Source organism: Cupriavidus sp. HPC(L), from assembly GCF_000307735.3.
Taxonomy (GTDB): domain Bacteria; phylum Pseudomonadota; class Gammaproteobacteria; order Burkholderiales; family Burkholderiaceae; genus Cupriavidus.
Genome location: NZ_AMPR02000112.1, coordinates 56804 through 114474, shown reverse-complemented (window position 1 = coordinate 114474; position 57671 = coordinate 56804). Strand labels below are relative to the sequence as shown.

Annotated in this window: 47 protein-coding genes (2 of these 47 running past the window's edge); 19 read left to right on the top strand and 28 right to left on the bottom strand. The window is 66.4% G+C overall.

What is annotated here, in order from left to right:
• From B551_RS08635 to B551_RS08580, 12 genes are all read right to left on the bottom strand, one after another.
• Positions 1-415, bottom strand: the 5' portion of a protein-coding gene (locus B551_RS08635; protein ID WP_006578064.1) for a PQQ-dependent methanol/ethanol family dehydrogenase. 1319 nt of this gene lie to the left of the window's left edge; only the first 415 of its 1734 coding nucleotides appear in the window; the start codon lies at positions 413-415; its stop codon lies beyond the left edge, outside the window.
• A 285-nt stretch (positions 416-700) separates the two neighbouring features.
• A complete protein-coding gene (locus B551_RS08630; RefSeq protein WP_023263895.1) occupies positions 701-1669 on the bottom strand; it encodes a quinoprotein relay system zinc metallohydrolase 1 in 969 nt (322 codons plus the stop codon).
• Positions 1666-2475, bottom strand: coding sequence for a quinoprotein dehydrogenase-associated SoxYZ-like carrier (locus tag B551_RS08625; protein ID WP_006578063.1), 810 nt, complete (start codon positions 2473-2475; stop codon positions 1666-1668). The genes B551_RS08630 and B551_RS08625 overlap by 4 nt, the downstream gene beginning before the upstream one ends.
• Complete coding sequence (locus B551_RS08620; RefSeq protein ID WP_253281333.1) at positions 2472-3305, bottom strand: ABC transporter permease; 834 nt, start codon at positions 3303-3305, stop codon at positions 2472-2474. Before B551_RS08620 ends, B551_RS08625 begins: the two co-directional genes overlap by 4 nt.
• A gap of 5 nt (positions 3306-3310) precedes the next feature.
• A complete protein-coding gene (locus B551_RS08615; protein ID WP_023263893.1) occupies positions 3311-4492 on the bottom strand; it encodes an ABC transporter substrate-binding protein in 1182 nt (393 codons plus the stop codon).
• The gene (locus tag B551_RS08610; RefSeq protein WP_006578018.1) at positions 4485-5501 is read right to left on the bottom strand and encodes a PQQ-dependent catabolism-associated beta-propeller protein; all 1017 of its coding nucleotides are present in this window, start codon (positions 5499-5501) and stop codon (positions 4485-4487) included. Before B551_RS08610 ends, B551_RS08615 begins: the two co-directional genes overlap by 8 nt.
• Entirely contained in the window at positions 5498-6274 is a 777-nt protein-coding gene (locus tag B551_RS08605; protein ID WP_023263892.1) for an ABC transporter ATP-binding protein, read from the bottom strand. Before B551_RS08605 ends, B551_RS08610 begins: the two co-directional genes overlap by 4 nt.
• Before the next feature lie 23 nt (positions 6275-6297).
• Positions 6298-7305: a tripartite tricarboxylate transporter substrate binding protein gene (locus B551_RS08600; RefSeq protein ID WP_043438220.1), complete on the bottom strand. Its 1008-nt coding sequence runs from the start codon at positions 7303-7305 to the stop codon at positions 6298-6300.
• Between the two features lie 23 nt (positions 7306-7328).
• Positions 7329-7742 (bottom strand): DUF779 domain-containing protein, encoded by a 414-nt coding sequence (locus B551_RS08595; protein ID WP_006578021.1) that lies wholly within the window; start codon positions 7740-7742, stop codon positions 7329-7331.
• A gap of 132 nt (positions 7743-7874) precedes the next feature.
• A complete protein-coding gene (adh, locus tag B551_RS08590; RefSeq protein WP_006578022.1) occupies positions 7875-9395 on the bottom strand; it encodes an aldehyde dehydrogenase in 1521 nt (506 codons plus the stop codon).
• A gap of 230 nt (positions 9396-9625) precedes the next feature.
• Positions 9626-10252: a response regulator transcription factor gene (locus B551_RS08585; protein ID WP_006578023.1), complete on the bottom strand. Its 627-nt coding sequence runs from the start codon at positions 10250-10252 to the stop codon at positions 9626-9628.
• Positions 10252-11697 (bottom strand): histidine kinase, encoded by a 1446-nt coding sequence (locus B551_RS08580; protein WP_006578024.1) that lies wholly within the window; start codon positions 11695-11697, stop codon positions 10252-10254. Before B551_RS08580 ends, B551_RS08585 begins: the two co-directional genes overlap by 1 nt.
• 194 nt (positions 11698-11891) lie before the next feature.
• On the opposite strand from B551_RS08580, the gene B551_RS08575 reads away from it, so the two are divergent.
• Entirely contained in the window at positions 11892-14330 is a 2439-nt protein-coding gene (locus B551_RS08575; RefSeq protein ID WP_052511293.1) for a TonB-dependent receptor, read from the top strand.
• Between the two features lie 71 nt (positions 14331-14401).
• Entirely contained in the window at positions 14402-15151 is a 750-nt protein-coding gene (locus tag B551_RS08570) for a hypothetical protein (RefSeq protein ID WP_006578026.1), read from the top strand.
• Positions 15152-15187: 36 nt separating this feature from the next.
• Here the strand turns inward: B551_RS08570 and B551_RS08565 are convergent, their stop codons facing one another.
• Positions 15188-17518 (bottom strand): glycosyl hydrolase family 28-related protein, encoded by a 2331-nt coding sequence (locus B551_RS08565; protein WP_023263888.1) that lies wholly within the window; start codon positions 17516-17518, stop codon positions 15188-15190.
• 239 nt (positions 17519-17757) lie between these two features.
• Between B551_RS08565 and B551_RS08560 the strand changes: the two genes are divergently transcribed.
• On the top strand, positions 17758-18186 hold the full coding sequence (locus B551_RS08560) for an antitoxin Xre/MbcA/ParS toxin-binding domain-containing protein (protein ID WP_006578082.1): 429 nt from the start codon (positions 17758-17760) through the stop codon (positions 18184-18186).
• Positions 18186-18647, top strand: coding sequence for an RES family NAD+ phosphorylase (locus B551_RS08555; RefSeq protein ID WP_023263887.1), 462 nt, complete (start codon positions 18186-18188; stop codon positions 18645-18647). The genes B551_RS08560 and B551_RS08555 overlap by 1 nt, the downstream gene beginning before the upstream one ends.
• An 82-nt stretch (positions 18648-18729) precedes the next feature.
• Here the strand turns inward: B551_RS08555 and B551_RS08550 are convergent, their stop codons facing one another.
• Together B551_RS08550 and B551_RS08545 are read right to left on the bottom strand one after the other, a co-directional pair.
• Positions 18730-19731, bottom strand: a complete 1002-nt coding sequence (locus B551_RS08550) for a tripartite tricarboxylate transporter substrate binding protein (RefSeq protein WP_006578080.1) — start codon at positions 19729-19731, stop codon at positions 18730-18732.
• Positions 19732-19783: 52 nt separating this feature from the next.
• Positions 19784-20944 (bottom strand): M20 family metallopeptidase, encoded by a 1161-nt coding sequence (locus B551_RS08545; protein WP_006578079.1) that lies wholly within the window; start codon positions 20942-20944, stop codon positions 19784-19786.
• A gap of 150 nt (positions 20945-21094) precedes the next feature.
• On the opposite strand from B551_RS08545, the gene B551_RS08540 reads away from it, so the two are divergent.
• From B551_RS08540 to B551_RS08530, 3 genes are all read left to right on the top strand, one after another.
• Complete coding sequence (locus B551_RS08540; RefSeq protein WP_006578078.1) at positions 21095-22003, top strand: MurR/RpiR family transcriptional regulator; 909 nt, start codon at positions 21095-21097, stop codon at positions 22001-22003.
• 150 nt (positions 22004-22153) lie between these two features.
• Positions 22154-23377 (top strand): DJ-1/PfpI family protein, encoded by a 1224-nt coding sequence (locus tag B551_RS08535; RefSeq protein ID WP_023263885.1) that lies wholly within the window; start codon positions 22154-22156, stop codon positions 23375-23377.
• A gap of 19 nt (positions 23378-23396) precedes the next feature.
• Positions 23397-23819, top strand: coding sequence for a VOC family protein (locus tag B551_RS08530; protein WP_023263884.1), 423 nt, complete (start codon positions 23397-23399; stop codon positions 23817-23819).
• A gap of 110 nt (positions 23820-23929) precedes the next feature.
• Here B551_RS08530 and B551_RS08525 read toward each other — a convergent pair whose 3' ends face one another.
• The 3 genes from B551_RS08525 to B551_RS08515 all read right to left on the bottom strand — a co-directional run bounded on the left by B551_RS08525 (position 23930) and on the right by B551_RS08515 (position 29329).
• Positions 23930-25471: a phospholipase D family protein gene (locus B551_RS08525; RefSeq protein ID WP_023263883.1), complete on the bottom strand. Its 1542-nt coding sequence runs from the start codon at positions 25469-25471 to the stop codon at positions 23930-23932.
• Positions 25472-25555: 84 nt separating this feature from the next.
• Positions 25556-27076, bottom strand: coding sequence for a hypothetical protein (locus B551_RS08520; RefSeq protein WP_157071937.1), 1521 nt, complete (start codon positions 27074-27076; stop codon positions 25556-25558).
• A 135-nt stretch (positions 27077-27211) separates the two neighbouring features.
• Complete coding sequence (locus B551_RS08515) at positions 27212-29329, bottom strand: TonB-dependent siderophore receptor (RefSeq protein WP_052511292.1); 2118 nt, start codon at positions 29327-29329, stop codon at positions 27212-27214.
• A 197-nt stretch (positions 29330-29526) separates the two neighbouring features.
• Here B551_RS08515 and B551_RS08510 point away from each other — a divergent pair, with 197 nt between their 5' ends.
• A complete protein-coding gene (locus tag B551_RS08510; RefSeq protein ID WP_023263881.1) occupies positions 29527-30960 on the top strand; it encodes a PepSY domain-containing protein in 1434 nt (477 codons plus the stop codon).
• A gap of 33 nt (positions 30961-30993) precedes the next feature.
• Here the strand turns inward: B551_RS08510 and B551_RS08505 are convergent, their stop codons facing one another.
• Positions 30994-31338 (bottom strand): YnfA family protein, encoded by a 345-nt coding sequence (locus tag B551_RS08505; protein WP_006576311.1) that lies wholly within the window; start codon positions 31336-31338, stop codon positions 30994-30996.
• A gap of 108 nt (positions 31339-31446) precedes the next feature.
• On the opposite strand from B551_RS08505, the gene B551_RS08500 reads away from it, so the two are divergent.
• Positions 31447-31848, top strand: coding sequence for a DUF1801 domain-containing protein (locus tag B551_RS08500; protein WP_006576310.1), 402 nt, complete (start codon positions 31447-31449; stop codon positions 31846-31848).
• Between the two features lie 88 nt (positions 31849-31936).
• Here B551_RS08500 and B551_RS08495 read toward each other — a convergent pair whose 3' ends face one another.
• The 4 genes from B551_RS08495 to B551_RS08480 all read right to left on the bottom strand — a co-directional run bounded on the left by B551_RS08495 (position 31937) and on the right by B551_RS08480 (position 38101).
• Positions 31937-34504 carry a hypothetical protein gene (locus B551_RS08495; protein ID WP_023263880.1) on the bottom strand — a complete coding sequence of 856 codons (2568 nt, stop codon included), beginning with the start codon at positions 34502-34504 and terminating at the stop codon, positions 31937-31939.
• Positions 34505-34620: 116 nt separating this feature from the next.
• Complete coding sequence (locus B551_RS08490; RefSeq protein ID WP_006576172.1) at positions 34621-35997, bottom strand: hypothetical protein; 1377 nt, start codon at positions 35995-35997, stop codon at positions 34621-34623.
• 99 nt (positions 35998-36096) lie between these two features.
• Positions 36097-37113, bottom strand: coding sequence for an AraC family transcriptional regulator (locus B551_RS25115; protein WP_023263879.1), 1017 nt, complete (start codon positions 37111-37113; stop codon positions 36097-36099).
• 205 nt (positions 37114-37318) lie between these two features.
• Complete coding sequence (locus B551_RS08480; RefSeq protein ID WP_006576169.1) at positions 37319-38101, bottom strand: transporter substrate-binding domain-containing protein; 783 nt, start codon at positions 38099-38101, stop codon at positions 37319-37321.
• 266 nt (positions 38102-38367) lie between these two features.
• On the opposite strand from B551_RS08480, the gene B551_RS08475 reads away from it, so the two are divergent.
• Positions 38368-38964, top strand: a complete 597-nt coding sequence (locus B551_RS08475; RefSeq protein ID WP_023263877.1) for an alpha-ketoglutarate-dependent dioxygenase AlkB — start codon at positions 38368-38370, stop codon at positions 38962-38964.
• Between the two features lie 284 nt (positions 38965-39248).
• Here the strand turns inward: B551_RS08475 and B551_RS08470 are convergent, their stop codons facing one another.
• On the bottom strand, positions 39249-44129 hold the full coding sequence (locus tag B551_RS08470) for an autotransporter outer membrane beta-barrel domain-containing protein (protein WP_172682447.1): 4881 nt from the start codon (positions 44127-44129) through the stop codon (positions 39249-39251).
• A gap of 324 nt (positions 44130-44453) precedes the next feature.
• Positions 44454-45413 (bottom strand): LysR family transcriptional regulator, encoded by a 960-nt coding sequence (locus B551_RS08465; RefSeq protein ID WP_023263875.1) that lies wholly within the window; start codon positions 45411-45413, stop codon positions 44454-44456.
• 100 nt (positions 45414-45513) lie between these two features.
• Here B551_RS08465 and B551_RS08460 point away from each other — a divergent pair, with 100 nt between their 5' ends.
• The 6 genes from B551_RS08460 (at position 45514) to B551_RS08435 (ending at position 51967) form a co-directional block, all read left to right on the top strand.
• A complete protein-coding gene (locus B551_RS08460) occupies positions 45514-46503 on the top strand; it encodes a tripartite tricarboxylate transporter substrate binding protein (RefSeq protein ID WP_052511291.1) in 990 nt (329 codons plus the stop codon).
• 41 nt (positions 46504-46544) lie between these two features.
• The gene (locus B551_RS08455; protein WP_023263873.1) at positions 46545-47672 is read left to right on the top strand and encodes a CoA transferase; all 1128 of its coding nucleotides are present in this window, start codon (positions 46545-46547) and stop codon (positions 47670-47672) included.
• A gap of 72 nt (positions 47673-47744) precedes the next feature.
• Complete coding sequence (locus tag B551_RS08450) at positions 47745-48224, top strand: GNAT family N-acetyltransferase (RefSeq protein ID WP_023263872.1); 480 nt, start codon at positions 47745-47747, stop codon at positions 48222-48224.
• A gap of 138 nt (positions 48225-48362) precedes the next feature.
• Entirely contained in the window at positions 48363-49049 is a 687-nt protein-coding gene (locus B551_RS08445; RefSeq protein ID WP_006576163.1) for a TetR/AcrR family transcriptional regulator, read from the top strand.
• 152 nt (positions 49050-49201) lie between these two features.
• A complete protein-coding gene (locus tag B551_RS08440) occupies positions 49202-50497 on the top strand; it encodes an MFS transporter (RefSeq protein ID WP_006576162.1) in 1296 nt (431 codons plus the stop codon).
• Positions 50498-50650: 153 nt separating this feature from the next.
• Positions 50651-51967: a sensor histidine kinase gene (locus B551_RS08435; RefSeq protein WP_006576161.1), complete on the top strand. Its 1317-nt coding sequence runs from the start codon at positions 50651-50653 to the stop codon at positions 51965-51967.
• Here the strand turns inward: B551_RS08435 and B551_RS08430 are convergent.
• The 3 genes from B551_RS08430 to B551_RS08420 form a co-directional block, all read right to left on the bottom strand.
• The gene (locus B551_RS08430; protein WP_023263871.1) at positions 51942-52604 is read right to left on the bottom strand and encodes a response regulator transcription factor; all 663 of its coding nucleotides are present in this window, start codon (positions 52602-52604) and stop codon (positions 51942-51944) included. The two genes, B551_RS08435 and B551_RS08430, sit on opposite strands and share 26 nt — an antisense overlap.
• On the bottom strand, positions 52601-54412 hold the full coding sequence (locus tag B551_RS08425) for an ATP-binding protein (RefSeq protein ID WP_006576160.1): 1812 nt from the start codon (positions 54410-54412) through the stop codon (positions 52601-52603). Before B551_RS08425 ends, B551_RS08430 begins: the two co-directional genes overlap by 4 nt.
• A 90-nt stretch (positions 54413-54502) precedes the next feature.
• Positions 54503-54889, bottom strand: coding sequence for a response regulator transcription factor (locus B551_RS08420; protein WP_006576159.1), 387 nt, complete (start codon positions 54887-54889; stop codon positions 54503-54505).
• A 226-nt stretch (positions 54890-55115) separates the two neighbouring features.
• Between B551_RS08420 and B551_RS08415 the strand changes: the two genes are divergently transcribed.
• From B551_RS08415 to B551_RS08405, 3 genes are all read left to right on the top strand, one after another.
• Positions 55116-55853 carry an SDR family oxidoreductase gene (locus tag B551_RS08415; protein ID WP_006576158.1) on the top strand — a complete coding sequence of 246 codons (738 nt, stop codon included), beginning with the start codon at positions 55116-55118 and terminating at the stop codon, positions 55851-55853.
• 44 nt (positions 55854-55897) lie between these two features.
• Positions 55898-56803 carry an SDR family oxidoreductase gene (locus tag B551_RS08410; protein WP_006576157.1) on the top strand — a complete coding sequence of 302 codons (906 nt, stop codon included), beginning with the start codon at positions 55898-55900 and terminating at the stop codon, positions 56801-56803.
• 462 nt (positions 56804-57265) lie between these two features.
• Positions 57266-57671 carry the start of an alpha/beta hydrolase gene (locus B551_RS08405; RefSeq protein WP_157071936.1) on the top strand. The gene runs 578 nt beyond the window's last position, so only the first 406 of its 984 coding nucleotides appear in the window; the start codon lies at positions 57266-57268; its stop codon lies beyond the right edge, outside the window.

Sequence of the window (57671 nt, the reverse complement as noted above, 5' to 3'; positions counted from 1 at the left end):
GGTTGTCGTAGAGTGCCGCGCCGCGGTTCACCACGTCGCAGCAGGGCATGATGCCTTCGGGCAGCCGATGCTCGTACTTCCACAGCTTGGCGCCGGTCTTCGCATCGAGCGCGAAGATCCGCGAATACGATGCGGTAACGAACATCTTGCCGTTATGGATCAACGGCTGCGATTCCTGGCCGCGCTGCTTCTCGCCGCCGAACGAGAACGACCACGCCGGCACCAGGCGTGCGACGTTCTTCGTGTTGATTCTTGCCAGCGGCGAGAAGCGCTGGCCCTCCGGTCCGATTCCCCACGACAGCACATCACCGGGACTCTTCGCGTCGTTTTCGATCATCGCGTCCGTTACCGCGGCACGCGCGGCGAAGCTGGCCACGCAGGCGGTTGCCAGCACCAGCACCTTCAACTTGCTCATCGTTTGCTCCTCTCTCTTTTTGTCGATCATCGGTTTCGATCATCTTTGCTGCGGATTTCCCGGTGGTTCTTCGGTAGGCGCGGCACGGGCCGATCGGCAATGCCGCGCCGGTGCGCCACACCGCAAATCGCGTGCCACGCCAGCCGTGAAAAATTCCCGTTGTTGGCGGGCCATTTCGCGCCGCGACCGACTGCGCAGGTGCGCCGTACCGGGCCGTATCGCGCTACCGCGCAACAACCGCTGTCGCGGAATGGAGCACCTCTTGGCCGAGCCCGGCACAGGCGCTCATGGCGCCAATGCCTCGCGTTCGTACGCGGGGTACAGGTGCGTGACGTTGCGCAGGTATTCGGCCGGCATCGCGGCCCATTCCGAGTAGGGCGCCGGCACCGGCATCGCGATGACCTCGGCGAGATCGCGGCCCTCTCTGGCGGCTCGGCGCAGGCGCGCGTCGAGCCAACGCAGGTAATCCCGCGTCTGTGCGATCGCATCGGCGCGATCGAGCGCCGGGCCATGGCTTGGCACCAGCAGACGCAAGCCGTCCTCGCGCATCCGGCGTTCCAGCACGTCCAGGCTGGCCAGCCAGCGTGGGATGTCGGCGTGCGGCGTGGTCGGGACGCGCGAGCGGAAGACGAGGCCGCCGGCGAACATCACGCGCGCGGTATGGTCGATCAGCACCAGGTCGTCGCCGGTATGGCCCTGCAGGTGCAGCAGCTCGAAGCGATGGCGGCCGATCGTGCGCTGTCCCGGCTCGATCGTCGTGGCGGGCGGCGCCGGTTCAGTGCCGGCCATCCAGTCTCCGCACAGCCGATACAGGTTGTCGGCATACGAGCCCGCCTCGCGCGCAGCACCCGCGACGGTGCCGGCAAGCGCCGCCGGCTTCGCGTCGGCGTAGGCCTGGTTGCCGAAGAAGTAGTCGGGATGCAGGTTCAGATTCAGCACCAGGCGGACCGGCGCATCAGTTACCTTGGCGATCGCCGCGCGTTGCTGCTCGCCGTAGCGCCGCGACGGTCCCGTATTGACGACGACCACGCCATCGCCAGTATCGATGAAGGCGGTATTGATGATGTTGCAGCCGTTGCCGACCGCGAAGTCGGCGTTCGCGCCCTCGAGCAGCCAGACGCCGTCGCCGATGCCGCGCGGCGCGAGGCGGTAGTCTGGCGGCTGCAGCGGCCTCTCTGCGAGCCCGTCGCCGAATGCCGATGCGGGCAACAGCAGGGCAATCTGCAGGGCGATCGTGGCCAGCCTGTTGCTCATGGCAGCACCCTGGCGTCGATACGGTTGCCGTTGTTGTCGCGGCCGGTCACCGCCAGCGGTTGGGCAGCCGGCTCGCGCAGGTCGAACGAGAAGATCGGGTTCTCCGAAACGGGCTCGTGCAGCGCCAGCGTGCCGAGCGGTTCGCGGCGGCCGTCGACGAGGGCCAGCTGCTCGATATGGAAGGCGGGGATGCCCGCCACGAGGCCGGTATCCATTGGATGCATCACGCGGATCCGGACCCGGCCACCGCCGCCATCGAGCGCGGCAAAGCGCCGGGCCTCGACCCGGTTCAGCGTCGCGCTCCACGAGCCGTCCTTGCGTGTCACGCCGGGCACCGTGCAGCCGCCGCCGGCGGCGTCGACCAGCAGCCCGCCGACATGCCAGACCCCGTCGCGCGTGCGCGCCGCCACCCGTACCGGCGATCCCTGTTCCAGCTTGAAGCGGAAGGACAGGGCGGGCTTGAGCCTGCCAGGCGTGAAGGTCAGCACCTGGCGGATCGGATTGCGATCGACGCCCACGACGATCCTGTCGACCTCGCCCAGCGCGGAGGCATCGAACGCGATGGGCACGTTCAGCGCATCCTCGGCGAAAGCGGGGCCGACGACCTTGACGCGCGGATCGAACACCGCCGGCGCATTGCCCAGCATCTCGGCGCGCAACGCGGGCCATTGCGGCGAGGCGAAGGGATCGGCATCGGCCGCCGCATGCCCCCGTGCCGCGGCCAGTACCACCGCCAGGGCCAGCAGCGTGCCGAACCACCCGCGGCTGCGCCCGCCATGGCGGCGGGGCCAGGCTGGCCGGCTCATGCCCGCTTCCCCAGCGGCCTTGCCATGCCGCGCTGCGGGTCGTAGCCGAACAATGCCACGCCGAAGAACAGGCAGGCACACGCGGCCACCACGGCGAGGCTGCCCCATGCCGCCTGGCCATACAGCGCGAAACGGATGGCCTCGACCGCGTGCGTGAACGGGTTGATCCGCGCCAACTGGTGGATCGCCTCGGCCCCCGATTCCTCGAGTTTCCACAGCGGATACAGCGCGGTGCTGATGAAGAACATCGGGAAGATCACGAAGTTCATCATGCCGGCGAAGTTCTCCAGTTGGCGGACATGCACCGACAGCGCCAGGCCGAGCGCACCGAGCATCAGTGCAACCAGCGTCATTGCCGCCAGCAACATCGGCAGCGCGGTCCAGGCAAGCGGCACGTCGAACAGCACGGCAACCAGCAGGAACACGGCCATCTGCAGCAGCGACAGCAGCGCACCGGCCGCGAGCTTGCATGCCAGCAACCATGGCCGGGGCAGCGGCGCCGTCAGCAGCAGCCGCATCACGCCCATTTCGCGGTCGTAGACCATCGCCAGCGAGGACTGCATGCCGTTGAACAGCGCAATCATCGCCAGCAGGCCGGGGGTCAGATAGACCTTGTATTCGACATAGGTGTCGTAGGGCGGAATGATGGCGACGCCGAACACGTTCTGAAAGCCCGCGCCGAACACCAGGAACCACAGCAACGGCCGCACCAGCGACGAGATCAGGCGGCCGGGCTGGCGCAGGAACTTGCGCAGCTCCCGGCAGACAACGGCGCGCAGGGCGCGCCAGCGGTGGAGCAGGGGAGAGGTCGGCATGGAGATGGCTGGCATGGGGATCAGCGGCGGCACGCGCTCTCGGGCGCGTCCGCGCCCAGCGTGTCGAGGTTGTTCTTCGGATGCAGGAAACCGTCAAGCGGGGCGACCGCCGCCACGCCGTCGGCATGCGCAAGAAACACCGGCTGGCGCAGTTGCCCGTCCCAGGGCCGGAAGCTCAGGCGCGGGCCCTTGAAGCCATCGATGGCGACGTCTCCGGATCGCAACGCCTTCGCCTGCTCGGCAAACGGCGCCTTCGGCGCGCGCGTCACCGCTTCGACCACCGCCTTGATCGCCACCCATCCCGCCCAATCGTGTCCGCTCATCGGCCGCCCGGCTGCCTTGACGAAGCGCCGGTTCAATTGCGGGCCGCCGTGGCGCTCCCACGCGCGGTGCCACGCCATCGCGGTCAGCCCGTTGGCGCCGGCAACCGGGCGCGGCAGCTGCGTGGCATACGGCACGGTGCGGGCGAACTCGCCATCGGCGTCGGCGACGATCACGACGTCATGGTCGGGCCCACCGGTCAGCAGGCGGACGTTGGCGAGCTCCCGTTCGCGCGGATCGTTCGACAGGCGGAAATCGCGCTGCGCGGCCCAGGCGACCCCGAAGCGCCGGGCCGCCTGCTGATAGAGCGCCTGCCACGCGCGATCCTCCGGGGCGGGTCCGGTCAGCAGCAATGCCTTGCGCCATTTGCGGGCGGCCAGCGCCTGCATCAGCGCGTCGGCCTGCATGCGCCGGCTCGGCAGCGTGTGCAGCAGATGCGGGGCGCAGCCTTCCCCGCGCAACGCGTCGTCGTCGGCCGAAACATTGAGCAGCAGGGCGTCGGCCGGTTTGACCGCACGGGCCGCCGCGCGGACGGCATCGGCGGGCAGGTCCAGCACGATATAGCGGACACCCTGGCGCGCCAGCGCCGCGGCGGCCTGGGCCGCGGCCTGCGCATCGCGGGCTTCGGCCGCTTCGAGCTTCAGCGTCAGCCCCGCAGCCTCGAGCGCAAGGCGGGATTCGGCCGCGGCCACGCGCATGCCGTCGAAAGGCCGGCCCTCGGGGTGGCCCGGATAGCGCTGTTCCAGCCGTTTGGGCTCGTAGCGCGGATCGTCGGCGAGGCTGACGACGCCGATCCGCAGCTCCGCCGCGGAAGCGGTCGCGATACCGGCCAGCAGTGCGCAGGCGCCGGCCAGGGCGCGCAGCCGGGCAAGCCTAGTCATCGATGACGACCGAATGCGGCACGCGGCCCGCCTTCAGCGTAGCCACTGCCTTGCCGCGCATGGTGTCGACCACGCTGACGTCGTCCGACAGGCCGTTGGTCACGTACAGCAGCGCATCGTCGCGGGTCAGCGCCAGGCCCCACGCGCGCCTGCCGACCAGCACGTAGTCGAGCACGCGCCGGCTCGCGGCGTCGACCACCGCCACATGGTTGGCCCGTCCGAGCGCCACATAGGCGCGCCGGCCATCGCGCGACAGCGCCATACCCACCGGCGTCACGTCGTCCGCACGAAAGCCTTTCGGCGCGAACGTCAGCACGTGCACGACCTGCAGCGTGTCGGTGCGGATGATCGACACGCTCGCGGCGAGCTCGTTGCTGACCCACAGCTCCTTGCCGTCGGGCGACAGCGCGAAGCGGCGCGGCCGATTGCCGACCGGGATATGGCGAATGATCTTGCGGCTGTCCACGTCGATCACGTGGACCAGATTGGCCACTTCGGAGGCGACGTAGACGCGCTTGCCGTCGGCGCTGACCTTGACCCCTTCCGGCTCCTCGCCGACGGCCACCGAAAAGCGCTTCTGTCCGGTGGCCGTGTCGACCGCGGTCAGCAGCGCCTCTTCTTCGTTCGAGACGTAGAGCGTCCTGCCGTCCGGGCTGAGGTCAAAGATTTCGGGATCGTCGCCGACGCGCAACGCGGCCAGCGTCTTGCGCGCGCGGACATCGACCACGTCGACGCGATCGTCGTCGCTGCAGGCGACGTAGAGCCGGCTGCGATCGGGCGACAGCTGCAGATGGCGCGGCCGGCGGCATTGCGGCAACACGGCGGACATCTGCCGGCTGGCGGCGTCGTAGAAAATCAGGCTGCCGTCCTTTTCGCTGGAGACGATCACCTGGCCGCCGCCCGCTGGTGGTGCCGCCTCCGACCATCCGGCCAGGACCAGCACGGTGGTCACGGCAAGCGTGGCGCCCACGATCCAGCGGATGCGCGGCACCGGTGGCAGATGGCTCATGGCAATGCCTCCGAATCAGTAAGGGCCAGGAAGGCCGCTTCGAGATCTGGCTGCCCGGTGGCGTCGCACAGCATCGCCGGAGGACCGTCAAAGCGCACCTTGCCCCGGTGCAGCACGACGACGCGGTCGCAGCCGGCAACCTCCTGCACCAGATGCGTGGCCCACAACACCGCGGTCGATTGCCCCGCGGCAAGGCGGCGGGCCTCGTCGACGATCTGCATGCGGGAAGCCGGATCAAGTCCGACCGTGGCCTCGTCCATCAGCAACAGCGCCGGTTCGTGCAGCAGCGCCCGCGCCAGTTCGACCTTGCGCCGGTTGCCGCCCGACAGCGCGCGCACCGGCGAGCGATCGCGCTCGGCCAGGCCGAAGCGCGCGAGCAGGGCGGCGATCCGCGGCAGCGACTGGCGCCGGGCAAGGCCATGCAGGTCGGCATGGAACAGCAGGTTGTCGCGCACCGGCAGGTCCAGGTCGGTTGCCGGCTGCTGGAAGACGATGCCAAGCCTGGCCAGCGCGCGTGCGGGATGCTGGCGCATGTCGGCGCCCATCACCTCGGCGCGCCCCGCGTCCGCCACGAACAGCCCGCTGAGGATCTGGAACAGCGTGGTCTTGCCGGCGCCGTTCGGCCCCAGCAACGCAACGAATTCGCCGGGGCGCACCGAAAGCGAAACGCCATCGAGCGCGGCCTGCCTGCCGAAACGCTTGACCAGTCCGTCGCAGCGCAGCGCCGGCGCGGTATCGCACGGTGCTTCGTTCGATGCGGCGTCCGCGCGCATCGCGGGGGCGAGGGTGGAACCCATCACGATGGCTCCTTGCCGGCGGCCAGGCCCAGCCGTTGCGCGAAGTCGCGCTCGCGGGCCCACACCCCGCGCAGATAGGCCTCGTACCGCGCGGTATCGAGATAGGTCAGTTCCTGGTCGTACCTGGCCAGCTCGGCCAGATGCCGGGGGTGGCGCATCGCTCGGGCAAAGGCATCGTGCAGCCGCCGGACGATACGCGGATCGGTGCCGCGCGGCGCGCCGATGCCGTAGGGCGAGTTGTGGACGGCGTCGGGATAGCCGAGCTCCTTCATGGTCGGCACCTCGGGCCAGCGCGGCGACCGGTGTTCGCTGAACAGCGCCAGCAGCCGCAGGCGTCCGCTGTCGACATAGGGTGCGAAACCGGTCGCGCCGACACCGGCCATCAGCGCGCCGCCGGATACCGCGAGCATCTGGTCGGCGATGCCGCGGTAAGGTACATGCACATAGCGGATATGGTGGCGCCCGAGCACGTCGTCGATCGCCAGATGCGGCGTGGTGCCGATGCCGGACGAGCCGACCGTCAACGCGTCCGGATGCGCCTGGCCCCAGGCCACCAGGTCGCCGAAACTGCGGAACGGGCTGTCGGCCGGCACCACCACGCCAAAGGTATAGCCGGAGATCATCACCACCGGCTGGATATCGCGCAGCGGCTGCCAGGTCGTCTTCTGCTGGTGCGGCAGCCGGTAGACCGTGACCGGCAACTGGCCGATCGTGTAACCGTCCGGCTTCGCCACGGCGAGCAGGGCGCCGACCAGCGCACCGCCCGCTCCGGCGCGGTTCTCGACCACCACCGGCTGGCCGAGCTCGTGTGCGACCAGTTCGGCCAATACCCGCATCGACAGATCGGTGGCGCCGCCCGCGGGCCAGGGCACGATCAGCGTCAGCGGATGCGACGGGTAATCGGCGGCCGCAGTGGTGCCGGCATCGGCCCAGGCCGCGACGGCGGGAAACGCCGCGCTCGCGGCCAGCGAACCAAGGGCGATCGCGAGGGCGCGGCGCCTTGGCATCGGGAGGGTCTGCGCGGGCGCCATCACGCGGCGAGGTCGGGATAGTCGACCGTCGCCCGCTCTGGCGGCGTCGCGGCGAGCCGCTCGGCTTCCTCGTCGCCGAATAGCCGCGAGCGCGTCAGAAAGCGCATGCCGGTGGCACGTTCGATCGAAAACATGCCGCCGTTGCCGGGCACCACGTCGATGATCAGCTGGGTGTGCCGCCAGTATTCGAACTGCGATTCGCTCATGTAGAACGGTGCGCCGCCGATCTCGCCGAGCTTGATGTCGCTGCCGCCGACCAGGAATTCGCCGCGGGGGAAACACATCGGCGCGCTGCCGTCGCAGCAGCCGCCGGACTGGTGAAACAGGATGGGGCCGTGGTCGGCGATCAGCCGCGCGATCAGCGCGAGCGCGGCGTCGGTGGCGATGACGCGTGGGGGCAAGGGGGTATTCATCGTCGGATTCCGCGAAGATGCCCCCGCCCGAGCGAAGGCCGAGCGCCCGGCGTGCTTGCTTGCTTGCTCGCGGCAGAACAAGGCGCCAGGATTCGGGTTCGCGCGGGCGAGAGCCGTTGCCAGGCCCGTCGGTCAGAAGAAGCCGAGCGCGTTGGGGCTGTAGCTGACCAGCAGGTTCTTGGTCTGCTGGTAGTGGTCGAGCATCATCTTGTGGTTCTCGCGCCCGATGCCCGATTGCTTGTAGCCGCCGAACGCCGCGTGCGCGGGGTAGGCGTGATAGCAGTTGGTCCACACGCGGCCGGCCTGGATTGCGCGGCCGAAACGGTAGGCCCGCGTGCCGTCGCGCGTCCAGACCCCGGCGCCAAGGCCATACAGCGTGTCGTTGGCGATCTCGAGCGCTTCTTCCTCGGTCTTGAAGGTCGTCACCGATACCACCGGCCCGAAGATCTCCTCCTGGAAGATGCGCATCTTGTTGTGGCCGCGGAACACGGTCGGCTTGACGTAGTAGCCGTTCTCCAGCCCGTTGCCCAGCTGGGCGCGTTCGCCGCCCGTCAGCAACTGCGCGCCCTCCTGCTTGCCCAGGTCGATGTACGACAGGATCTTCTCGAGCTGCTCCTGCGAGGCCTGCGCGCCGATCATCGTGCTGCGGTCCAGCGGATGGCCTTGCTTGATCGCCTCGACGCGCTTGATCGCCCGCTCCATGAAGCGGTCGTAGACCGATTCCTGGATCAGCGCGCGCGACGGGCAGGTACAGACCTCGCCCTGGTTCAGCGCGAACATCGCGAAGCCTTCCAGCGCCTTGTCGAAGAACGCGTCGTCCTTGTCCAGCACGTCGGCGAAGAAGATGTTCGGGCTCTTGCCGCCGAGCTCCAGCGTGACCGGGATCAGGTTCTGGCTGGCGTACTGCATGATCAGCCGGCCCGTGGTGGTCTCGCCGGTGAAGGCGATCTTGGCGATGCGCTTGTTCGACGCCAGCGGCTTGCCGGCCTCCAGGCCGAAGCCGTTGACGACGTTGAGCACGCCCGGCGGCAGCAGGTCGCCGATGATTTCCAGCAACACCATGATCGAGGCGGGGGTCTGCTCGGCGGGCTTGAGCACCACGCAGTTGCCCGCGGCCAGCGCCGGCGCCAGCTTCCACGTCGCCATCAGCAGCGGGAAGTTCCATGGAATGATCTGGCCGACGACGCCCAGCGGCTCATGGAAGTGGTAAGCGATGGTGTCGTGGTCGATCTCCGAGATGCCGCCTTCCTGCGCGCGCACCGCCCCGGCGAAATAACGGAAATGATCGATCGCCAGCGGCAGGTCGGCGGCCATGGTCTCGCGCAGCGGCTTGCCGTTGTCGATCGTCTCGGCGACCGCCAGGCGCTGCAGATTGGCCTCCATGCGGTCGGCAATGCGGTTCAGCACATTGGCGCGCTCGGCGGGCGACGTGCGGGCCCAGGCGGTCTTGGCCGCGTGGGCCGCGTCGAGCGCCAGCTCGATATCGTCCGCGTTGGAACGGGCGATCTTGCAGAAGGCTTGTCCCGTGACCGGCGACACGTTGTCGAAGTACTGGCCCGACTGCGGCGGTACCCACTTGCCGCCGATGAAGTTGTCGTAGGACGCCTTGTACGGGAATTCGATATCGAGGAACTTCAGTTCCGCATGGTTCATGGTGGTGTCTCCTGACGAATCGTTCATGTTGCGCTTGCGCTGCTGTCTTGACGACCGGGTGTCCGGCCAGTCCACTCCCATCAGCGCAAGGAGCGTGCCACTGGCCGTTCGCGGCGTTCCGGCATCGGTTTCGCGGCAAGGCGCGCCGCCACTGTTGCGCCGCTCACCGACACGTTGCGCACGGTGTCCTGAAATGGAGCAATCGTGTTGCGGCTGCCGGCAGCCAGGCTTCAGTCGAGTCCGTGCTCGCGCGCATAGCGGTACATCTCGACGACATTGGCCAGGCCCAGCTTCTTGCGGATCAGCGTCTGGTAGTTGGCGATCGTCTTGGTGCTCAGGTAGCGCTGCGCGGCGATGTCTTCGATCGCGATGCCGCGCGCCAGCAGGCGGAACAGATCGAATTCGCGCGGCGACAGGCGCATGTGCGGCAGCGCCTTCGGGTCGCCCTCGCCGGCGACGGCGGCGATGTCGTCGGACAGCGGCCGCTCGCCGGCCGCGACGCGATGCACCGCGTCGACCAGCAGGTCCGGTGCGCTGCTCTTGGTCAGATAGCCGTCCGCGCCCGCGCGCAGCGCCTGCGCAACGATGGCCGGGCTGTCGTGCATGCTGAAGACCAGCACGCGCAGCGCCGGCACGCGCGCCTTCAGGCAGCGCAGCACTTCCAGCCCGCCGCGGCCCGGCATCGACAGGTCCAGCACCAGCACGTCGGCGGGATGGCGGCTGAGCCAGAGGTAGGCGGCGTCGCCATCGGCGAACTCGGCGACCACCTGCAGGCCGTCGTCCAGCTCCAGCAGGCGGCGGTAGCCGGCGCGGACCACCGCATGGTCGTCGGCGAGCGCCACACGCAGCGGCATCATCAGGCCAGCTCCGGCACGCGGCCGTGGCGGGGGCCGCCGGCGCGGGCCACGGTGTCCGGCGCATGGTCCGCCGCAACTGCCACACCCGGCGAAATCGCCGCGACGGCAGCAGGCTGGGCCGCCAGTGCGCCAGGGAAACGGGCCAGCAGCTTCAGGCCCGGTCGCGTTTCGCCGGACCGTGAGGCGCTCAGCTCCAGTTGCCCCCCATGTGCCCACACCCGTTCGCGCAGGCCCCCCAATCCGCAACCGGCCTCGAACGCGGCGTCGGGATCGCCGATGCCGACGCCGTCGTCCTCGACGCACCAGACGATGTCGCCGGTGGCGTTGGCGGCCACGCGGGCCTGGACCGTCGCGGCGCCCGCGTGCCGCACCGCGTTGGTCAGGGCCTCCTGCGTCATGCGGTAGAGCGCCAGCGCCAGCGCCGGCGGCACCGCCACCGCGCCGAGCTCGATCTCCAGGCGAAAGTCCGTGCGCGAATCCGGCTGCGCGCGCCACCCTTGCAGCAGGTCCTGCAGCATGCGGGCCAGCGGGACCGGCCCGTTGCCCGGCTGCGTGCCATGCGGCCGCAGCCGATGCAGCAGCGAGCGGACATCCTGCTGGATGCGCGCGCCATGCTGTGACAGCCCGTCGGCCACGCTGCGCAGCGCGGCGTCGTGCGTCAGCCGGCGCGACAGGTAGGCCGCGTCGGCCCGCATGGCCGTCAACGTCTGGCCGAGCTCGTCGTGCAGTTCGCGTGCGATCCGGGCCCGCTCGTGCTCCTGTGCGTCGAGCAGCCGCAGGCTCAGCGCGCGGCGGGAAGCCTCCGCCTGCGCCAGTGCCGCGGCGAGCTGCTGCAACGCGCCCCGGATCGCGTCGAGTTCGGCGATCCGGGTCGGCGGCAGCGCGGCATCGTATTCGGCGTGCTCGTAGCGGCGGATTGCCGCCAGCATCCCGCGCAGCGGGGCCAATGCCCGTCGTGCCGACCATGCGATGCCGGCAAACAGCAGCGCGCTGTACAGCGTCAACGTCGCCAGCTGGCCGGCGAAGGTGTTCAGCGCCTCGCTTTCCTCGCTGCGCGGATTCCAGTCCAACGCCACGCGGTATCCGGCCCCCTCGGCCGCCGGGATGGTCCACGACGCGGCCGGTTCCGCGGGCGCTTCACTGCCGGCAGCGCCGGTCTGCGGGACGAGCACCACGCCGCGATCGTCCCGCAGTGTCAGGCGCAGATGGCGCAGCGCGCCGGAAGCCGCGATATCCCGCAGGGCGCGCAAATGTCCGTTACGGGCCTCGGCGTGGTCGGCCTGCAATCCCGCGAGATGACGGAACATCCTGGCGGTGGCATCGGCGCCGCGCCGTTCGCTGCGGATATCGCCTGCGGCCGTGGCCAGCGCGAACAGCGTGGCGACGACCAGGCTCAGCAATGCGATCGGCGCGGCCCGAAGCAGCAGATGGCGGGACAGGGGCATGGCAGGGGTCTCCTCGTTTCCATCGAGGCGGCCCGGCGCTCTGGTGGCGTGGCTGCGCGGCGCATCGATCCCGGCCTGGCGAGCCGGTTCCCGTCCCCGGTCGGGAGTTTTTCCCGGCCGTCGGGGTATGGAACCTGCTCGACGGGATCGTGCGGCCCGACAGAGGTCCGCTCGATACCAGGAGGAGATGCAAGATGTCAGCCAACCGGACCGCTGCCGCCGCCGGCAGGCCGCACGCGCCCGCCGCGACGCGCCGTACCGGGTCCCCCATTCCCCGTGCCATCGCCATGGCATGCGCGATCGCGCTGTTCGGCGCCGGCCACGCTGTTGCACAACAGGGCAGCACTGTGTCACAACAGGACAGTTCGCTGCCGACGGTCACCATCGTCGCCGCCGCGCCGCTGCCCGGCATCGGCGTCGAGCGCGATACGCTGCCATACACCGTGCAGGGCGCGGAGCGCGACACTGCGTCCGGTCCGCGCGCCGGCAATCTTGTCGAGTACCTGAGCCGCAATCTGGCCGGCGTCAATGTCAACGAGATCCAGGGCAGCCCATTCCAGGCCGACGTGACCTACCGCGGCTTCCGCGCCTCGTCGATTCTTGGCGTGCCGCAGGGCCTGTCGGTCTATCTCGACGGCGTGCGCGTCAACGAGCCGTTCGGCGACGTGGTCAACTGGGACATGATTCCCGAAGCCGCGCTCGACCATATCGCGCTGGTGTCGGGTTCAAACCCGGTGTACGGCCTGAACACGCTGGGCGGCGCGCTGGCGCTGACGACCAAATCGGGGCTGACTTCGCAGGGCTTCGGTGCCGACATCTCGTACGGCAGCGGTGCCCGCAAGCGCGCCGACCTGTCGTTCGGCGCGCGCAGCGAGGACGGCTGGCACGGCTTCGTCGCCGGCACGCTGTTCAAGGAGAATGGCTGGCGCGACCATTCCGACGGCCGGCTCGGCAATCTGTTCGTGAAGGCCGGCCGCAGCAGCGGGGCGACCGAGTGGGACGTGTCGCTGTTGCATGGCAGCAGCCGGCTCGTCGGCAACGGGCTGGTGCCGGACTATCGGCTCGATGGCAGTGCCGTGCTGCCCGACCTGTATGCGGGGAACCGGCGCGCGGTGTTCACCTACCCCGACCAGACCCGCAACCGCGTCACACAAGCCACGCTGAACGGAAGCCACTGGCTCGACGACACGACCCGCATCTCCGCCATGGCATACGTCCGCCACAGCCGGCGCGACACCGTCAACGGCGACGTCAGCGAGGACTACGCCGAATATGCCGAGGCCTGCGAGGACGGCTTCAACGCCGATGGCTCGCCGGCCGACGACGACTGTGGCTATACGCGCGAGCAGGGCGCCGCGCTGCATCCGGCCGTGTTGAACACGACCCACACCCGCCAGCGCGGCCAGGGCGCCGCACTGAGCCTGGCCAAGGAACTGGGCGCACACCGCATCAACATGGGCGTGACCTTCGACGCCAACCGGGTGCGCTACGCCCAGTACGAGCAGGAGGCGCTGCTGAGCGCGGACCGCGGCGTGTCGGCCGCGCCCGGGTCCGAGGTCGAGCTGTTCTCGGGCGCCCACGGCAAGTCGCGCGCGATCGGCGTTTATCTGGCCGATCTGTGGACGCTGACGCCGACGACCCATCTGAACCTGTCGGCCCGCTGGAACCGGTTGAAGGTGACCAGCACGCTGATCGACAGCGACGGCAGCGACAAGCCGACGGAGCGCTTCACCTACAGCAAGCTCAATCCAGCGATCGGCCTGACCCAGCAGGTTGGCGCCGGTCTGACGCTGTTTGCCAGCGCCGCGCAGAGCAACCGCGTGCCGACGGTGATCGAACTCGGCTGCGCCGATCCCGCGCAGCCGTGCCGCCTGCCGGCGGGCCTGCAGGCCGATCCGTACCTGAAGCAGGTGGTCTCGCGCACCTACGAGGTCGGGGCGCGCTGGCGGCCGTCGCGCGACCTGGAACTGTCGGGCACCGCCTACCGCACCGACAACCGTGACGACATCCTGTTCCTGCGCGCACCGAACAGCCAGCAGGGCTACTTCTCGAATTTCGATCGCACCCGCCACCAGGGCGTGGACCTGCTGGCGAACTGGCGCCTCGATGCGGTGACGCTGCGGTTCGGCTACAGCTATCTGCAGGCTACGTACCAGGCTCACGGGCGCATCCTGGCCGGCGAGCGCACGATCGATGTCCGTCCCGGCATGCGGCTTGCCGGGCTGCCCCGGCACACGCTGAAGTTCGGCGCCGACTGGCGCGTGACGCCGTCGTTCGCAATCGGCGCCGACGTACTGGCCGTGTCATCCAGCGTGATCAGCGGCAACGAGGACGGCCTGGCCAGCGATCCGCGGCCGGGCAGGGCACCGGATGCACGCCGCTGGGATACCGCCGGCTATGCCACCGTCAATCTGCGCGCCAGCTATCGCGTCAGCAAGCAGCTCGAGCTGTATGCCCGCGTCGACAACCTGTTCGATCGCCGCTATGCGAGCTATGGCCAGCTGGCAGAGAACATCCTGCCGGACGGACGGCTGGTGCAGCCGCACGTGGCGCCGCAGGATGCGGCGACGTCGCGCTTCATCGCCCCCGGTGCGCCGCGCAGTGTGTTCGTCGGGCTGCGGTACCGGATGTAGCGCACCGGCAAGGCGCGCGGCGCGGGACCGATGTGCTAGGCTGCCGCACTTTGCACTCCACGCCAATCGCCATGCAGCCGTCGCTCGCCGCCTTTCGTGCCGCGCTTGCCAGTTTCGTCAGTTCCCGCGCCCTCAAGCTCGCCGTCGGCCCGATCGTGGTGCTGCTGATCGCCGGTGCCGTCTTTCTCGGGCTGCCGCTGGTCATGCTGGTGACCGGTGTCGTACCGCCCTGGGTGCAGGCGCTGTACGGCGGTGCGGGCGGCGTCGCTCAGACGCTGCTGGTGGTGCTGTACCAGCTTGCGCTGATCCTGCTGGTCGCACTGTGGTCGATGCCCGGCGCCATTGCGCAGATCGCGGGCGATTACCCCGCCGCCGAGCCGTCGGGCGACGCCGTTTCCGGCCAGCGCGGCGCGTTGGCGCACTACGTCGGCACCTATATCGTGCTGTGCGCACTGATCCAGTTTCTTGCCACGGTCCCGCTGCTGTATGCCGCGGCCAACCTCGCCGCGCAGGCGTGGTTGGCGATGCGGCTGATGCCGTATCTCGCACTGCGCAAACGCGCATCGGCCGGCGAATTCTCCGCGCTGGCCAAAGGATGGCGACTGCCGTTTGCCGGCGTGGCGGTCGCGGGCGTCGTGCTCAGCGGTCTGATCGCCGCGGCGATCTCGGCGGCAATCGCGCTGTTGATGCCGGGGCCGGCCGCCTTTGCCGGCGTGACGATCGGTCGCGTGCTCGGGATGCTGTTCCTGGTCTACTGGTTCGCCCATCTGTCGCTGCGCGCGCTGGCCACGATGCGCGGCGCGGGCCCGGCGCTGCCATAAGGCGCGGTCCATCGCCGAAGCGCCTCGCGCTCGTGCCTATGGACGGTTGTTCCGGATCATCGCGCCCGGCGGACCGCTCGATCCGCCGAACCAGGGTTCGACGCGCGCCTGGTTCTGTTCGACCAGGATCGAGTAGTTGTCCTTGAAGCTGTTCGGAAAAAAGATCATGCCGGGGCTGGCGACCCGATTGCCCCGTACCAGAATGCCGGACAGCGTCGCGCCCGGCATGCCCATCACCGCCAGCCCGCGCGTGACGTTGCGCGCCGCGGTGCGCATCACGAAGACCGGGTCGCCATCCTCGGCGACGGTGTTATCGAGGCAATCGATATTGAAGGTCGGCAGATAGGTATTATCGCCATAGGGCCCATAGGCGGCGATGGCGATGCCGTCGCCGGCGTTCATGTTGTAGTTGTGGTCAATCACGCTGTCGAACACGCCGCCAAAGAACAGGATCGAATTCAGCGCACGGCCATGCATGTTGCGGAATTCGTTGTGGCTGACGGTGATGCGCAGATAGCCCGTGGTGATGTTGATCACCGAGGACGAATCGGGCACCACGTCCCAGGGCGTCGCCAATTCCATCACGCGGCCCTTGATCGATTTCAGATGCCGGTATTGACCGACTCCGGTGCCGGCGACGATCGACATCACGACGTTTTCCGGATTGCTGGTGCCGACCATGTCCCAGTTCGGATCGCGCGCCAGCGTCACCGAACTGGCCAAGCTGGCGGCGAGCCTGCCCAGATACGCGCCACCGCCGCCGTCCGTCGTGAAGAACTGGTTGGTCGGCGTGTACGTCATGTTGCGGAACAGGTTGTAGCCGAGATAGAAGTTGCGCGTGGCGTTGGCCGTGGTGCCGCTGATCATCGGGCGGCTGGCGCCGATCACCACGCCTTCGTTTATTTCGTCCTGGGCGCCGAACAGATTCTTGGTCACGACGACGTTCTGGCTGTTGGCGATGCCGTAATCGCCCTTGGTCGCCCGGTTGCCGGTGATCAGCACGCCGTCGCCGTAGTCGATCGACATCGTCTTGCGCGAGCTCAGCGTCGAATTGACGATGCGCAGGTCCGGGCCGGCAATCTTGATCAGCTGCGCGCTTCCCGCGCCGTTGGTGTAGTCGGCCGACACGACGAAATTGACGCGCTGGATCAGGATATGGCCGTTCGCGCGCGGATCGCTGCCGAGGTTGGCGGCCCGCAGCATCGTTTCGCGATGCGGCGCGCGCAGCGTCAGCGAGGCCACGCCGAAATGGCTTTCGCCCGTGATCCACGACGCGGGCGTTGCCGCGGCGCTGTTCGCCTTGCCGAGCAGCGTCGTCGCGTCCTCGGATTCGCCGACCAGATACTGATGGCGGCGCAGCGCAATCGTTCGTGAAATGGCGAATTGCCCGGCCGGCAGCTTGAAGACGGTGCGCACGCCATTGCTGCGGTTCTTGTCGAGACAGCCTTGCAGCACGGCGGCGTTGTCGGTGACACCATCGCCCGTCAGTCCGGGGCACGACACCACGGCAGGCGGCTTTGGCGCGGGTTGGATGCGGATCGGCACCGGCAGCGCGGCGGTCAGGTCCTTGTGCTGTGAGCCGATCCAGACGTGGTACGAACCGGGCGCCATGCCGGCGGGCACGCCGGCCACCATCGCCGTATCGTCGGCGTGCTCGACCGTCAGCGGATAGAGCCGGTTGTCGGCCGATTGCAGATAAGCCTCCTTGCTGCCGTTGAAGTTCTTGCCGAACAGCCGCAGCTTGCCGCCGGCCTCCGCACCGCAATTGACCAGTTCATGCGCCGGCGCCTCCAGACTGGAATCGGTATCCGGCGTGCCGAGAATCCACTGGATTTCCGGCCGATTGACAATGCCTTCCAGCGCCGGCACCGCGCGATCCTGGTCTTCGATGCGGTAGGCGTAGGGGCCGTATTTGAGGTTCGCCGGGATGGTGAAGGTCAACCCCGTCGAGCTCAGATTGACGGCAGGCACCGTGATCGCGCTGGAACGGAGCGCGCTGCGCCAGTCCGTCATGCCGGATGTCAGCGCCACCAGCCGCACCGTCTTGCGGTTCGCCGTAAAGGCGCCGCTCATCAACACGCTTTGACCGGGCCGGTTCTCTCGCGAGGCCCAGAAAACGGCGTTCTTCTCGTAGACCGGATCGCTGTCCGGCCGCATCTGCTTGACGTCGACGAACACCGCCCGCTTGCCGCTGCCGGTATCGCCGTTCTTGCCGATCATCGGGTTGGTGCACCCGCTCAGCGTGCCGACGTCGGTGATGGGTGCGACCACCGTGCCCGGCGCGACCGCCGGCGCGGGCGCCCCCCGAGGCTCAGCAGCGCCCGCCACCCCGTGCCAGCAGCCGAGCAGCGCCAAGGCGGCGGTCAACACGCGCTGTCGAAAGCGAGACGCTGGCTTCATGGTTACCCCCGTTTGTGTCAGGCGAACGGACGACCATGCCGAAGCAGCATCCGCCACCTATATCGGACCGACCATTAATGTCGGTAAACGACAGCGGTAACAGTACGAAACGACACACAGCCTCAATCGGAGGGATTCTTCGTCTCCTAGCTGACGGAGATCAAATGGACTACAATTTGGAATCAACTGATCCAGTGGGTGCCGATATGTTGGTCGTTCCGCCGGAGCACATCAGCGCCGCCATGGCGCTTTCGCCGCCCCGCGCCTCCCTTGCCGAGCTCGATGCAGCGGTGCGAGAAGGATTGCCAAAGTCCGCACTGCGAGAAATCGTCGAGCACGTGGTACGAACGTCAGAGGAGCGACGGATGTTGATGTCGCGGATCGTGCCAGAGGCGACCTTCAAACGCCGGAAGGATCGTCTGACGCCGGACGAGTCCGAAAAAACCGAGCGGCTAGCTCGGATCTTCGCGACGGCCAATTTCGTATGGGATGACGAAGAGGATGCCCGAGAGTTTCTGCATGCGCCGCATCCGCTCTTGGCCGGCAACACACCGCTCGACGTATCGATGACGGAGCTCGGTGCCAAGCGGGTCGAGGAAGTTCTCTGGAGGCTTTTCTATGGCATGGCTGCGTGATGCTGATCTACCGGATCGCAGACCGCCGCCATGACGTGTGGAACGGTACTGGCGCCATGCTCATGGGGGGCCGTTTCAACAGCCCGGGCCGTCCTGTCATCTACGGCGCCCTCAGCTTCGCAGGTGCCATGCTCGAGGTTCTCGTTCACTCACGCATCGGCAAGGTGCCGAGGCAGCATGTCGTGGTGGTCGCCAACGTGCCCGACGACATCGGGATCGAACGCGCAGGCCCGAACGACTTGCCGAGGGGCTGGGACGCTTTGGACGATCCCCGCGCGGCTCGCGGCTTCGGCGATCGCTGGCTGGCCGACATGAGATCCGCCGTGCTGATCGTGCCCTCGGTCGTAGCTCCTCTCGAGTGGAACGCGCTAGTCAATCCGATGCACCCGGACACAGCCAAGCTCGTCGTCTCGGCGCCGGAGCCGGTGCGTTGGGACGAGAGGCTGTTCCGAACGTCGTAATCCCCGCCGGTAGGCGGGGATCATCGGCGATGCCGAATGGGGGATGGAAGCCTCAGCGGCTGCTCCGAATGCTGAACGCCCCTTACTCCGCCGAAATCTTCGCGCGCTTGACCACCTCGCCATAGCGCTGCAGGCGGTCGGCCATCATCCGTTCGAAGGCAGCAGGCGCCATGTCTTCCGGCGGGACCACACCGCGCGAGCGCAGTGCGGCCTGCATGGCGGGATCGCTGGCTGCCTTGCGCACTGCCTGGTAGATCTTCTGTACCACCGGCTGCGGCGTGCCGGCCGGTGCCGCGATGCCGGTCCACGAGCTCAGGTTCAGTTCCGGATAGCCGAGTTCAGCCAGCGTCGGCACGTCGGGCAACTGCTCGAGCCGCTGTTCCGAAGCGACCGCCAGCGCGCGGACCTTGCCGTCCTTGACGTGCGGCAGCATGATGACCAGGTTATCCAGGATGAACTGCACCTCGTTGCTCAGCACCGCGGTGATCAGTTGCGAGCCGCCGCGGTAGGGGATATGGGTGGCCACCGCACCGGTGCTGGCCTTGAACATCTCGACATTGAGCTGGCCCATGCTGCCGACACCGCCGCTGCCGTAATCGAGCTTGCCGGGATTCTTCTTCGAATAGGCGATGAATTCGGCGAACGTGCGCACCGGCAGGCTCGAATGCACGACCAGCGCATTGGGCTGGCGGCCCAGGATGGCGATGTTCTCGAAATCCTTGATCGGGTCGTAGCCGATGCGCGGCTGCGTCAGCGGATTGGCCAGGTGGCTGCTCTGCGACGACACCACCAAGGTATAGCCGTCCGGCTTGCTGCGCGCGACGACCTGGGTCGCGACCGAGCCACCCGCGCCGGGGCGGTTGTCGACGACGACCGGCACGCCAAGAATGCGCGACAGCGGCTCCGAATACTGGCGCGCCATGATGTCGACCGATCCGCCAGGCGGGAACGGCACCACCAGCGTGATCGGACGCGACGGCCAGTTTTCCTGTGCCACGGCGCCAAGCGGCGCGGCGGCGGCGATGGCGGCGGCGCTCAGGCCAAGACCTACGAAACGGCGGCGGGAGAAGGGCAGGTTCTGCATGATCAGAAAGGCAGGATGGTTTTGTGAATTGGCTCGAAGGCGGGCCTGCCGCTCATCGGAGTCCGAGAACGGCAAGCGCCAGGGCCTGGGCCCGTGGCACGAAGGTGGAGAGCTCGCAGTATTCGCGCTCGGTGTGCGGATGGCCGCCGACCGGGCCGGTGCCGCACAGCGTCGGCGTGCCGGCCGAGCTGGTCAGGCCGCTGTCGGCCGCGCCGCCGGTGAACTCGCCGTCGACGGTGAAGCCGACGCGTTCGGCGCTGCGCTGATACAGCGACAGCAGGAACGCGGGCGTCGTCGCCATCGGCATCGTGCGGCGCATGTCGGTGATGCGGCCGCGCGTGCGCGGGATCGACTCGGCTTCGATGATGTCGCGGATGCGCCCGTAAAGCGCATCCATATCGGTTTCCGCGGTGAACCGCACATCGAGCTGTGCCTTGGCATGCGGCGCCACCATGTTCGGCACGATGCCGCCCTGCACGCAACCGACATTGGTGGTGACGCCGGAGGCCGGGTCGGTCAGCGCATGCAGTTCGAGAATCTTGCGCGCCAATGCGTCGATCGCGCTGGCGCCATGGGCGTGGTTGATGCCGGAGTGCGCGGCCACGCCCTCGACCTCGAACTCGACCACCATCGAACCCTTGCGACCCGTCACCAGGTTGCCGCTGACGCGGCCCGGCTCGGCGTTGAACACGGCGCGAACTTCGCGGGCAACCGCCATGATCCGCTCGCGGGTCGCCGGCGAACCGATCTCCTCGTCGCACGAGAAGAACAGCCGCACCGGCGGCGCCTGGCGGCCCAGCCGCGCCAGCGCCTCGGCAACGAACACATTGAGCACCAGTCCCGATTTCATGTCGGCAACGCCGGGACCGTAGGCGCGTCCGTCCTCGACGCGGAAGGGCCGCCTGGCCGCGGTGCCTTCGGGATAGACCGTATCCATATGCCCCATCAGCAGGACCGGCAGGCCCTCGCCGGAGCCGGGCACCTGCGCATCGAGGCAGACGCCGTATCCGGGCACCGCATGGAAACGCACGGCAATGCCGGCCGCTTCCAGATGCGCGCGCAGCGCCTCGGCCACGGCCTGGACGCCGGCTTCATGGCGGCTGCCGCTGTCGATGTCGACGATCTTCTGCAGCAAGTCCTGCATCGCCTGTTGCTGGCCTTGCAGCCAGTCCAGCAGGGCCTGTTCGCCCTGGGCTACTTCTCTATCCTGCATGGGGTTCCTGTTCGCGGCCGGAGGGCGGTTCGCGATGAAAGGCGTGATGAAACGCGTTGTGCAACATGCGTGAATCGGCCGGGAAACAGGCGATGAAACGCTCGTTGCAGTAGTGATATCATCATGCAATACACATTGCAGGGTGTCAATATGACGAATTCCCGCAAGGAAGCCGCCGATCATGGCGCCACGCTGCTGGACCGGCTGGCGCGCGAGGCGGCCACGCTGACCGCGCGTGAGCGCGAACTGGCCGATGCGTTGACGCGCGGCTATCCGCACGTGCTGCTCGAATCGGCGACCGCGCTGGCGGCGCAGCACGGCACCAGCGCGTCGACCGTGGTGCGGTTGTTCGCCAAGCTCGGCTATGCCAGCTATGCCGACGCGCAGCGCGAAGCGCGGGCGAGCGTGACTGCCGCGCTGCCGACCGCGGGTCAACGCGCACCGGCGCTGATCGGCGGCAAGCGAACCTTGCGGGCGTGCCTCGACGATGCGTTGATGCATGACCAGCACAACCTGACGGCCACGCACGAATCGCTAGACATCGCCGCGTTCGAAGCGATCGCGCGGCTGCTGGCCGGAGGAAAAGGGCGCCTGTTCATCCTGGCGCAGAAGAACAGCGCACCGGTCAGCGCCTGGCTGGCGCTGCATCTGAACATGTGCCGGCCCAATGTGCAGGAGCTCGGGGCCGGCGCGGTGACGGCCACCGACGCCATGCTGTGGGTCCAGCCCGAAGACGTGCTGCTGACCTTCAGCGTCCGGCGCTATTCGAGCGCGCCGGTCAGCATCGCCCGTGCTTTCCGCGAACGGGGCGCCCGCGTCGTCGCGATCTGCGACAGCCCGGCCGCGCCGCTGGTGCCGCTGTCCGATCACCATCTGCTGGTACGCACCGCCAACGCATCGCCATTCGATTCGTACACCGCCGCGTTTTTCTTGTGCAATGCAGTGGTATCCGCCGTCGCGCAGTTACGCCAGCCTGCCGTGATCGAGGCGCTGCAGCGGCGCGATGCGCTGTGGCAGGCGTTCGAGACCGACCCGGTGGAAGGATTGCGAAAGGGGTAGGGCGCGAAGGCGCAACGGCTACCGTCTGCCGACGCGCCATGCCGGCATCGGCCGATCTCGCCCAATGTGGACACTTTGGCGTGGCTTGGCGTCGGGATTCCGTCCGCCTAAGCTAGTGGTCTGGCTCAAGCCAAGGAGGAGACCACGACGATGAACCGGTGGAACCGGCTGAACCCGCTGAACCTGCTGAACCTACGTCTGGCAGCATGGATCGCGCTCGGTATCGCGGCCGTCGCGCTGGCCGCCGGCGCGGCGTGGCTGCTGTCCCTGCCGCCCGCCACCGCTCCCGCTGAACCGCCGGCGATCGCCGAAGCGGAGCGGGCCGCCACGCTGGCCGCGCTGAAGCCCCAGAAGCGGCCGCGCCCGGTGATTGCCATCGTCGGCATCAATGACGCGACCGAGACCACCGACTATCTGATGCCCTACGGCATCCTCCGCCGCGCCGACATCGGGGAGGTGACTGCCTTGGCGACGCAGCCGGGGCCGGTCAAGCTCTATCCCGTGCTCCAAGTCGAGCCGGACGCGACGATCGCGCAGTTCGACGCACAGCATCCCCAGGGCGCCGACTACGTGCTGGTGCCAGCGATGAGCCGCGACGACGATCCGGCCGTGCTGCAATGGATCCGCAGCCAGGCGGCCAAAGGCGCAACGGTCATCGGCATCTGCGCCGGCGCCAAGGTCGTGGCCGCGGCGGGGCTGCTCGACGGCAAGCGCGCCACCACCCATTGGTACTACCTGGAAGACTTGCTCGACAAGCATCCGACCGTGCGCTACGTTGCCGACCGGCGCATCGTCGTCGATGGCCGTGTCGCCACGACCACCGGCATTTCCGCGTCGATGCCAATGACGTTGACGCTGATCGAAGCCGTGGCGGGCCGCGACAGGGCACAGGCCGTGGCCCGCGACCTGGGCCTGCCGCATTGGGATGCGCGCCACGACAGCGATGCCTTCACCTTTACGCGCCCATTCGCCTTGACGGCGATCGGCAATACGATGGCGTTCTGGAATCGCGAGCGGCTGGGCATCGCGCTACGGCCTGGCGTCGACGAGGTGTCGCTGGCGCTGGTGGCCGACGCGTGGTCGCGGACATACCGTTCGCAGGCCGTATCGTTCGCCCAGCGGGCGGGGCCGATCCAGACGAGAAACGGCATTCGCCTGGTGCCCGAGCACGTCGGCACGGACTGGGATCGAGGCCGGACCATAGCGCTCGCCGCGGAATCGCAGCCGGCGCGGGCGCTGGACGAGGCGCTGAACGGCATCGGCCAGCGCTATGGCGCGCGAACCGAATCCCTGGTCGCGATGCAGCTCGAATATCCCCGCGAGAATCCAGGCGGACATCAGCAACCCGAGGCGCGCACGCGCCCCCTGCAGTAAAACCAACGGAGGAGACACGATGGCTAAGATGATTTTCCTGAACCTGCCGGTCCGCGATCTTGCCGCGGCGACGCGGTTCTACGAGGCGATCGGCTGCGTCAGGAACGAGCAGTTCAGCGACCACCAGACGTCGTCGATGGTGTGGTCAGACACCATCACGTTCCATCTGATGACGCACGCCTATTACGGGACCTTCACCAGCAAGCCGATCGCCGATGGGCGCGAAACCAGCGCCATGCTGATCGCGCTGACGATCGACAATCGCGAGGATGTGGACGCCATCGTCGAGGCCGCGAAATCGGCCGGCGGCCGCGCGGACATTCGTGAACCGCAGGACATGGGGTTCATGTATCTGCGCACGTTCGAAGATCCCGACGGCCATCTGTTCGAGCCGGTATGGATGAATCCGGACGCGATGATGGGCGAGCAGGGCGCGCAATAGGGCAGTAGCGCAACAGCGCAATAGCCCATTGGCGCAATGCGGCGGCCGCTCGCAGGGATTCCCGCCGTAGCGGCCTTGCACGCTACCGTCAGTGCTCGCCTATCACACCGTCATAACATCCAGTCGATCGGCAACCACGACAGCCCCCGGATCCAGACGCGCTCCAGCCAGCTGGTGTTGGGCTCGGTATCGTGGCGAATCGTGTCGTTGCCGCGCCGTTCCAGCCAGTACAGGCTGCCGTTGTCGGACAGCCGGACCTCGTAGGCGTTCTGCGGGACGCTGGTGCCAAACGCCGATTCGATGCGGCCCGCCAGCGTGGGGCTCTCGATCACGAACCCCAGTTCGGTATTCAGATTCGCCGAGCGGGGATCGAAGTTCAGCGAGCCGACAAAGACGCGCTGCGCGTCCACGGCGAACGTCTTCGCGTGCAGGCTCGCGCCGGAGCTGCCGAACGGTCCGGCGCGCTCCTCTGGCCTGGTCGGCGGCGTGGTATCGGCCTTGTCCGCCGGCGCCGCAATCTCGCGCTTCAACTCGAACAACTGCACGCCGGATTCCAGCAACGCACGGCGCCATTTGACATAGCCGGAGTGCACTACCTTGACGTCCGTCGCCTCGGCCGCATTGGTCAGCACGCGCACATTGACACCCTTGGCGGCCAGGTTCGCGAAGGCGTTGGCGCCGGACTTGGTCGGAACGAAATAGGGGGATACCAGATCGAGTTCCCGCGCCGGCACGCCGATGGTCTCCTTCAGCTGATGTCCGATCAGCGCATGGCGCGGCGCCTTGCCCAGAACCTTGGCGGGATCGTCGCTGACGATCCGGGTCTTTGCCCACTCGAACGCCAAGGTGCCATCGAGGATGCGGCGGTATGCCGGCATCGCCTTCAGGGCGTTCATGTAGGCCTCGGCGGCCGGGTCGCGCCGCGCGACGGCCGCCTCCCGGGTCAGCTGCTCGAGCCTGTCCGGTGCGACAGGCGGCACGATCGCATTGATCGGATAGGCACTGGCGCTGGCCCAGTAGCGATCGAACTCGCGCTCGACATCGGCCGCAATCGGGCCAACGGCCAGCACATCCAGATCGGAAAACAGCACGCCATCGGTGGCGCCGAAATATTCGTCGCCGACGTTGCGACCGCCAACGATGGTGGCCTGCGCATCCACGGTGAACGATTTATTGTGCATGCGCCGGTTCAGGCGGCGAAAGTCGGTCAGATAGCCGATGAATTTCGGCGACCGCACCACGAATGGATTGAAGAGGCGGACCTCGATATTGGGATGGGCATCCAGCGCGGACAGGATCTCGTCGAGCCCGGAAATACCGTTGTCGTCCAGCAGCAGACGCACCCGCACGCCGCGCTCGGCGGCTTCATGCAGCGCATCGAGCAGCAGCGTGCCCGTGGTGTCGCGGCGCCAGATGTAGTACTGCACGTCCAGCGTGCGCTCCGCCATGCGCGCGCCATGGACCCGCGCGGCGAAGGCCTCGCGCGGATCGGCCAGTGCGTGAATGCCCGATAGACCCGGGCGCTGGGACAGGGCCGGCGCCAAGGCACGTCCGAGTGCGGTAGCGCGGGACTGCTCTGGTGTCAGTGCGTGGGAAGGCGTGCGGTCCTCGAGCGGTGGCAGGGCGCATCCGCCGAGCAGCAGCGTTGCCATGGCGGGAACGGCGATGAAGCACAAAGGCGCAAGGACACGATCGAACAGGGGAGCCATGAGGGACGCGATTCCGATGGACTGAGACTAGGCGATACGGTCGATAGTGCCACGCGCATGGTTCCCGCCAGCTTCGACTCCATCGCCGCCGCAACGGAAGAACGCTCGAACGATATCGACATCGACCGGCTCACGGCTGCGAATATCAAATCGTGCGCCCGCGTTCAGCGTCAGGGCCAGATGAGAGTAAGGTCCGCCACGGTCCGCGCAGATATCCGACTCCCACGTATCGATGGCCGACAATTCGCCAACTCGCCATCGGAAACTCCAGACTTTGCTGCTGAAGCCCTGCCAATCGCCTGCGGTCCAGAGCACGATTTGCTTCATGTCATCAAGTGGATCGACGCGCGGCAATATCGAGTCGGTATCGACGCCGTCATAGTCCACCGAACTGACCTCGAAACCGAGCGGTAACCACACGTCCGGGGCGCATTCCTGCCAGTGCGGCCAACGCCCGCGGATTCTCGCAAGATAGTCCGCGTCTGTCAGGTTCAGCCAACCGTGGCCGAGTACGTCGAAGTGCAAGCCGATGTGGATCCGGTCGTTCCGCCAATCCATGAACATGTGCGAATCTGGACGAATTTCCGGCGCAACGCCTTCCGCTACGCGCATCCCCTTTACCACCTGAACCAACGCCGCCTTGTCTGTCAACCCGTTGATGCCTGAGAACCGGAAAGAAGCCCTGCGCGGCGGGAAATTTGCGAACGGTTCATCGTGGCGATGCAGATCCAGCTCGGCTATGGTCAGGGGGCCGGCCTGCAGCAGGCCCGCGCTGCCTGCATCGACCCACGCCGCCAGCGCATCCGCAATTTGCGAGCCATCGAGTATCGGGGCCGGGTCGAGCTTCAACATCGGCAAGCGAGTCCACAGCACCCGCTTGCAAGGTCGCGACGCCTGTAGAACCGCTTCGATTTGCGCGAGTTCGATGCCGAAGCGCCGCTGGAGCGACGCATAGAACGGGTCCGACGCGCTGCGTGGCGGCGCAAACTGTTGCTCGCAGCCTTGCATCAGTTGAAAACTCATTCGCCGCAACGGGATCTCGCTGCAGGAATGGGCGTCGGCATACCGCGTCAATTCGATGGCGACGACCTCGCTCCATGGCACGCAGACCTGTCCGTCGTACGCGGCAAACACTAGTGCGTCGTCGCGCAATTCGTACTGCTGTTCGCCAGCATCATCGTCCGGCGGCTTCTCGAAATCCGCCACGTCGCGATCGGTGGCAAACCATCGTGGCGGCGAGGGCAATCGCGTCAGATCGGGCGCGCTGATGTCCAGCGACTGCCAGCGACCGGCACGATAGGTTCCCCGCGAGGCGTCGATGCTCAACCGCCGGGCGGACCAGCCTGCAAAGTCGGGGGAGGACAACGGATGGAGAAAGCGTACCTGTACCGTCTGGTATCGCCCGCCGTCGCCACCCTTGCGCACTGGCACAGTAAAGCGGCATCGCCATCCGAAGTCATGCTCGCCGACACGCAGCGAGCAAAGCTCGACGGGATTGCCAAAGCGCGCCAGGTCGAAGGTGAAATGGTCGTAGGTGGTGATTTGCACGATCCGATGCTTGCCAACAGGGTGCGTGCCTTGCCGGAAAAAAAAGCGGCGCAAGCAAGGCAAACCCAACCGCGGTAGGCCTTTCCTACCGCGCCAGGGCACTATGATGCCGCATCGTCAAGGCAATACCACGACTCAGAACCGGTGATTGACCGTCAATTCGACGCGCCGTCCTGCCCCCTGAAGCCACTGCGTGGGGTTGTAGTAAGCCGTCGCGACATAGTGCCGGTCGAACACATTGAAGCCGCGCAGCGACAGCGTGGTGTTCTTGCGCGGCCGCCATTGCAGCAGCAGATCCGTGGTGGTGTAGGCCGGCATTTCCAGCGTATTGGCCCGGTCGGCAAAACGGCGGCCGACATAGCGCAAACCCGCGCCCGCGGTCCACTCCGGCAGGAAGCGCCAGGTCAGCCAGGCATTGGCCAGCCGCTCCGGCACGTCGGTCGGCACGTTGCCGGCCCGTGAGACCGCCGTGCCATTCACCGATTCCGTGAAGTCGTCATAGCGTGCCTGCAGCAGCGCCGCATTGGCATCGAGCCGCCAGCCGGGCAGGAATTCGACGCCGACGCTGGCCTCGATTCCACGCGACGATTGTTCGCCGACCTGTACGCTTTGCGCGGGATTGGCTGCGTCGCGGGTGACCAGGTTCTTTTTGACGATGTGATAAGCCGCGACCGTCCATTCCCCTTTGCCGTTCCAGAAGTCCTGCTTGACGCCGGCTTCGATCTGGCGGCCGGTGGACAGGTCGAAATGGCTGTTGGAGGACGACAGCATCAGCAGCGCGCTGACGGGATCGGCGGCTTCCGAGTATTGCGCGTATAGCGCGAGATTCGGCGTCAGATTGTAGACCGTTCCGGCACGCCAGCCGACGTGCGAAAAGGTCCTGTCGAACGCCTCGCGATGGGCCATCAGATCGTGGCGTTCGATCCGCGCATGGTCATAGCGCAAACCGCCCAACACCGACCAGCGCGGCGTGATTTCGAGCCGATTCTCGGCAAACAAGGCGTACTGGACCGCCTCGTTGCTGTAGCGCGGCGCTGTGCCGGCCACGTTGATGAACTGGCCGCGATCGAACGTGTAGGGATCGACGACGGTGCTGCCGGAGTAGGGGGAATTGTTGGTATGGCGAAACGATGCCCGATTGATGTCGAAGCCGACCGACAGGCTGTTGTTCATGCCGAATAGCGCATGGCGATAGACCACGTCGGTCGTATTGCCGACCTGCCACTGGTCATGAAGGATCTCGACATAGGACGAGCGCTGGATCAGGCCGCTCGCCGGCAGATAGTCGTAATACTCGGCATTGCGCCAATCGCGTTTGCTGTCGATGTAGTAGGCCCGCGAGCGAACCGTCAGATCGGCGCTCGGCGTCCACCGCGCCGACAGTTCGGTCCACTGGTCGTCGTACTGGATGCGGCTGTCGCTGACGTTGTAGTTTCGCGTTCGCAAGGACGGATCCTGGCGGCCATTGACCAGCGGCACGCCGAAGTAGCGGGCCGGCTGCTGCCAGCCCTTGGCATAGCTCAGCTTGATGGCGAGTTCGGGCGTCGGATCCCATTGCAGCGCGCCCGACACCGACAGATTGCGCGAATCCCCGAAATCCACCGACCCATCGGTACGATTTCCGCTGACATCGAAGCGATATGACCAGCGTTCGTCGATGGCGCCGCCGCTGCCAAAGGCGAGCCGCTGGGTGTTCTCCGTGCCGATCGTCGCCTGGATTTCGTTCTCGATCGGACCGCGCGTTGGCTTCTTCGGCACCACGTTCACGACGCCGCCGATCGCTCCCTCGCCATAGATCACCGAGGCGGGACCGCGCAGCACCTCGATGCGTTCGACCGACCAGGTATCAAACGGATAGGTGACACCGATCCCGCCGTATTGGCGCACGCCATCGTAGAGCCGCATGACCGAAGCCGCATCGGTAAAGCCGCGCGCGGATAGCGAAGCGCCGCCATTGCCGGGATGGCCAAGCCCGGACAGCCCCGGGGCGCGGGTAATGGCATCGACCAGCGACACATCGCCCCGGATCTCGAGCTGGTCGCGGGCGATGACGTCCACGCTGGCCGGTGTCTGCATCGGTGTCAGGCCGAGATTCGACCCGGTCGAGGCCGGTTCGTCCAGCCCGGTCTGGCCGCCGGCATGGACGGTGACCGGTGCCAGTTCGTGGATCTCCGGCGATGGATCGGCGGCTTGGGCGGACAGGCAAACGGCGGCAGCGGCTAGCGCCACCTCGCGTGGAAGAAATCGGGCCATGGGCAAATGGATGTGTCGGCGGAAAAGGCGCGCGACCAAGAGAGGCGGTTGTTTTTTGCTGCCAGATTCTATTTGCCACGCCTTTAGCGGTACATGCGACACCATGCCGCAGGACCCGCGCAGGTTTTCGTCGCAAAGTACGCACTCGCGCCGCAATGGCGCATTTCCCAAGAGATTTACACCATCACCGCGCGCCGATGCCCGTGTCGATTTCCCAAACCCGTTCCGGAACCTCTGCCGCCCACCGCACGCTTTGGCGCTGGCATTTTTATGCCGGCCTGTTCGTGATGCCGTTTCTGATCGTGCTGGCAATCACCGGCACGATCTATTGCTTCCAACCGCAAATCGAGCCATGGCTGTATCCGCAGTTATTGCGCGTAACGCCGCAGGGCGAACCGCTTCCGGCGCAAACGCTGCTGGAGCGGGCGAGAGCGGCGGCCCCGGCCGGAGCAGTCGCCACGACCTACACGTTGCGCAATGACCCGCGCGCCAGCTCCGAATTCATCTTTCGGCTGCCCTCGGGCAACAGCGAAAGCCTCTATCTGAACCCGTACTCCGGCGCGGTGCTGGGCAGCCTCAGCGTCGAGGACCGCTTGATGAAGCAGGTCCGCATGCTGCATCGCGCATTGCTCGCGGGCAAGCCCGGCGAAGTGCTGATGGAACTGGCCGGATGCTGGACGCTGGTGATGATCGCCACCGGCCTGGCGATGTGGTGGCCGCGCTTGCGCGAATCAGGCGTTGGCGCGTTTCGGATGCCGCCGGCAAGCGGCAGGCGAGGGCGTTGGAAGGAAATCCATCTACTGCTCGGCGTGTCGCTCGCGATCGGCGCGCTGCTGTTCGTGCTGTCCGGTCTGCCGTGGACCGCTCTCTGGGGCAAGCAATTCAAGGCCATCACCACCGCGGCGAATCTGGGACGGCCGGCCGATGGCGGAGCGGGGCACATGCACGCACCGGCCCGCGATCGAAGCAATGGGGGCGATGCCGGCCAGGAAGACCATCGAGGCCACACGAAGACCATGGAGTCGCTGCCGCTTGGCGATGTGCCATGGGCCACGGGATTGACCGCCGTGCCAGCCCGTTCCGTCGCCTCCACCGGCCATGCAGCCATCGGGCTGGATCGGGTACTGGCCATCGTCCGCGCGCGCGGTGCCGGTCCGGGATGCCAGGTCGCGCTGCCGGCAGGCACCGGCTCGGTCTACTCGGTTTCCTGCTTCCCCAACGATCCCAGGGGCGAACGAACGCTGCATATCGATCCGCACAGCGGCAACATCGTCCGCGATATCCGCTATGAGGACTACGGCGCCGTCGCCAAGGCGGTGTCGTACGGCACCTCGCTCCATATGGGCAGGTATTTCGGCATGGCCAATCAGATCGTATGCGCGGTGATCTCGCTCGGCCTGATGGCGCTGGCGATCACCGGCTTCATCATGTGGATCAAGCGAAAACCGGCCAATGCGCTGGGCGCGCCGTCGCGTCCAGCAAGCCCGCCGCCGATGCGCGCATGGGTGGCAGGGCTGGCGGTATTGGGTGCGATATTCCCGCTGATGGGGATCACGATGCTGGTGGTGTGGATCATCGACCGGTCCGTCGCCAGAACGGCCGGCGCGCCGCCGGAACCGGTACGGCGATGATCGGATCGGATGCTCTCGGACGCCGATCGGCAATCAACCCGTGCCGGTCCCAGACGCAGGCTGCAGCACGATAATGGCCATGCCGGCCAATGCCACGGACGCGCCGATGACATCCCAGCGCGTCAGCGGCAAGCCATCCACGAGGCGAAGCCACAGCAGCGCGACCGCAATATAGACGCCGCCATAGGCCGCATACGTGCGCCCCGCGGCCGTGGGATGCAAGGTCAGCAACCAGGCGAACGCCGCCAATGCCAGCGCCGCGGGAATCAGCAGCAGCGGACTCTTTTCCTGCTTTAATACCAGGTAGGGCAAATAGCAGCCGACGATCTCGGCCAGCGCCGTCAGCACGAACAGCGCCGTATAGGCTAGGAAGGTCACGGGTCGAAGCGGGCAGGGTGGCAATGGTCCGCATTGTCACACGGCAATGCCGTGCGCCAGCCAGTGAACGTTGCACTGCGCGCGCTTCGAATAGGAAGGCAATCCGATATGAACAATAACGAACTGCAGCAAGGCCAATCCGCCTCCGCGCTGATCGATGCACGGATCGAGGAGCTGGGCGACTGGCGAGGCGAAATGCTCGCCAGGCTGCGCGCGCTGATCAAGGAAGCCGCTCCCGACGTCATCGAAGAATGGAAATGGCGCGGCGTTCCCGTGTGGTCGCACAACGGCATCATCTGCACCGGCGAGACCTACAAGAGCGTCGTCAAGATGACCTTCGCCAAAGGCGCGGCGCTGCCGGATCCCACCGGGCTGTTCAATGCAAGCCTGGACGGCAATACCAGGCGCGCCATCGATTTCCAGCAAGGCGCGCAGATCGACGAGAAGGCGTTGAAGGAGCTGGTACGGGCGGCGGTGGTGTTGAACGGCACCAAAGGAAAGCGCCGCTGATACCGCTCGCGCCATGAGCCCTTGCTGAAGCCGCGCGTCGAGCGCCAACCGCCGGCCCAAATGCGGCCAGCGCTCGACGGTCCTCCGATTACAGTGGGCGGCCGAGAATATCCTCTCCGACCAGATCGGCCGTCGCCCGCAGCGCCTGCCGCACGCGGAAGTCGGCGGCATGGCCGCCACGATCGCGATAGGACAGCGTCAGCGGCCGCTGTGCCTGCACCGATTGGCCATCGATGACATCCGCGGCCCGCACCGCGTCGGCATCGCCCGGCACCACCAGCCGCAGCGCCATCACGATCGGATCGGCGTCGGGCAGTGTCCCGTCGACGCGCCAGTCGCTGTTGGTGCGTTGGACGAGCACGGTGCCGTCGGCCAACTGGGAGCAGCGCCACGGGTTGACCGACGCCGGCCGTATCAGCATGCGTGCCACGGTATCGGCAACCGGCTGCGCCAGCGGCGCATTCAGGTGGACTTCGGCCTCGACCACATCCACCGGCCAGGCGGCGGCCCAGTCCTGCGCGGTGAGGCCGGCGTGCAATGCCTGCTGGCGTACCGCCACGGCACCCGTCAGCAGCACGGTGCCGGCGTGCCGCGCCTCGTCGAGCGCGATCTGCATGACGCCTAGCGCCTGCAGCGCCTGATCGAGGCGCCGCGCCCCCGGCTCACCCGCGGTCAACGCTTGCTCGCGTGCCGCCAGACTCTGCATGGCCGTGTCGGCCAGCTGCGCCACCGCGCCCAGCACGGCCAGAATCTCGCGGCAGCGCGCCGCACGTTCGGCATCGCGCAACGCGCCGTCGTCGCGGATCGCGTTCCAGATGAAATTCACGGCGGCAAGATTGACCCAGGTGCCGGCGCGCAGCTGGGGCGCCAGCCACGCGTCAAGCGCGTGGCACCAGCCTTGCTGGACCGCCAGTGTCGAGGCCTGCAAGGCCGCCAGCAGGCCGGCCAGCGACCAGACGCGTATCCGCGCCACCGCATCGTCGGCGTTGCCCAGCGCCGCGGCGCACGCAGGCAGGGCGGCCGCCAAGGCCTGTCGGCGTGCGGCGACGGCGTTGCGCAAATCGGCATCGCCGCTGCCCAGGGCCCGGTCCAGACGCTCCAGCCGCTTCGCCAGCTTGGTGTCCCGGGGCGGCTGGCCCGTCGACAGGGCCTCGCGCACGATGGTGCTGAAGTCGTCGACGAAATAGCCCAGATCCGGCACCGGCAGTTGCACCTGCGATACACCGGGGCGATCGCCGATCCGCACCTCGCTCCAGTGCTCGCGCAGCTCCACCGAGCTGCGGGTGGCGATGCCGATATCGATCAACTCCCCATTGATGCCGACCGGGCCGGAAGGGTCGCCCAGATTGGCAAGGACGATTCCGGTGACGGCGCGTGGCGCCGCACCGAGGCGTTCGGCCTGATCCTCCGCGTGCATCGCGGCTTCGCTATAGGGCGACGCCTCCGGCAGCGCGTCATGCACGCCCGCCAGTTGCGCTTGCGGCTGCGGCGGCCGCCAGGCGTTCAGTACGTTGGCATGGGCGTACATCAGCGCGTTGAACTGGAAGCGGAACACGTCCATCTTGGACAACACCAGATCGTTGACCGCGCCGAACGCGGCATACCAGTCGGCCGCCGGCAGCGTGGGATCGATCAGCACGCCGGTGTCCCAGTCATTGCCGCCTTCCGCGGGCGCCCCCAACGCCGTGTACAGCGCACGTCCGCCTTTCAGAAAGAAGCGCAGGCAGTCCTCGTTGCGGTGAAATTGCTGACGCAGCTGCTGGTTCAGGTTTGCGATCGCGTCGGCCAGCTCTCGCACGCGGGCTTCGTGCCAGGGCGTCAGCCAGTCGAATGAACTGTGCAAATATCCCGTCGCGGCGCCGCTGATGACTGCCTTGGTCTCCAGGTCCATACGGCCCTGCGCGGCATAGCCCTCGAAACGATGCATCAGCCGGTACAGGTAGAAATCGCGGATGTTGTAGAGCGCCCGCACCGAAGCCACGCTCAATGCCGCTGACGACAGCGGCCGCATGACGTTCTGATGCAGGTCGTCGATCAGCGAGGCGGGGTCCTTGGCCGCATTGGCGGCCCGCCATGCCCCGATGGCATCCTGCGGGCTGGCCTGGTCAATAAAGTGCAAGTACTGCAGCGCCGCCCAGATCGGATCGGCGACCAGATCCGCCGTGCGCACCGGCACCGCCAGCGTGCACAGCCCGATGGCCTGCTGCAGAAAGGTGTTGACGGCATCGGCCAATGCCGGCACCAGCGGCAGCGCCGGATTGGCCGACGCCAGACGCTCGCAGCGCTCCAGCTGCTCGCGCATTGCCTGCAGGCGCTGATCGGCCATCGGCGCATTGCGCAGCTGGGTCCGCAACGGCGAATCTGGAATATCCAGCGGCTCGGGAGCCTGCGTGTCAAGCACGAAGAAGCGGGCCAGCGCCGCGGCTTCGGCCTCCCGCTTCGCATTGACGTCCTGCGCCTGTGCGCGCTGCTCGCGCACCAGACGCTGGTACTCGGTCTCGAGCACCTGCAGCGGATGGACGGAAACCGCTTGCCAGCCGATCGAGGCGGCCCGCTGCGGGGCATCGACGATCTGGTACTGGCCCGCATGCGGCCGCGGCACGGACGCGGTCAGCTGCCGCGCCACGGTATTGAAGAAGGGGGCGATATTGGCCATGGTGTCACCGGATAGGTAAGGCTCGGCCCACGACGCGACGCAAGGCGTGGCGACGCGAGCCGGGCAGGGCAGGGCATGGATCGACGGCCCACGGCGCCGCCGCGGGCCGCGCGTGCTTACTTGCCGTCGATCTCTTCGAGCACGGCGCCGACGATGTAGCAGGTACGGTCCCGTGGATTGACGGTGCCGCCGTCAAAGCTGTCGGGTCCGAAGGTCACGACCACGTCGCCGCTGGCATCGTCGCTGCGGGCGCTGGTGGTCTTGTAGGACTGCTCGGCGTGGCCGAGCGGGATCAGCCCGAACAGGTTCAGCTTGACGCCGACGTTCTCCTGGAACATCGACTTGATCGACGACGCGTCAGCCTTGTGGAAGCGCAGCGTCACGGTCGGGCGCTGGCTCAGCACGAGGGTGCGGGCACGGGTAAAGCGGCCCTGCGGACCAAATACGGCGCGCCCCTTCCATTCGTCCGAACTCAGATAGAAACCGGTGAAGTCGTCGCCAGCCTTGTTGCGCGCCAGTTCGTCGACGATGACCTTGTCGTACCAGCCGCTCTGGCCGTTGGCCGACAGCACCCGCGGCGACGGCGAAATCGGCGTGACGCCGGTGAACGCCATCTCGATCGACATCGACTGATTGCGCGACATCATCTTGTCCAGGTTGTACTGCGCCGAGCCGCCCACCGAGATCGACAGGAAGTCCAGCGGGATGGTCACGCCTGCGCCGCCGCCGACCGACATCGACGTGGTTCCGCTCTCGCTGTAGGCCACGCTGGCCTTGACGGTGACCGTATTGCCGGTATTGCGCAGCCGCCCGAGCAGCTCGGTCGGCGTCGGAATATTGTCGAAAGCGGCGACGTAGCTGCCGTCTTCGACCTGCAGGCCACCGTTGCTGGCGCTGGGGTTCAGCACGTTGGCCGCCGCGGCATTGAGCCGTTGCAGCGCATCGAACTGTGCCTGCTTGACCGTCAGCGCCGGCGCGGCCGCCAGTGCCCAGGTCAGATAGACGATGCGCACGCTGGCGTCGAGCTTCGACGGATCGTTGCCGTACTCCTTGCGCACGACGTCATTGATGTACAGCGCCTTGTTGGCGAAGCCGGAGCCGTCGAGCCGGATCGTCCCGTAGGCTTCCTCCCAGGCGGAGATCAGCGCCTGTTGCTGCGCGGCTGCGTCGTCAAGCGCCTTTTGCACGCGCGTATTGTCGGCCGTGGACAACTGGTACGAAGCGCTCTTGAGCAGCCGCATGTACAGCCCGGAATAGCTGTCGGTGTTGTCGAGCGTCTTCGCACCGTTGCCGCCGTCGATCGTCGGGTAATCCAGCACCTTCAGCGTGAACGGGTTGAAGTACGCGTTCGCACCCACGGTGGTCTGGAAATTGAATCCCGGCGGATAGATCAGCGCCCGCAGCTCGCCATTGAGCTGGCTGCCGAGCATCGTGCGCATCTGCGCCTCGATCGCCGCGAGAAAGTTCTGTTGTGCCTGTTGCTGGTCGCTCATTGCATGCTCCTTCGGTTGGAGGGGAGAACGTCAACGCAAACGTCGTCGACGCGACCCAGCGTAGGTGGCAGACACAGGGCAGCAGCAGGCAGTTTGTCTCTACCGGTCGGCAGGCTGTCTCACCCCCCTCGAAGGAAGGGAATGCGCGCGATCGCGCCATTGCCGTGGGGTGAGCCCGTGAGCCCGGCGAAACGCACGGATGAATGCGGATACATCGGCGTAGCCGCAGTCGTAGGCAATGCCTGCGAGCTTCACGGCATCGCCGCCGGCTTCCAGCAGGGCCCGCGCATGCGCCATGCGGGCGTCCAGCAGTTGCGTTGCCACCGTCGTACCGTGCATGGCGAAGGCCCGGTACAACGTCGGACGCGAGCAACCGACGGCACGAGCAAGACGCTGGCCGGTCAGCTGCGGTTCGGACAGGTGGGAGGCGATATGGGCAAGGGCCGCGCGATAGATCCGTGCGGCCGCGGAAGAGGGCACGGCGCTGCCGGGCGGAGCAGTGGCCGCCGGCGGGGAGGCGGCAGCGGCATGAGCCCATGTCCGCAGCAGGGTGGCGGCCAGTTCGGCGGTCGCCAGCGCCATGGCGATGGATTCGTCCCGGGACAGTCCCGGCGCCAGGCGGGCAAGCAGCAGCATCTGCGCGCGCAGATACGTCGCCAACGGCACGGACAATGGCAGTTGCCCGCCCGGCGGCAGCGCGGACAGGGCATAGCCGGGCGTGCCGGCAGCCCAGTCCGACCGCAAAGGCAGCAGATAGACAGGGGTACCACGCGCCTGGCCACGATAAGCGGGCAGGGCGCCCTGCAGCAGGAACAGGCTATCGCCAGGCGGCGCGACGGCTGCCGTCAGCGGCGGCGGCTCCTTGAACAGCGCCGCGCCCAACCACAGCGGCGGTGCGCTTGCAGACGGGGCGTCGTTTGCGCCGAGCGCGATCGTGTCCAGGCGGAACAACCGCATGGACCCGTCGGGCATACGCTCGCCCAGATAACCGAATGCCAGGACATCGGCGGGCAAGGCCGCAAGCTCGCGCACGCCGGCCGTCGTCGCGGAACAGAAAGCACTGAGCAGCAGGGGCGGCAGCGCATCGGGCTGGCGGCCTCCTGTCTCGTCTTCCATGTGTGGCCGGTCGCGGATAAGGGCCGCACCACTGCTTGCCGGGTCGGCCTCGGCGTCAAGACGGGGAGTGTGCCCCCTTTATACGCTACCGGTGTATCGGCCGATTCAATACAGAATTAATTGCCATGGAAATGGCAATGGAACAACTTGTCGAATGCAATTGACAGAAATGCGTTGCCAATCGCCATTGCAATTCCAAAAACGCCTACTCAGGCAGCCACCTGGCTCGCATACGACCGAAATCGCCGGTAGCGGTGCTCAGATGCAGCCACTGATCGACGAAGTGCTTGAACACCTCGTCGCCCTGCGGCAGCAAGTAGGCCATCTCGGCGTATTGCAACGGCTTCTGCGGATTGACCGCGCATAGCTCGGGATGCACCTTGCTTTGCACGATCGCTTCCGCGGCTTCCGTGACAAAGACATCGGCATTCTTCTTGATGACCTCATCGAAGATCGTCAGGTTGTCCGAATGGATCTTCAATTTGGCGCGATCGAAATGCGTCCGCGCAAAGCGCTCGTTGCTTCCGCCCGGATTGGCGATGACCCGCACCGCCGGCTGATTGATCGATTCGATCGTGTGGAACCTGGCGGCGTTCTCGCAGCGGGTCAACGGCGTCTTGCCATTGATCATGTAAGGCGCACTGAAATAAGCCTGGCGCTGGCGTTCCAGCGTGACCGAAATACCGCCGACGGCGATATCGCATTTGCCGGCGACGAAATCCGGCATCAGGTTCGCCCAGCTCGTCTTGACGTATTGCGGCTTGGCTTGCAGGGCCGTGGCCAGCGTCTGCATCAGATCGACATCGAGACCTTCGAACGTGCCGGGCGCCTTCTCGAAACTGAACGGCTTGTAGTCGCCAGGCGTGCAGATCCGCAGGGTGCCGCTGTCCTTGATGCGGTTCAAGGTCGAATTGGCCGGCTGGGCCAAGGCAGAGCAGGGCAGGCAGACCAGGGCAAGGACGGCCAGGGCGTTTTGGGTTCTCTTCATCGTGGAATCTCCTCGGCGGTGGCTTTTGCGGTATTCGAAGCGCGATTGTGCACGAAACGGAACACGCCACGGCGGCCATCGCCACACTTTCATAGCGATCCTTATTGGCTGGCTGGCGAAGTGGGAACCGGCGAGGCAGAGATCGAAGCCGACCCGGACGGATCGAGGCGACGCGACGTGCTAACCTTTTTGTCCTGCATCGCCCCCCAGGAGCGCGAGACGGCGATCCGCCGGGCATGCGGCAGCGGGATTCAAAAAGGAACGTGATGGATCAATTCAGCCTGTTCGGCGAGGGTCCGATCGAGGCGTCGATTCCTGGGCTGATTTACCAGCCCGATTTCCTTTCGCCTGATGAAGAAGCGTCCCTGATCGACATCATTCGATCTCTGCCTTTGCAGGCGGCGCGGTACAAGGGCTATCTCGCCCGGCGGCGGGTGGTCAGCTTCGGGGGCAGCTACGACTTCGACAGCAACGAACTGCTGCCTGCGCAGCCCCTCGACGCACGGCTGCTGCCGCTGCGCGAACGCGTCGCGCAATGGGCCGGAATGTCGCCCGAACGCTTGGCCCATGCCCTGGTGGCGGAGTACGCGCCGGACACGCCCTTGGGCTGGCACCGCGACGTGCCCGATTTCGAGCGCATCTTCGGCGTATCGCTCGGTGGTGTCGCGCGATTGCGCTTTCGTCCTTATCCATACAGCACGTCGCTACGACGCCAAATTGTGGCGCTCGACGTGGAGCCCAGATCGATCTACCGGATAGAAGGCGACGCACGCTGGCAGTGGCAACACAGCGTCGAGCCAACCAAGGAATTGCGCTGGTCGATCACGTTCCGGGAACGCCGCGGCGTGGTACGTGGGCGCTGAGGATCGCGAGGAAGATCCGGCGTGCATTTGGCTAAGGCGGGCCCGGGAGCTCGGACATCTCCAATCATCCCGAAGCGGACATTTCAATTCATGCCTGACCGCACCGCCGATAATGTTTGTTATGTTAAATCGCATTTGCCACTGAAAACACCGGCATCAGGATGACCAATCCGGACGCTGCCAAAGGCAGCGTCCGTCCGACTTTAGGCAAATCTGGATGGTTGACCTGTCAGACAACGCTGGTTGCGTGGGACATCGGCAGGCCCCACGCGCAACTCACCAACTCACCACCGCACCCGCACCCCCACATTGGCCCGATAGTCGTGGCCGCTGCCTGATCCTTCCAGGCTGCTCCTGACCAGCAGCTCGCCATAGAGACCAAAACGATCATCCTTCCACGTCACGGCCCCGCCTACGCCGAGACCGGCCCACAGGCGGTCCTTTCTGGTGGAGAGCATTGCGTCGCTGACATTGACCGTCGTGCCGCCGCGGAAGTCGTAGTACAGGTTGGCGATCCCGTAGACGTTGGCGCGCGCGGCATGGCCGGCCGGATCCTGCCATTTGGTGGTGTAGTCGAGGGCGACACCAAGACGGCTCGTCAGACTATCGGCCTTGTCGCGATTGACACGTGCGCCGAACGGGTCGGTGAAGCCATCGAAGCTGATCGACGAATAGACGAGCTGGGCCTGCGGTGTCACGGACCATGCATCGCTGACGGCGAGGCGCTGGCCCGATTCGATGCTGAAGGCGCGGCCGAAGCCCTTGTTGTCGCTGCTCAGGCGTCGTCCCAGCGTGCCGGATGTCAGGTCGCTGTCGTACCAGGTTGCCTGGGCCTGACCGTCGACGTAGAAGCCGCTGGCGCCCGACCAGGTTGCCGTTCCGCTCAGACCATACCCGTCCACGCGAATCCTGCCGTTGCCGAAGAACGAGTTCACACCCGCGCTGCCGCGGCTGTATTGCGTGCCGATGCCCGCAAACAGACGGCCGGATGCGTTCTCGACAAGCAACGCGTCGAAACCGGCCTGCGCCTTGACCTGGTCAAGATCCCATTGCGTTCCAGTGCTCGAATGCCCGGAACCGACCGCAAGATGCCGGCCTTCTACGCGTGCCCAGCCTGCACCCTGGCGCCCCACCCCACCATCCGAACCGGTATGTGTCGACGCTGGCGCGGTGGACTGCCCGTCTGCCCAGTAGCGGCTACCGACGCGTTGATGCAGCGTGGGCAGCTCGTTCATCGCCAGCAGTACCTGGGAATAGGCCTCATAGACCGGTGCGCCCGGTTGATAGAGCGGCGATGCGGGCGCGACGGTCGGGTTCAACAGGCTCGAGCGCAGATACCAGTCGCCGTCGGCCGGCGTCGAAATCCCGTTCTTTCGAAGCGTGTAGGCGTAGGCGCCACCGATCACGGCCTGCTGGCCCTGCATGGTGTAGTCGCCTTGCAGCGCGAAATTGCCCGTGGATTGGCCGGCAACGTCAACGAGCTTGATCCCGTTGACGGTCTGCGCGCCGGCTCCGCCGACGTTCGACACCTTGAGCGTGGTCGTGCCCGACGTATCGCCCTGCACGACGAGACGATCGGTCACGGAATTGTCCCCGCCGAGGGCCGCGCGAAGCTGTACGGTACCGCCAGCACCGGTGTAGTTGCCGGCGACGGTCAAAGCCGAACCATTGCCGTCCAGGCTGACAGTACCGGCATTCGTCAGCGCCCCGACAGTCTGCTGGAATCCATTGATGGCCAGCGTCGCGCCGCTGCCGACGGTGTAAGCCGACGCAGCGCTCAAGACCTGTGCCGCGCCGGCGGCGAGAGTGCCACCGCTGATCTGGGTAGCACCGGTGTGAGTATCGGCGCCCCGCAGCAGCAACGTGCCGGCGCCGGCCTTGGTCAGGCCGCCCGCGCCTGCCATCCCGCCCGTCAACGTCAAGGTAGTACCCGCATCGGTCAGCACGCTCCCCGCGCCGGTCAGTGCCACGCTGCGGTCGCTGGTCATGGTCGCGGTCGTTCGCAGCGTGCCATCGCCGATGCTCAGACCGCTGCCCGCCGCGCCCAGATTGGCGTCGCGCGAGATGCTCAGCGTCCCCGCCTGGATATGCGTGCCGCCGCCATACGTGTTGTTGCCGTCCAGCACCAGCGTGCCCAGATCCGTCTTCTGCAGGGTTCCGGCTCCACCGAGCTCGGTACGGATCGTGGCCGTCATGCCCTGCCCTGCGGCCGTACCGTCGCCCACGCGAATGACGTTGGTGCCGCCGCTCAGCGTCAGCGCATCGCCGGTGATGGTGTATCCGCTGCTGGCGAACTGCATGCCCGACGTCGTGACATGGCCCAGGCTGTTGTCGACCGTGACCGTACCCGGGGCGGCCGCGAATACCGCAAAGGCGCCGCCCGCGTAAGGCCCACTGGAATTCCCCGTGCTGTCAGCCCAGTTGTCCTTGCCGGCCATGCCCTGCCAGGTGCCATCGCCGCCATGAATGGCGCCGCTGTTCGGCGAACCCGCGCCATTCCAGAAGTTCAGCGTGATTCCGGTGTTGTTGACCAGGTTCACCTGATTGGCGACGGAGGTCTGCACGTAGTAAGTACCGGCAGGGCCGGCACCGATGCTCAACCCGCTGTTGGCCAGCGTGCCGGCATAGTTGAAGATGCGATACACGCCCGGATCGAAGCTTCCGCCCGGCGAGACGCTGACGTTCAGTACGCCGTCGAGCGCGAGATTGCCGTTGACGACGGTCAGGTCGTTGAGCGGGCCGCCCGGTGTGTTGGCTTGGCCGAACTGGTAGTCGAGCGCCGCGCCGCTGGCCAGGCTCAGGTTGCCGTTGACGGTCAATGCGCCCACCGCTCCAGTGGCGCCCGGGCTCAAGGTGGCGCCGTTCGCCAGCGTGACGCTGCCACCCAGCGTGCCGGTGCCGCCGAGCGTGGCGCCACCTTGCACCGTGGTGGCACCGGTAGCGCCGGCTTGATTGCCATCGACCAGCAAGGTGCCGGCCTGTACCGTGGTCGTGCCGCTGTAGGAATTGGCGCCGGTCAGCACGGTAGTGCCAGCCCCGGCCTGCGTAACGCTGCCGCTGCCGGAAATTGCGCCGCCGAACGTGACGCTGTCGGAACGGTTGAACACCAGCGCGCCGTTGTTCGTCACGTTGCCGGTGATGGAACCGGAGGTGCCGCCATTGCCGAGTTGCAGCGTGCCAGCCGAAACGGTCGTGCCGGCGGCATAGGTGCTGTCGCCGGTAAGTACCAGCGTGCCAACGTCGGTCTTGCCGAGCGAACCGCTGCCCGCAATGACGCCGGTCAGCGTAAGGTCCCCGGTCGTCTGGAAGGTCCCGCCGCCTGCATTCAGGGTGACGGTTCGTGCGGAAGTCAGGTTCGTCGTGTTCCGCAGCGTACCGCCATCCAAGGACAGGCTGCCGGCCGCATTGCCCAGGTTGATGTCGCTCGCGATCTGCAGCGTGCCGCCGCTGATCGACGTGCCACCCGTATAAGTGTTGTTGCCGGTCAGGACCGTCGTGCCGGTGCCGGTCTGCGAGACGGCGCCATTGCCGGAAATCTGCCCGCCATAGGTGTAGGTATCGGAGCGGTCGAAGGCCAGCGTGCCGTTGTTCGCCACGTCGCCGCCGATGCTGCCCGAAGCGCCGCCATTGCCCAGTTGCAGCGTGCCGGCCGAGATCGTCGTCCCGCCCGTATAGGTATGGTTGCCGGTCAGGATGGTCGTGCCGGTGCCGATCTGGCTGACTGCCCCGCTGCCGGAGATCGTGCCGTCATGGATGGCGGTATCCGAGCGGTTGAAGGCCAGCGTGCCGTTGTTCGTGACATCGCCCGCGATGCCGCCCGACGTACCGCCGTTGCCCAGTTGCAGCGTGCCAGCCGAAATCGTCGTTCCGCCCGTGTAGGTGTTGTTGTCAGTCAGCACCGCCGTGCCGGCACCCGTCTTGGTCAACGAGCCGGCGCCGCTGAACGGCGAAGCCACCGTGACATTGAAGCCGCCAGTGTCGAGCGTGAGTCCGCCTGCGGCGACGTTCAATTCGGTGCCGGTAAACCCGCTGACGAAGGCCCCGCTGTTGCCGGTTGCGCGCAAGATGGCGCGGTCGAAGTCCGCCTGTACCGCGCCCGGTCCCGCGGTCAGTGCCCCGGTAGCCAACGTGCCGCCGTTCGATATGGACAGCGTGCCCTGCGATGCTGCCATCGAGGTCATCGTCACCGTGCCGGCCGATGCCACGGCGTCGTCGGCGATGGTCAGCGCGCCCCGGCCGTACGAACCGATACTGAGCGTTCCGCCCGCATTCAATTGAGAACCTGTGCCGGAAACCGTCGCCGAACCGGGTCCCGTCCCGCTCAGGTTGTTTCCGCCGATCGAGATATTGCCCGTGGCCGTCACGACACCGCCGCTGTGAACGTTCAGCGTGCCGCTGCCCACACCGCCGCCCCCCTGGCTGCGGCCCACGATCAGGTTTCCACCCACATTCCAGCGCGACCCTGTGCCAGAAATGTTGGCGGTGCTGCTGCCTGTACCGATTGCGTACATGGTGGCGTTGTTCGAGCTCAACACACTGCCGCCGGTCACATTGAGCACCGCGGTTCCCGCGACACCGCTCTGGCCAAAGTTCAGACCCGCCAGACTGGCCGTGGCGCCATCCGCAATGTTCAGCGTGCCCGTACTATTGGTACCCGCACCGATGATGGTCACGATGGCGGTAGACCACTCCGATCCCGCACCAGTCACTGTCACGGTGGCATTGGAGCCCGCGACCTGGCCAAGGGAATTGCCGCCCACCGTCACGCTGGACGACAACCTGCTGCCGTTCTGGATGGTGAGCGCGCTCGTGCCGGCGGCCGTGCCCATCTGCAGCGTGCCGATCGTCGCGGCTGCCGGACCCGACACGCCGAGCACCGCGGAATTCGCTTGCTGGTTGATCGTGACATTACTACCGCTCGGTACCGCATTCGTAGACCAGTTGCTGCCGGTCATCCAATCGTTGCTGGTTGCGCCCGTCCATACCTGTGCGCTGGCTGGCGAGGCCAAGCCCCATACGGTGAGAGCACTGGCGCCGAGGCGAGCCAGTCGTGTCCGGCACCGGCGCCGTTCGCCACCGCTTTTGCCACGCGGCGTGGCGACTTCCGATGCAACGACCCAGCTACCCAAAGCCTGGGACCAGATAATGCGGAACACATGGTTCATTCGGATTTTCCTTTGGAATCCGTTGGACATGACACGCCCGGCGAATGGTGGCGAAGACGCAGCAGGACCGGCGCGCTGCAATGTCGGCGCGATCCTGGACGGGTAAATAGAAAGAAGACGTTAGGGAAAGGCGAGAGCTGATCGATGAACCGGGGCTGTTTCAATCAGCAGGAGACGTTTGACCAAGAAGAGGGTTTTAGTTTGGCTGCAGAGTAATCCGTAGATTACTTTCACACAAGTGCGAAAACGCAACCAATGACACTACTTAACAATTGACGCCCTTGGCGCGCCATGATTGTTTGCCGGCCCTGGAAACTCCAGCATTCATTTGCCCAATTCCCCGTCCGTCATCAGTCCAGCCAGCGCTTCGCCAACCGCAACGACGCCCGCCGCGTCTGCGGTGTCATCACGCGTGACGAACACTGTGCGTCCGCCTGCGAACCAGCTTCCATGGCGGACCTGCCGCACCATGCCCAGCCCTGCGTAGTGCCGAACCGCGGTCTCGGGCGCGACCGTCAGCAGCCGGCTGCTGGCCACCATGCAGAGATTGGTGTGGAACGAGAATGACTCGACTTTTGGCTGCGGCGGCACGATTCCCGCGTCCAGGAAGGGCGCTTCGAACAGCATGCGCGTGCTGGCGCCGCGCGGCGTGGTAATCCAGTCGTACTCGCACAGGTGCGACAGCGCCACCGAGCGCTTTCGGGCTAGCGGATGGTCCAACGCGCAGGCGACCGTCAGACGTTCTTCCCAAAGCGGCATCACGCGCATCCCGCTCGTCGCCTCCCCTTCCCTGCGCGATCCGATGCGGCCGACCATGCAGTCGATTTCCCCGCGGTCCAGCATCCCGAGCAAACCACTGACCGTCGATTCGTGGATAACGAGATGAGGGAAGCCAGGCCGTGCGGCCAATCTTGCCAACAGCCTGGGCATGGCCACCACGCCAACCAACGGAAGGATGCCGACGTGGACGATCGGCACCGGTGCCGGCGTTGCATGGATGGCGTCCATCGCGGCGGAAAGGGCGTTCAACGCGATGCGCAGGCGTCCCAGCGCGAGCTGTCCGGTCGGCGTCAGCGCGGCCCCGCGCGTCGTGCGCTCGACCAGCGCGGCACGGAACACCGACTCGATTTCCTGAAGCATCTTGGTCGCGGCCGGCTGGCTCAGCGAAAGTTGCCCTGCGGCGGCCGACAGCGAGCCATGAGTGTCGATCAGTTCGAGGAATCGCAGATGGCGGATGCGAAGGCGATCTAGGCGCGCGCCGATACCGGCCGAATTCTTCGCCATAACAAAACGTGATGACTGGATAGAAAATCAATAATTTACAGGCAAGTATGCCGCACACACAATCGGGCTCCATGGCGATACAAAGAAAGGAGACAACGCAGTGCGCACGACAGGAAAACTCGCGGTGAGGCTGGGCCTGGCGGTGGCCGTCGCCACCCTGCTCTCCGGCGCGGCCAGGGCCAGCGACGCTCCGTTTCCGAGTCGGCCGATCCGGCTGATCGTTCCCTACGCCGCAGGCGGCGGTCCGGATGTTCTGGCGCGCAAGACGGCCGAGGTCGTTTCACGTGAACTGGGGCAGCCCGTGGTCGTCGAGAACAAGGTCGGCGCGGGCGGCATCCTCGCTGCCGAAGTGCTTGCGCAACAGCCGGCCGATGGCTACACGCTGATGATCGGCGCATCGACACATGTCACGCAGAAGCTGATGCAGCCGTCCGTCAAGTTCGATCCCGCGACGTTAACGCATGTCATCCGCACAGGCTTCAGCCCGCAGGTAATGGTGGTGAAGGCAAGCACGCCCTATCGCACCGTGGCGGACGTGGCGCAGGCCGCAAGGAACGCGCCCGGTACGCTGAATTACGCATCGGGCGGGATCGGCAGCGCCGCGCATCTTGCCGGTGCCGCGTTCGCCAATGCGGTGCGCGTCGAGATGGTTCACATTCCCTACAAGGGATCGGTCGAGATCGTGCCGTCGCTGATCCGAGGCGATACGACGTTCGGTTTTCCCGTTGCCTCGACGGCAATGCCGCCATTGGCGACGGGCACGGTACGTGCGCTGGCCGTGACGTCGGCGCATCGGTTGCCGAACCTGCCGGGGGTGCCGACGCTGAACGAGGCGCTCGGCCGCCAGGACCTGGCGTTGGACTCGTGGAGCGGCATCTGGGCACCGGCCGGCGTACCGAAGCCGGTCGTGGCGCGCCTGCATGCCGCCTTCCGGAAAGCGCTGAGCGATCCGGCGGTGCGCGACTTCTACGAGAAGGCCGCTTCGGTCATCGACCCTACGCCGACGCCCGAGGCCTTTTCCCGCTTCATCGCGGAGGAGACGGCGAAGTACCGCCGCATCGTGGAGCTGAGCCGAATCGCGGTTCAATAATTGCCGTCCGACCACAAGCGGCCGACCCCAACCGACCGAACATGACTGCAACCTCACTACCCTTCGCCCCTCTGGCCGGTGTCCGCGTACTCGATTTCTCGCACGTGATCGCCGGCCCTCTGGCGACGTTCTATCTGTCGCAACTCGGGGCAAAGGTGCTCAAGATGGAAAACGCCAATGGTGGCGACGTCATGCGCCGCACCGAGAAAGGCCGCCAGGGCTTTGCCGCATTGAATGCCGGCAAGGAAAGCCACACGGTCGACCTGCGCGATCCGGCCGACCGCAAGCGTGCGCTGGACCTGGCGTCGACTTGCGATGTCGTGGTCGACAACCTGCGTCCTGGCGTGTTGGCGCGCTTCGGGCTGGGTTTCGAGGCGATCCGCTCGCTCAATCCGACGGTCGTCTATTGCACGATCTCGGGGTATGGGCGCAGCAGCGCCGACGTGGCCGAGCGCCCTGCCTATGACCACATCATCCAGGCAGCAACCGGCATGGCGTTCATGGCCGGCACCGAGGAGGATCCGCCGATCAAGACCGGCTTCCCGGTGGTCGACGCGGCCACCGGCATGCAGGCGGCGCTGGCGATTCTTGCGGGGCTACGCGAGCGCGATCGGCTTGCGTGCGCGGTGCAGCTGGACGTATCGATGACCGGCGCGGCGCTACAGCTGATGTACTCGTTCGCATGCGAAGCGCTGACAAACGGCGCGTCGCCTGCCAGGGTGGGCAATCAAGGCTATTCCGGCAGCCCGACTGCGGACTTCTTCGCCACGCGGGACGGCTGGATTGCACTTGGCGCCAATACGCCGCGACAACTGATCCGGCTGCTGGACGTGCTCGGGCTCGCCGATATGGCAGGCGATCCGCGGTATTTCGCCGAGCCGTTGAATCCGGACTCGCCGGCATCGTTTGCGCGCTCCATCGATCCGGCTGGACTGAAGGCGATCATTGCCGAACGGTTGCACATGCTGAATGCGGAAGAACTGGAGCAGCGCTGCGCCTTATACGGTGTGCCCGCAGCCAAGGTCCGCAGGCTGGGTGAGTTCGCCACCTGGGCGCAGCGGCACAATCAGGTGGCGACGGTTTCGCTGCATGCAGAGGGGGCTTCGCTGATTTCGCCGGGCCTTGGTTTCGGCGTGCAAACGTTCAAAGGTGGGGAGTCAGGAATCTAAGCCAAACAACAAACGTGGCGATCCAATCCCTGCGGATGCAGCAGAATACGGCTTTTGCACGAAGCACTACCGATGAAGATCCGCCGCGGCCTCGAATGCGAGGCGCCCTTGCTGACTGAAATTGCCAACAAAGCCAAGGCGCATTGGCCATATACCCAGGCCCAGCTTCAAGCATGGCGCGAGGACCTGACAATCACGGGCTCCTATGTCGCGCAAGCGTTGACCTACGTTGCGGAAATCGACGGATCGATCGCCGGATTCCATTCGGTGTTGCCGACGGACGCCGTGACATGGGCGCTCGAGCATCTTTGGGTCGCACCGGATTACATGCGGCGTGGTGTTGGGCGAGTCCTGCTGCGGCATGCGGCGGCGTTGGCTGCCGGTCACGGCGTCAAGCACCTGACCATCGATGCGGAGCCGTATGCCGAACCGTTCTATCTCGCCTGCGGGGCGCAACGGATCGGCACTGTCGCGGCTCCATTGGACGGAGAACCGTTGCGCCAGCGGCCGCAGATGCTGCTGACGACGTCGTGTAACCTGGCTCGCCAATAAAGACAATCAAGTCAATCCGTTACGTCCCTGCCCTGCACGCCCGTCATGCATGCGGACGGATCGTCCCGATGCCGCCCCTTGAATACATGACACCCATCATCTAATATGCTGTCCATCGACTCAGCATAGAGAAGCATCATGCCGCGATCCTCCCGCGAAAAAGCCGGCCAGAACCGTGAAGCGATCGAGCAGGCGTCGTCGCGCCTGTTCCGCGAGCGCGGTCTGACGGGCATCAGCGTGGCCGATGTGATGGGTGCCGCCGGCTTGACCCATGGCGGTTTCTACAGCCATTTCGCGTCCAAGGACGCGCTGGCGGCCACGGCTTGCGATCGCGCGTTTGCCGAGGCGCTGGAGCGATGGCGGCAACGCATCGATGCCCACCCCGGGGACGCCGATGCGGCGCGCGCCGCGGTGGTCGTGCCCTATCTATCGGAGCGGCATCGCGATGCGCCTGGGGCGGGATGCGCGGGCGTGGCGCTTGCGGCCGACGTCGCGCGCGAAAACGCGGACAAGCCGGTTCGCCAGTCCTATATCGAGGGCCTCGAAGGCCTGATCGCGCAGTGGGAGCGCACGCTGCCGGGCCCCCACGACGCGCGGCGTGACAGGGCGCTGGCCGAGATGGCGATGATGATGGGCGCCGTGATGCTGGCCCGCGCCACGCACGGCGCGCCGCTGTCCGAGCAGATTCTTTCCGCGACGCTCGCCGCGCTGACCCGGCCGGTGGCCGGGGAAAACCGACCGCCCTCCTGCAACGCCGCTGACACCGCCAAGACCACGACCCGAGGCAAGAAGCGAACCTCCCGCCCGGCGGCACCCGAAGACTGACCGGTCGCCGCTCGCTGTCGCGCGTGTGGCCTCATTCGATTTGCCATGTCGTTTCGTTCCCCATTGTCGGGAACGCGGGCCCCTTTTTGCCTGTTTTGTCCGAGCAGCGCGTATCCACCGTCGAATCCACCCTCCTTTCCCCGACCTCGAACATGTTTGCTGAACTGCTTGCGCGCCGCCTCGAACGGCGCGGCATCCACTACGCCTGGATCGTTGCAGCACTGGGCTTCCTCGTCATGCTGACCACCGCGGCGGCGCTCGGACTGCCGGGGGCATTGCTGGTGCCGCTGTCGAACGAGCACGGCTGGAACACCGACAGGATTTCGACCGTACTGGCCATTCGCTTTGCGCTGTTCGGGCTGATGGCGCCCTTCGCGGCCATGCTGATCGACCGCTATGGCGTGCGCCGCATCGTATTTACGGCCCTGGCCTTGATCGCCGGCGGCATGGGATTCGGCATGGTGGCCACCACGCTGTGGCAGCTGTTCATCGCATGGGGCCTGATGCTCGGCGCCGGCTCCGGCATGACGGCGCTGGTGCTGGGCGCCGTCATTGCCAACCGCTGGTTCAGCCAGCGGCGAGGCCTCGTGATCGGCATTCTGACTGCGAGCGCGGCAACCGGCCAGCTCGCCTTCCTGCCGTTGGCCGCCTGGCTGATCGAACATGTCAGCTGGCGCACCGCGGTATTGCCGGTATTGCTCGCGTGCGCGCTGCTGGCGCTGCTGGTCGCCGCGCTGATGCGCAATCGTCCTTCCGACCTCGGCCTGCTGCCGTTCGGCGAGGCGCCCAGCACCTCGGTCGCGGCAGCGCCCGCCGCACCAATGCGTTGGTCCGGCCCGTTCCTGGTATTGCGGGAAGCGATCCGCGATCGCACGTTCTGGGTCCTGGCCGGAACGTTCTTCATCTGCGGCCTGAGCACCAATGGCCTGATCCAGACGCATTTCATCGCGCTGTGCGGCGACTTTGGCATGGCGCCGGTGCCCGCCGCGTCGGCGCTCGCCATGATGGGCGCCTTCGACTTCGTCGGCACGATCCTGTCCGGATGGCTGTCGGACCGCTATGACAACCGCAAGCTGCTGTTCTGGTATTACGCGCTGCGCGGGCTGTCGCTGTTCTGGCTGCCCCACTCCACCTTCACGCTGGTTGGCCTGTCCGTGTTCGCGATGTTCTACGGCCTGGACTGGATCGCGACGGTGCCGCCTACCGTCAAGCTGGCGGGCAGCGCGTTCGGCAAGGAGCGTGCGGCGATGGTGTTTGGCTGGGTGTTTGCCGCCCACCAGGTGGGCGCGGCCGTTGCCGCATATGGGGCCGGCATGACGCGGACGCTGCTGCTGACCTATACGCCGGCCCTGTATGCCGCGGGCGCGATGTGCCTGGTTGCGGCGGCGATGGCGATGCTGGCGCGCGGTCCGCGGCCGGCGGTGGTGCCGGCAGCCGCGCAAGCGTGACGGTGGCCGGCACGCTTGCCAAGCATGCCGCGGTGCCCGGTATTCCAATCGAGCACCAACGGTGATCGCCTTATACGTTCGTATAGTGGTCCGCGGGACAATGCAGCCCGGACAATATCGGCTCGATCCCCGCCCGCCGCCCGCCCTTCGGTCATGACGCCCTTCCAGCGCAATCCAGCGTCGCTCGAGCATGCCCCGCTTCCGCCGCCTCAGCCGGAGCCCGCCGTCGAGCGCATCGACGAGGCGTTCCAGTGCGCGCCGATTCCGATCCTGATCGAAGACTGGTCGGGCATCAAACGCTGGGTGGATACGCTGCGAGCCAGCGGGGTGCGGGATCTGGATGCCTATCTGGACGAGCATCCCGAGGTCATCGAGGAACTGCGGGCCCTGCACGGCTTCGTCGATGCCAACGAATCCACGCTGGCCTTGTTCGGGCTCGCATCGAAGGAAGAGTTCTTCGCGCATGCCAGATCGTTGCTGCCGGCCAATCGGCCGAGCAATTCCCAGGTACTGCGCGCGATGTTCCAGGGGAAAACGGCATGCCAGGGAGAGCGGACGCTGATGTCTCGAAGCGGCAGGGCAATTCCGATCGTATGGCGCTGCTCGCTGCCGGCCGATAGCGAGCGCTACCGTCGTCTGCACTTCTATGCGTTCGACGTGACCGAATACAAGGAAAACGACGAACGCCTGCAGGCCCTGCGTTCGGAGATGGCCCGCACGGCCCGCATTTCGCTGGCCGGACAGCTGGCCTCCTCCATCACGCATGAAATCAGCCAACCCATATCGGCCACGCTTACCTCACTGGACGCGGCGCTGCAATGGCTTGGCCGCGCCACGCCCGATATCGGCGAGGCGATCGAGGCGATCGGCAATGCCGCGCGATGGACCCGCGACACCGGAGAAATCTGCCGCAACCTGCGCGGCTTCCTCGCTCGGCATCCGGTTCGCCCCGCCCTGATCTCGGCGGCCGATGTCGTGGAGTCGGCGATATTCCTGATCGCATCGGAAGCGGCGGCCCGGCAGGTATCGATCACGAAGGCCGTCCACGCGGACGTGACTGTGTTCGTCGATCGCATTCAGCTGCAGCAGGTCTTGGGCAATCTGCTGCTCAACGGCATCCATGCGATACAGGGCGCCCCGGACAACGACCGGCGCACCATCACGGTGACCGTCAGCCGGTACCAGGACAATGCCGTTCTCTTCGAAGTCGCAGATACCGGCCACGGTATCGATGCCAGCGTCGCCGCTTCGCTGTTTCAGCCCTTTTTCAGTTCCAAACCTGACGGCATGGGTCTGGGCCTGTCGATCTCCAGATCGATCGTCGAAGCGCATGGGGGCAACATCTGGGTAGCGTCCACGAGCGCATCCGGGACCCGATTCTGCTTCACGCTGCCGGCGAGCGGAGCGCCAACGGCAAGCGTGCGGTCACTCCCCGAAATGGCGGCTATGACGCGGCGCCGCCTTGTGTGACGGCGCCGACGATACCAAGCGCCTCGGCCTTCAGGACGAACTCGGCCAGCGACCTTGCGCCCATTTTCCGCATCGCCTGCGCACGGTGGATCTTGACCGTGATCTCGCTGACGGACAGTTCCGCTGCGATCTGCTTGTTCAGCAGGCCGCGCACCACGTAGGCCATGACTTCCTTTTCGCGCGGCGTCAGTTGGGCATAGCGCAACCGCAAGTCCGCTTCGCCGCGATCGCGTTGGCGCCGCGCTTCGTCGCGTGCCAGCGCGCTTTGCACGGCGTCGAGCATGTCCTGATCGCGAAACGGCTTGGCGAGGAAATCCATCGCACCGGCCTTCATCGCCTTGACCGACATGGCAATGTCGCCGTGCGCCGTCATGAAAATGATGGGAATCCGCATGCTGCTGGCGGCAAACTGCTCCTGCACGGCCAGTCCGCTTTGGCCCTTCAGGCGGACATCCAGTATCAGACAGCTGGGCACGTCCCGCATGGGCGCCGCCAGGAACTCGGTGGCCGAGGAGAACGACTCGACCTCGTAACCCACCGAACGCAGCAGCATCGACACGGCCGAACGCATCGAATCGTCGTCATCGACGACGTAGACGATCGGCGACCCGTTTCCGCCCGAAGTCCCCGCGCTCATGATTCACCTTCGCGCATGAGCGGCAACTCCACATGGAACCGGGCGCCGGGTTTGGCCGACGTTGCCCAAATCTGTCCGCCGTGCGCCTCCACGATGGACCTGCAGATCGATAGCCCCATCCCCACCCCATTCTCCTTCGTCGTATAGAACGCGCGGAATATCCGCTCGACATCGCCGTCGGCGAAACCGTGTCCCGTGTCGGTGACGACGATGCGCGCCCGCTGTCCCTCTGTCAAGGCGGTGCTCACCCGGAGCACGCGTGGACGGGCGACGACCTCCGCCATAGCCTGGACCGCGTTGACGAGCAGGTTGACCAGGACCTGCTGCAACTGCACCGGGTCGCCATGCACCGGCAATTCCGCGGCATCCAGTTGCGTTTCGACCTGTACCTGCCGCGACGCGCATTCACGGCCGAGCAACGACAACGCATCGCGTACCAGCGCGTTGATCCGCACACACGCCCACTGCGGCTCACGCCGCTGCGCCATGCTGCGGATATGCTTGACGATGTCGGAAGCCCGACGCGCGTCGCGAATCATCTGTTCGACGGACTGTCGCGCCTCGGCCACGTTCGGATCGGGACGGTCCAGCCAGCGCGCCACCGAGTCGCCGCAGGTTACGATGGCCGCCAGCGGCTGTGTGACTTCGTGTGCGATGGTCGTGGCCAGGCCGCCCACCGTGGTCAGCCGGGACACATGGGCGAGCTCCGCCATCGACCGCTGCAAGGCCTCCTGCGCCGCGACCGCGCTGGTGATGTCCATCAGCGCGCCGACATACTCGCTTCGTTTCCCATGTCGCGCATTGAGCCGGGCGACGAATCGTACATGCTTGATCTCCCCGTCGGCCATCACCAGGCGATGCTTGCCATCGATGAACGGTTCGCCGTGCCGGATCGCTGCGTCCATGCCTTTCACCAGCTCCAGGTCCTCGGGATGGGTTCGCTCGAGGACGCGTTCGAAGCTGGGCGTTTCGTCCGTGCCGTAGCCGAGAATGCGATAGGACTCCACCGACCATTCCATCTCGGTGGAGTCGGCATAGCGCAGGACGCTGCCGGTCCTGCTGAGCCGCTGGGCGTCCGCCAGGAATGCCTCGCTGCGTGCCAGTTCGATCTCCGTGCGGCGGCGCTCCGTGATGTCGTTGTTCGTGGCCATGATGGCGATCGGGCGGCCGCGACCGTCGCGCCACAGTGCGATGCGGCTCGCAACGATCAGCGCCCTGCCGTCCCGATGCCTGCGCTGGACTTCGCCCTCCCACATACCTTCGGCCAGCAGGCGCTCGATGCCCGGTTCCCGCCCTGGCGGGAACCGGGTATCGGTCAGGGCGTGAAAAGACTTGCCGAGTGCCAGCGGCGCACGCCATCCGTACAGGGCCTCGGCCCCGTCGTTCCAGAAGGTAATGGCACCCTTGAGGTCGCAGATCACGATGGCGTCATGCGACAGATTCAACAGCTGAATCTGTTCGTGCAGGCGGTCCGCCGTGCGAAGGTGCCGAAGCGACAGCGCCGTGGCTGCCGCCAATGCCAGCAGGCTGACCATGCAACGCCCGATGGCGCCCCACATCTGCTCCAGGTCGTGGACCAGCATGTATGCCACCAACGTCAAGGCCACGCAGATGATGCTGGCAGCGGCCGTGGCCCGATACGAGCCCGATGCCGCCACCAGCTGGACCACCAGCACATAAAGCACCGCGACCGCGATCTGATACGGCGTGAAGGCGTCGACCAGGAAGATCGCGACGGCGATCAAGCCGGCCAGGACGATCGGAAGCGGCGCGGCGCCGGCAGCGAGGTCGAGCGTCGACGGGGCCATGGCCGTGGCCCTCCCACGCCGTTGACTCCGCGTCAAGGGCATGCCGAATGGATGCAGGCGAGGCATACGATGTCCGTATACGCGGGCCCGCTAGCGCGGACCGGCAGGAGAACCCGAAGCCACGATCTCCAGGCAGTGCTGGATTTCCGCGCCATTGACCGGCTTGCACAGGAATGCCACCGCGCCGGCGCGCAGCGCTTCACGGCGGATGGCCTCCGTACAGAAGGCGGTAATGAAGATGACGGGAATCTCGCTGCCTTGTGCCCTCAGCAGGCGCAGCAGTTCCAGCCCGCTCATGGCGGGCATCTGGATGTCCGAGATGATGCAGGTCGCACTGGCATGCCCGGCGGCCGCGAGAAATGCCTGCGCGGACGAGTAGGTGCGGGCCGCCCAACCCAGGGACCGCACCAGCCCGGATGTGGCAGTGCGGATGGATTCGTCGTCGTCAATGATTGCGACTTCCAGGTTCGTGGCCAAACCAGTACCTCACTTCAGTCTCATGGCGCCATGCTAACCGCCCGGCCCTCGGGTCACCACTATGCCTTCGTATAGGCCCCGGATGCGCGCACGACCGGCTCCGGGCAGCTTTCCCGCGCCGGTTTCCAGCTCGTCGTGCGGATCCGAAAACCGCCCCGGCGCCGCGAAAACACGCACCCCGCATCGTACATAAGCTGAAGGCCCTATCCAACTCGAGGCAGAGAACATGAACAACACCCAGAAAGTGGCATTGATCACCGGCGCCTCCGGTGGCATCGGCAAGCAGGTCGCCATGCGCCTGGCAAGCGATGGCTTTGCGATCGCGGCAAACTACGCCGGCAGCGAAGGGCCGGCGCGCGAGCTCGTCGCGGAGATCGTCGCCAACGGCGGCACGGCGGTGGCCCTGCCGGCCGACGTGTCGGAGCAGTCGGCGGTCAACGCACTGTTCGGCGATGCGCGCGGCCATTTCGGCCGGATCGACGCGGTGGTGCATTGCGCCGGGATCATGCCGCTGTCGCGCATCGCCGACGGCGACATCGAATTGTTCGATCGCACGGTGCGCATCAACCTGCGCGGCACGTTTTGCCTGCTGACGGCTTCGGCCAACACGCTGACCGCCGGTGGCCGCATCGTGGTCCTCTCCAGCAGCGTGATCGCCAAATCGTTCCCAGGCTACGGTGCGTACATTGCCTCGAAGGCGGGCGCCGAGGGGCTGGTACGCGTGCTGGCCAACGAGCTGCGCGGCCGAGGCATCACCGTCAATGCGGTTGCGCCGGGCCCCGTGGCCACACCGCTGTTCCTGAAGGACAAGGACGCCACGCAGATCGCCGAACTGGCACGAGTCGCGCCACTGGAACGTCTGGGCGAGCCGGACGACATCGCGCGGGTGGTGTCCTTCCTCGTCGGCCCCGACGGCGAATGGATCCACGGCCAGGTGGTGCGCGCCAATGGCGGCTTCGCCTGAACGCGCACCGCCACCGACGACCCTCCCCTGAAGGAGTACAAAGCATGAAACACGTCATTCTGGTCACCGGCGCATCGAGCGGATTCGGCGCCATGACCGCCCAGGCGCTGTCCGCCGACGGCCACACCGTCTACGCCAGCATGCGCAATATCGGCGGGCACAATGCACGAGCGGCCGCGGACATGCGGCGCCACGCCATCGAACATGGCGTAGACCTTCGGCCCATCGAACTCGATGTGCAATCGCAGGATTCGGCCGACCGCGCCGTCGATACGATTCTTGCCGAGCAAGGCGCCATCGATGTCGTGGTCCACAACGCCGGCCACATGGTTTTCGGACCTTCCGAAGCGTTTACGGTGGAACAGTTCGCGCAGCTGTACGACATCAACGTCCTCGGTACCCAGCGCGTCAATCGCGCCGCATTGCGGCACATGCGCAGCCGGGGCAACGGCTTGCTGGTATGGGTATCGAGCAGCAGCACACGGGGCGGCACGCCGCCCTACCTCGGCCCGTACTTCGCCGCGAAGGCCGCGATGGACGCTCTGGCAGTCAGCTATGCGGGCGAGCTGGCGCGCTGGGGCATCGAGACCGCCATCATCGTGCCGGGATCGTTCACCAAGGGTACGAACCACTATGCCCATGCCGGCCGGCCGGCCGACACCGACCGCCTGGCGGCATACGACGGCGGCCCGTATCGGGGACTGGAGGACCAGCTGCTGCGTGGCATGGCCGCCCTGGAACCGAAGGACGCCGACGCGGCCGACGTCGCACGCGAAATTGCGCGCGTGGTGGCACTCCCTCATGGCACGCGGCCTTTGCGCACGACGATCGACCCCTCCGACGACGGCGCCAGGGTGGTCAATGCCATGGCGGACCGAGTACGCGCCGAACTGCTGCGCCGGATCGGGCTGGAGGACTTGCTTGCCGTCGCCACGATCTCGCATGGCTAGCCCTGTCTGACACATCGGCAAGCGCGTCGGGAAAAACGGCCGCGGGACTGGATCCCGCGGCCATTTTTTATTCTGCCGGCCGATGCGGTCGGCTGCGGATTTTCGGCCGACCTGGCCTGCAGGACATCGCCTGACCACAGCGAAGGCATGCGGTCGGCAGCCCTGCTCATGCCGAAGTATAGGCCCGCCTAAACCACCGAATTCTCTGATGAATTTCCGAATGAAATCAGGGAATTGGAATCACGCATCATGCCGCTGCACAGCCGGGCCTATACGCGCGAATAGGTGATTTGCCGGGGCACACGACCAACAATCCTTTCATCGCCGGTCGATCGGACGCGATGGCGCGTAAATGACTGGCGATGCTGGCGCAGCGCCTGATATCCCGACAACCTCGCTTGAGGAATGGCAACAATGATTCGCCTCAACAAGATCGCCCCACTCATTCTCGGAGCCACCATCATGAGCAACCAAGTGTCCGCCCAACCCGTGTCGGCCGACGACCACCTCGACCCGCCGGTTCGGGCATTCCTGACGGAACTGAACAAGGACAGCAGCCCGTTCTGGGAACTGCCGCAGCCCAGGCCGCAGGAGATCCTGACCGGGCTGCAGAGCCAGACCAAGGTCGATATGTCGGGCGTGACCACGACGGAGCGCACCATCACGCAGGATGGCCGAACCGTGAAGCTGTACGTGATGAAGCCCGAGCACACTACCGGCAAGCCCGGTGTGCTGCTGTTTCTCCACGGCGGTGTCTGGATCGTCGGCAACTTCGCCAATCACCAGCGTCTGCTGCGCGACATGGTCGTGGCCAGCGGCCACGTCGGCGTGTTTGTCGAATACACCCCACTGCCGCAAGCCAAATTTC

Bases quoted from the DNA above. Each gene is read 5' to 3' on its own strand.
- B551_RS08480 (WP_006576169.1), bottom strand. From the start codon at position 38,101: ATGAAGAGAACCCAAAACGCCCTGGCCGTCCTTGCCCTGGTCTGCCTG.
- B551_RS08415 (WP_006576158.1), top strand. From the start codon at position 55,116: ATGAACAACACCCAGAAAGTGGCATTGATCACCGGCGCCTCCGGTGGC.
- B551_RS08625 (WP_006578063.1), bottom strand. From the start codon at position 2,475: ATGAGCCGGCCAGCCTGGCCCCGCCGCCATGGCGGGCGCAGCCGCGGG.
- B551_RS08580 (WP_006578024.1), bottom strand. From the start codon at position 11,697: ATGCCCCTGTCCCGCCATCTGCTGCTTCGGGCCGCGCCGATCGCATTG.
- B551_RS08550 (WP_006578080.1), bottom strand. From the start codon at position 19,731: ATGCAGAACCTGCCCTTCTCCCGCCGCCGTTTCGTAGGTCTTGGCCTG.
- B551_RS25115 (WP_023263879.1), bottom strand. From the start codon at position 37,113: ATGGAAGACGAGACAGGAGGCCGCCAGCCCGATGCGCTGCCGCCCCTG.
- B551_RS08435 (WP_006576161.1), top strand. From the start codon at position 50,651: ATGACGCCCTTCCAGCGCAATCCAGCGTCGCTCGAGCATGCCCCGCTT.
- B551_RS08470 (WP_172682447.1), bottom strand. From the start codon at position 44,129: ATGAACCATGTGTTCCGCATTATCTGGTCCCAGGCTTTGGGTAGCTGG.
- B551_RS08605 (WP_023263892.1), bottom strand. From the start codon at position 6,274: ATGCGCGCGGACGCCGCATCGAACGAAGCACCGTGCGATACCGCGCCG.
- B551_RS08535 (WP_023263885.1), top strand. From the start codon at position 22,154: ATGAACCGGTGGAACCGGCTGAACCCGCTGAACCTGCTGAACCTACGT.
- B551_RS08545 (WP_006578079.1), bottom strand. From the start codon at position 20,944: ATGCAGGATAGAGAAGTAGCCCAGGGCGAACAGGCCCTGCTGGACTGG.
- B551_RS08475 (WP_023263877.1), top strand. From the start codon at position 38,368: ATGGATCAATTCAGCCTGTTCGGCGAGGGTCCGATCGAGGCGTCGATT.
- B551_RS08530 (WP_023263884.1), top strand. From the start codon at position 23,397: ATGGCTAAGATGATTTTCCTGAACCTGCCGGTCCGCGATCTTGCCGCG.
- B551_RS08500 (WP_006576310.1), top strand. From the start codon at position 31,447: ATGAACAATAACGAACTGCAGCAAGGCCAATCCGCCTCCGCGCTGATC.
- B551_RS08495 (WP_023263880.1), bottom strand. From the start codon at position 34,504: ATGGCCAATATCGCCCCCTTCTTCAATACCGTGGCGCGGCAGCTGACC.
- B551_RS08525 (WP_023263883.1), bottom strand. From the start codon at position 25,471: ATGGCAACGCTGCTGCTCGGCGGATGCGCCCTGCCACCGCTCGAGGAC.
- B551_RS08430 (WP_023263871.1), bottom strand. From the start codon at position 52,604: ATGAGCGCGGGGACTTCGGGCGGAAACGGGTCGCCGATCGTCTACGTC.
- B551_RS08555 (WP_023263887.1), top strand. From the start codon at position 18,186: ATGCTGATCTACCGGATCGCAGACCGCCGCCATGACGTGTGGAACGGT.
- B551_RS08425 (WP_006576160.1), bottom strand. From the start codon at position 54,412: ATGGCCCCGTCGACGCTCGACCTCGCTGCCGGCGCCGCGCCGCTTCCG.
- adh (WP_006578022.1), bottom strand. From the start codon at position 9,395: ATGAACCATGCGGAACTGAAGTTCCTCGATATCGAATTCCCGTACAAG.
- B551_RS08560 (WP_006578082.1), top strand. From the start codon at position 17,758: ATGTTGGTCGTTCCGCCGGAGCACATCAGCGCCGCCATGGCGCTTTCG.
- B551_RS08610 (WP_006578018.1), bottom strand. From the start codon at position 5,501: ATGAGCCATCTGCCACCGGTGCCGCGCATCCGCTGGATCGTGGGCGCC.
- B551_RS08595 (WP_006578021.1), bottom strand. From the start codon at position 7,742: ATGAATACCCCCTTGCCCCCACGCGTCATCGCCACCGACGCCGCGCTC.
- B551_RS08540 (WP_006578078.1), top strand. From the start codon at position 21,095: ATGACGAATTCCCGCAAGGAAGCCGCCGATCATGGCGCCACGCTGCTG.
- B551_RS08515 (WP_052511292.1), bottom strand. From the start codon at position 29,329: ATGGCCCGATTTCTTCCACGCGAGGTGGCGCTAGCCGCTGCCGCCGTT.
- B551_RS08455 (WP_023263873.1), top strand. From the start codon at position 46,545: ATGACTGCAACCTCACTACCCTTCGCCCCTCTGGCCGGTGTCCGCGTA.
- B551_RS08620 (WP_253281333.1), bottom strand. From the start codon at position 3,305: ATGCCAGCCATCTCCATGCCGACCTCTCCCCTGCTCCACCGCTGGCGC.
- B551_RS08510 (WP_023263881.1), top strand. From the start codon at position 29,527: ATGCCCGTGTCGATTTCCCAAACCCGTTCCGGAACCTCTGCCGCCCAC.
- B551_RS08445 (WP_006576163.1), top strand. From the start codon at position 48,363: ATGCCGCGATCCTCCCGCGAAAAAGCCGGCCAGAACCGTGAAGCGATC.
- B551_RS08465 (WP_023263875.1), bottom strand. From the start codon at position 45,413: ATGGCGAAGAATTCGGCCGGTATCGGCGCGCGCCTAGATCGCCTTCGC.
- B551_RS08450 (WP_023263872.1), top strand. From the start codon at position 47,745: ATGAAGATCCGCCGCGGCCTCGAATGCGAGGCGCCCTTGCTGACTGAA.
- B551_RS08585 (WP_006578023.1), bottom strand. From the start codon at position 10,252: ATGATGCCGCTGCGTGTGGCGCTCGCCGACGACCATGCGGTGGTCCGC.
- B551_RS08490 (WP_006576172.1), bottom strand. From the start codon at position 35,997: ATGAGCGACCAGCAACAGGCACAACAGAACTTTCTCGCGGCGATCGAG.
- B551_RS08410 (WP_006576157.1), top strand. From the start codon at position 55,898: ATGAAACACGTCATTCTGGTCACCGGCGCATCGAGCGGATTCGGCGCC.
- B551_RS08575 (WP_052511293.1), top strand. From the start codon at position 11,892: ATGTCAGCCAACCGGACCGCTGCCGCCGCCGGCAGGCCGCACGCGCCC.
- B551_RS08615 (WP_023263893.1), bottom strand. From the start codon at position 4,492: ATGACTAGGCTTGCCCGGCTGCGCGCCCTGGCCGGCGCCTGCGCACTG.
- B551_RS08600 (WP_043438220.1), bottom strand. From the start codon at position 7,305: ATGCCAAGGCGCCGCGCCCTCGCGATCGCCCTTGGTTCGCTGGCCGCG.
- B551_RS08440 (WP_006576162.1), top strand. From the start codon at position 49,202: ATGTTTGCTGAACTGCTTGCGCGCCGCCTCGAACGGCGCGGCATCCAC.
- B551_RS08630 (WP_023263895.1), bottom strand. From the start codon at position 1,669: ATGAGCAACAGGCTGGCCACGATCGCCCTGCAGATTGCCCTGCTGTTG.
- B551_RS08570 (WP_006578026.1), top strand. From the start codon at position 14,402: ATGCAGCCGTCGCTCGCCGCCTTTCGTGCCGCGCTTGCCAGTTTCGTC.